The organism is Blastomonas sp. AAP25, from assembly GCF_001295965.1.
Taxonomy (GTDB): Bacteria; Pseudomonadota; Alphaproteobacteria; order Sphingomonadales; family Sphingomonadaceae; genus Blastomonas; species Blastomonas fulva.
This window is the reverse complement of the sequence record NZ_LJHP01000035.1, coordinates 1-46,886: the sequence shown is the minus strand read 5'-3', so window position 1 is coordinate 46,886 and position 46,886 is coordinate 1. Positions and strand designations below refer to the sequence as shown.

51 protein-coding genes are annotated in these 46,886 nt (G+C 60.8%); 12 read left to right on the top strand and 39 right to left on the bottom strand.

Annotated elements, in window-relative coordinates; all coding sequences use genetic code 11:
* Window positions 1-435: 435 nt before the first annotated feature.
* Window positions 436-1,299, bottom strand: coding sequence for a helix-turn-helix domain-containing protein (locus IP68_RS17785; protein ID WP_054136358.1), 864 nt, complete (start codon window positions 1,297-1,299; stop codon window positions 436-438).
* 433 nt (window positions 1,300-1,732) lie between these two features.
* Between IP68_RS17785 and IP68_RS17780 the strand changes: the two genes are divergently transcribed.
* From IP68_RS17780 to IP68_RS17755, 6 genes are all read left to right on the top strand, one after another.
* Complete coding sequence (locus IP68_RS17780; RefSeq protein WP_369814874.1) at window positions 1,733-3,382, top strand: class I adenylate-forming enzyme family protein; 1,650 nt, start codon at window positions 1,733-1,735, stop codon at window positions 3,380-3,382.
* Window positions 3,383-3,411: 29 nt separating this feature from the next.
* A complete protein-coding gene (locus tag IP68_RS17775) occupies window positions 3,412-4,371 on the top strand; it encodes a cyclase family protein (RefSeq protein WP_054136357.1) in 960 nt (319 codons plus the stop codon).
* A gap of 44 nt (window positions 4,372-4,415) precedes the next feature.
* A complete protein-coding gene (locus IP68_RS17770; RefSeq protein ID WP_054136356.1) occupies window positions 4,416-6,827 on the top strand; it encodes a TonB-dependent receptor in 2,412 nt (803 codons plus the stop codon).
* Between the two features lie 39 nt (window positions 6,828-6,866).
* A complete protein-coding gene (locus IP68_RS17765) occupies window positions 6,867-7,958 on the top strand; it encodes an SDR family oxidoreductase (protein ID WP_054136355.1) in 1,092 nt (363 codons plus the stop codon).
* A 232-nt stretch (window positions 7,959-8,190) separates the two neighbouring features.
* A complete protein-coding gene (locus tag IP68_RS17760; RefSeq protein WP_054136354.1) occupies window positions 8,191-9,366 on the top strand; it encodes an acyl-CoA dehydrogenase family protein in 1,176 nt (391 codons plus the stop codon).
* 11 nt (window positions 9,367-9,377) lie between these two features.
* Window positions 9,378-10,451, top strand: a complete 1,074-nt coding sequence (locus IP68_RS17755) for a phosphotransferase (RefSeq protein ID WP_054136364.1) — start codon at window positions 9,378-9,380, stop codon at window positions 10,449-10,451.
* A gap of 217 nt (window positions 10,452-10,668) precedes the next feature.
* On the opposite strand, the gene IP68_RS19960 is transcribed toward IP68_RS17755, so the two are convergent.
* The 5 genes from IP68_RS19960 to IP68_RS17735 all read right to left on the bottom strand — a co-directional run bounded on the left by IP68_RS19960 (window position 10,669) and on the right by IP68_RS17735 (window position 14,753).
* Window positions 10,669-10,947 carry a hypothetical protein gene (locus IP68_RS19960; protein ID WP_197275854.1) on the bottom strand — a complete coding sequence of 93 codons (279 nt, stop codon included), beginning with the start codon at window positions 10,945-10,947 and terminating at the stop codon, window positions 10,669-10,671.
* A 42-nt stretch (window positions 10,948-10,989) separates the two neighbouring features.
* Window positions 10,990-11,904: a hypothetical protein gene (locus tag IP68_RS17750; protein WP_054136353.1), complete on the bottom strand. Its 915-nt coding sequence runs from the start codon at window positions 11,902-11,904 to the stop codon at window positions 10,990-10,992.
* Entirely contained in the window at window positions 11,904-12,989 is a 1,086-nt protein-coding gene (locus IP68_RS17745; protein ID WP_054136352.1) for a hypothetical protein, read from the bottom strand. The genes IP68_RS17750 and IP68_RS17745 overlap by 1 nt, the downstream gene beginning before the upstream one ends.
* A gap of 97 nt (window positions 12,990-13,086) precedes the next feature.
* Entirely contained in the window at window positions 13,087-13,704 is a 618-nt protein-coding gene (locus IP68_RS17740) for a hypothetical protein (protein ID WP_197275853.1), read from the bottom strand.
* A 395-nt stretch (window positions 13,705-14,099) separates the two neighbouring features.
* Window positions 14,100-14,753 (bottom strand): AAA family ATPase, encoded by a 654-nt coding sequence (locus tag IP68_RS17735; protein ID WP_197275852.1) that lies wholly within the window; start codon window positions 14,751-14,753, stop codon window positions 14,100-14,102.
* Between the two features lie 167 nt (window positions 14,754-14,920).
* On the opposite strand from IP68_RS17735, the gene IP68_RS20530 reads away from it, so the two are divergent.
* A complete protein-coding gene (locus tag IP68_RS20530) occupies window positions 14,921-15,238 on the top strand; it encodes a hypothetical protein (RefSeq protein ID WP_054136350.1) in 318 nt (105 codons plus the stop codon).
* A 217-nt stretch (window positions 15,239-15,455) separates the two neighbouring features.
* Window positions 15,456-16,106 carry a hypothetical protein gene (locus IP68_RS17725; RefSeq protein WP_054136349.1) on the top strand — a complete coding sequence of 217 codons (651 nt, stop codon included), beginning with the start codon at window positions 15,456-15,458 and terminating at the stop codon, window positions 16,104-16,106.
* 129 nt (window positions 16,107-16,235) lie between these two features.
* On the opposite strand, the gene IP68_RS17720 is transcribed toward IP68_RS17725, so the two are convergent.
* The 5 genes from IP68_RS17720 to IP68_RS17700 form a co-directional block, all read right to left on the bottom strand.
* Window positions 16,236-16,445 (bottom strand): hypothetical protein, encoded by a 210-nt coding sequence (locus IP68_RS17720; protein ID WP_054136348.1) that lies wholly within the window; start codon window positions 16,443-16,445, stop codon window positions 16,236-16,238.
* A gap of 54 nt (window positions 16,446-16,499) precedes the next feature.
* Window positions 16,500-16,874: a hypothetical protein gene (locus IP68_RS17715; RefSeq protein WP_156318242.1), complete on the bottom strand. Its 375-nt coding sequence runs from the start codon at window positions 16,872-16,874 to the stop codon at window positions 16,500-16,502.
* Between the two features lie 10 nt (window positions 16,875-16,884).
* A complete protein-coding gene (mobF, locus tag IP68_RS17710) occupies window positions 16,885-19,911 on the bottom strand; it encodes a MobF family relaxase (RefSeq protein ID WP_054136346.1) in 3,027 nt (1,008 codons plus the stop codon).
* A gap of 93 nt (window positions 19,912-20,004) precedes the next feature.
* On the bottom strand, window positions 20,005-22,401 hold the full coding sequence (locus IP68_RS17705) for a type IV secretion system DNA-binding domain-containing protein (protein ID WP_054136345.1): 2,397 nt from the start codon (window positions 22,399-22,401) through the stop codon (window positions 20,005-20,007).
* Window positions 22,394-22,687: a ribbon-helix-helix domain-containing protein gene (locus IP68_RS17700; RefSeq protein ID WP_054136344.1), complete on the bottom strand. Its 294-nt coding sequence runs from the start codon at window positions 22,685-22,687 to the stop codon at window positions 22,394-22,396. The genes IP68_RS17705 and IP68_RS17700 overlap by 8 nt, the downstream gene beginning before the upstream one ends.
* Before the next feature lie 551 nt (window positions 22,688-23,238).
* On the opposite strand from IP68_RS17700, the gene IP68_RS17695 reads away from it, so the two are divergent.
* A complete protein-coding gene (locus IP68_RS17695) occupies window positions 23,239-23,463 on the top strand; it encodes a hypothetical protein (protein WP_156318239.1) in 225 nt (74 codons plus the stop codon).
* A gap of 48 nt (window positions 23,464-23,511) precedes the next feature.
* On the opposite strand, the gene IP68_RS17690 is transcribed toward IP68_RS17695, so the two are convergent.
* From IP68_RS17690 to IP68_RS17675, 4 genes are all read right to left on the bottom strand, one after another.
* Entirely contained in the window at window positions 23,512-23,763 is a 252-nt protein-coding gene (locus tag IP68_RS17690; protein ID WP_231684127.1) for a hypothetical protein, read from the bottom strand.
* A gap of 430 nt (window positions 23,764-24,193) precedes the next feature.
* On the bottom strand, window positions 24,194-24,412 hold the full coding sequence (locus tag IP68_RS17685; protein WP_054136342.1) for a hypothetical protein: 219 nt from the start codon (window positions 24,410-24,412) through the stop codon (window positions 24,194-24,196).
* A gap of 32 nt (window positions 24,413-24,444) precedes the next feature.
* Complete coding sequence (locus IP68_RS17680; RefSeq protein WP_054136341.1) at window positions 24,445-24,759, bottom strand: hypothetical protein; 315 nt, start codon at window positions 24,757-24,759, stop codon at window positions 24,445-24,447.
* 339 nt (window positions 24,760-25,098) lie between these two features.
* Entirely contained in the window at window positions 25,099-26,091 is a 993-nt protein-coding gene (locus tag IP68_RS17675; protein WP_054136340.1) for a DUF2493 domain-containing protein, read from the bottom strand.
* A 708-nt stretch (window positions 26,092-26,799) separates the two neighbouring features.
* On the opposite strand from IP68_RS17675, the gene IP68_RS17670 reads away from it, so the two are divergent.
* Window positions 26,800-27,285 carry a hypothetical protein gene (locus IP68_RS17670; RefSeq protein WP_054136339.1) on the top strand — a complete coding sequence of 162 codons (486 nt, stop codon included), beginning with the start codon at window positions 26,800-26,802 and terminating at the stop codon, window positions 27,283-27,285.
* Between the two features lie 194 nt (window positions 27,286-27,479).
* Here IP68_RS17670 and IP68_RS17665 read toward each other — a convergent pair whose 3' ends face one another.
* Both IP68_RS17665 and IP68_RS17660 read right to left on the bottom strand, forming a co-directional pair.
* The gene (locus IP68_RS17665; protein WP_082382473.1) at window positions 27,480-29,396 is read right to left on the bottom strand and encodes a TonB-dependent siderophore receptor; all 1,917 of its coding nucleotides are present in this window, start codon (window positions 29,394-29,396) and stop codon (window positions 27,480-27,482) included.
* Between the two features lie 130 nt (window positions 29,397-29,526).
* The gene (locus IP68_RS17660) at window positions 29,527-29,904 is read right to left on the bottom strand and encodes a DUF3703 domain-containing protein (RefSeq protein WP_054136360.1); all 378 of its coding nucleotides are present in this window, start codon (window positions 29,902-29,904) and stop codon (window positions 29,527-29,529) included.
* Between the two features lie 67 nt (window positions 29,905-29,971).
* Between IP68_RS17660 and IP68_RS17655 the strand changes: the two genes are divergently transcribed.
* Entirely contained in the window at window positions 29,972-30,364 is a 393-nt protein-coding gene (locus tag IP68_RS17655; protein ID WP_054136338.1) for a helix-turn-helix domain-containing protein, read from the top strand.
* A 40-nt stretch (window positions 30,365-30,404) separates the two neighbouring features.
* Here the strand turns inward: IP68_RS17655 and IP68_RS17650 are convergent, their stop codons facing one another.
* The 12 genes from IP68_RS17650 to IP68_RS17595 form a co-directional block, all read right to left on the bottom strand.
* Window positions 30,405-31,028 carry a trans-aconitate 2-methyltransferase gene (locus IP68_RS17650; RefSeq protein WP_054136337.1) on the bottom strand — a complete coding sequence of 208 codons (624 nt, stop codon included), beginning with the start codon at window positions 31,026-31,028 and terminating at the stop codon, window positions 30,405-30,407.
* Between the two features lie 620 nt (window positions 31,029-31,648).
* Window positions 31,649-31,984, bottom strand: a complete 336-nt coding sequence (locus IP68_RS17645) for a single-stranded DNA-binding protein (protein ID WP_039330710.1) — start codon at window positions 31,982-31,984, stop codon at window positions 31,649-31,651.
* A 469-nt stretch (window positions 31,985-32,453) separates the two neighbouring features.
* Window positions 32,454-32,858, bottom strand: coding sequence for a hypothetical protein (locus tag IP68_RS17640; RefSeq protein WP_054136336.1), 405 nt, complete (start codon window positions 32,856-32,858; stop codon window positions 32,454-32,456).
* A complete protein-coding gene (locus tag IP68_RS17635) occupies window positions 32,839-33,141 on the bottom strand; it encodes a hypothetical protein (RefSeq protein ID WP_054136335.1) in 303 nt (100 codons plus the stop codon). The genes IP68_RS17640 and IP68_RS17635 overlap by 20 nt, the downstream gene beginning before the upstream one ends.
* A 75-nt stretch (window positions 33,142-33,216) precedes the next feature.
* Window positions 33,217-33,588: a hypothetical protein gene (locus tag IP68_RS17630; RefSeq protein ID WP_054136334.1), complete on the bottom strand. Its 372-nt coding sequence runs from the start codon at window positions 33,586-33,588 to the stop codon at window positions 33,217-33,219.
* On the bottom strand, window positions 33,582-34,097 hold the full coding sequence (locus IP68_RS17625; protein WP_054136333.1) for a hypothetical protein: 516 nt from the start codon (window positions 34,095-34,097) through the stop codon (window positions 33,582-33,584). Before IP68_RS17625 ends, IP68_RS17630 begins: the two co-directional genes overlap by 7 nt.
* A gap of 196 nt (window positions 34,098-34,293) precedes the next feature.
* Window positions 34,294-34,800, bottom strand: a complete 507-nt coding sequence (locus tag IP68_RS20525; RefSeq protein ID WP_054136332.1) for a DUF736 domain-containing protein — start codon at window positions 34,798-34,800, stop codon at window positions 34,294-34,296.
* A gap of 202 nt (window positions 34,801-35,002) precedes the next feature.
* On the bottom strand, window positions 35,003-35,353 hold the full coding sequence (locus IP68_RS17615; RefSeq protein WP_054136331.1) for a hypothetical protein: 351 nt from the start codon (window positions 35,351-35,353) through the stop codon (window positions 35,003-35,005).
* Window positions 35,354-35,425: 72 nt separating this feature from the next.
* A complete protein-coding gene (locus IP68_RS17610; RefSeq protein ID WP_054136330.1) occupies window positions 35,426-35,797 on the bottom strand; it encodes a DUF3768 domain-containing protein in 372 nt (123 codons plus the stop codon).
* Window positions 35,790-37,556 (bottom strand): ATP-binding protein, encoded by a 1,767-nt coding sequence (locus IP68_RS17605; protein ID WP_156318237.1) that lies wholly within the window; start codon window positions 37,554-37,556, stop codon window positions 35,790-35,792. The genes IP68_RS17610 and IP68_RS17605 overlap by 8 nt, the downstream gene beginning before the upstream one ends.
* A gap of 31 nt (window positions 37,557-37,587) precedes the next feature.
* A complete protein-coding gene (locus IP68_RS17600; protein WP_197275851.1) occupies window positions 37,588-38,223 on the bottom strand; it encodes a hypothetical protein in 636 nt (211 codons plus the stop codon).
* A 47-nt stretch (window positions 38,224-38,270) separates the two neighbouring features.
* Complete coding sequence (locus IP68_RS17595) at window positions 38,271-39,353, bottom strand: hypothetical protein (RefSeq protein ID WP_156318235.1); 1,083 nt, start codon at window positions 39,351-39,353, stop codon at window positions 38,271-38,273.
* Between the two features lie 271 nt (window positions 39,354-39,624).
* On the opposite strand from IP68_RS17595, the gene IP68_RS17590 reads away from it, so the two are divergent.
* Window positions 39,625-40,122: a hypothetical protein gene (locus tag IP68_RS17590; RefSeq protein ID WP_054136326.1), complete on the top strand. Its 498-nt coding sequence runs from the start codon at window positions 39,625-39,627 to the stop codon at window positions 40,120-40,122.
* A gap of 23 nt (window positions 40,123-40,145) precedes the next feature.
* Here IP68_RS17590 and IP68_RS17585 read toward each other — a convergent pair whose 3' ends face one another.
* From IP68_RS17585 to IP68_RS17540, 10 genes are all read right to left on the bottom strand, one after another.
* The gene (locus IP68_RS17585; RefSeq protein ID WP_054136325.1) at window positions 40,146-40,487 is read right to left on the bottom strand and encodes a hypothetical protein; all 342 of its coding nucleotides are present in this window, start codon (window positions 40,485-40,487) and stop codon (window positions 40,146-40,148) included.
* Window positions 40,488-40,501: 14 nt separating this feature from the next.
* Window positions 40,502-40,768 (bottom strand): Txe/YoeB family addiction module toxin, encoded by a 267-nt coding sequence (locus tag IP68_RS17580; RefSeq protein ID WP_054136324.1) that lies wholly within the window; start codon window positions 40,766-40,768, stop codon window positions 40,502-40,504.
* Complete coding sequence (locus tag IP68_RS17575) at window positions 40,765-41,019, bottom strand: type II toxin-antitoxin system Phd/YefM family antitoxin (protein ID WP_054136323.1); 255 nt, start codon at window positions 41,017-41,019, stop codon at window positions 40,765-40,767. Before IP68_RS17575 ends, IP68_RS17580 begins: the two co-directional genes overlap by 4 nt.
* 96 nt (window positions 41,020-41,115) lie before the next feature.
* On the bottom strand, window positions 41,116-41,316 hold the full coding sequence (locus tag IP68_RS17570) for a hypothetical protein (RefSeq protein WP_054136322.1): 201 nt from the start codon (window positions 41,314-41,316) through the stop codon (window positions 41,116-41,118).
* A 16-nt stretch (window positions 41,317-41,332) separates the two neighbouring features.
* Window positions 41,333-41,956, bottom strand: coding sequence for a hypothetical protein (locus IP68_RS17565; RefSeq protein WP_054136321.1), 624 nt, complete (start codon window positions 41,954-41,956; stop codon window positions 41,333-41,335).
* Window positions 41,957-41,968: 12 nt separating this feature from the next.
* On the bottom strand, window positions 41,969-42,610 hold the full coding sequence (locus tag IP68_RS17560) for a hypothetical protein (RefSeq protein WP_054136320.1): 642 nt from the start codon (window positions 42,608-42,610) through the stop codon (window positions 41,969-41,971).
* A 47-nt stretch (window positions 42,611-42,657) separates the two neighbouring features.
* Window positions 42,658-43,050: a hypothetical protein gene (locus IP68_RS17555; RefSeq protein ID WP_054136319.1), complete on the bottom strand. Its 393-nt coding sequence runs from the start codon at window positions 43,048-43,050 to the stop codon at window positions 42,658-42,660.
* Complete coding sequence (locus IP68_RS17550; RefSeq protein WP_054136318.1) at window positions 43,019-43,969, bottom strand: ArdC family protein; 951 nt, start codon at window positions 43,967-43,969, stop codon at window positions 43,019-43,021. The genes IP68_RS17555 and IP68_RS17550 overlap by 32 nt, the downstream gene beginning before the upstream one ends.
* A gap of 82 nt (window positions 43,970-44,051) precedes the next feature.
* Entirely contained in the window at window positions 44,052-46,430 is a 2,379-nt protein-coding gene (locus IP68_RS17545) for a ParB/RepB/Spo0J family partition protein (RefSeq protein WP_231684125.1), read from the bottom strand.
* An 82-nt stretch (window positions 46,431-46,512) separates the two neighbouring features.
* A complete protein-coding gene (locus tag IP68_RS17540) occupies window positions 46,513-46,833 on the bottom strand; it encodes a DUF3703 domain-containing protein (protein ID WP_054136359.1) in 321 nt (106 codons plus the stop codon).
* Between the last annotated feature and the right edge of the window lie 53 nt (window positions 46,834-46,886).

Here is a 46,886-nt window from a genome sequence, read left to right as displayed (position 1 = left end):
GCCCGCGGGTTCCTGCACTGGAGGCTTTCGTACGCAAGCGCCCGAAACCCTTCACATGGTCAGTCATTCCGGTGTGGCCGCAAGAGTGTCGGCTTGCGCCGAAAGCGGTCAAACGCGGTAGGTAAACCGGGCAATCGACGAGGCACCATGTTCAGCTTGAGCTGTACAATCAATGGCGACTGGGACCTGACTTTAGAGCGAGCGGGTGGTCGTGAGGCAAAATTTGAAACCCGCTTCTCCCAGCGATGAAGTTTGTGCGGTCCCTGATGACGGTCCATTTGTACAGCCAACATGATTTGGCGTTTGCGTGTACAGCGCCCGGCAAAACCCATGGCGTTTCAAATGGCATCGTCGCGTGAAAGGCGCTCGCGTTAACACGTAAGCGCAAAGGCATTGTTGATGCGAGTTGCGACCTTGCTGGCTATCTCGCGCCCATCAATGGCGCCGAAAGGCTACGGGGGAGATACCAAGGCGTTTTCTAAACTGTGCGCCAAAATGGCTAGCGCTGCTGAACCCCGTTGCTTGGGCTATTTCGGTGATGCTCATACTGCTCTGACGCAGCATTGCGGTCGCGCGCGCTATTCGCTTTTCGATGATGAACTGATGTGGAGAAACGCCGTAGCTTGAACGGAAGGCTCGCGTGAAATGGCCGGTCGACAATCCGATCAGATTCGCCAGATGATCCACTGCAATATCACTGCTCAGATGATCCTGGATGTATCCCTCAACCTTGCGTTGCGCGAACCCGACCAATCCCCCGCAATGGCTGAAATCAGGTGTTCGATCTTGCGTGAAATACCGGTCGATTAAACATTGCTGCATGGTTTCCAACAGGGGCGCGACATAGCGGTTTTCCCCGTCGGTATCGCGCAACGCCATCGCTGCGGCTTGGCCAAGCTGGGTCAGCACCGGATCCCGAAAAGGGCGGTCGAGAATCGCAGACCCGAAACCGTCCGGGATGCGGCTGGAATCCAGATAAACATGTAGCATTTCAAACGAACCATCGAGCAGCCAATCGGAGTATTCGGCAGAGCGCAACAGCACGATCGAACCTGGCGCGGCCCCGCGCCATACCGAGCGACCGTTTGCGATCTGTTCAAGATGTGCATCGCCTCGCAGCGACAAGGCAAGAATGTGACATTCATGGCCTTCAAACCGCCGGGTCTTGGGCGAATGCTGCCATAGCGCCGCCGATAGCGTGCCGCCAACGATGTCCTTGCTGCAGTGCATTGGCGATCCATCGACAAAGCGCGCCACTGCGTCGATTGTTGCCATGATGGCGTCATCTGGCGTTTTCATGTGCCTGACCCTTTCTCCATCCTCTACCACGGGCAGATTTTCTCTGCCTCATAGGCCTTCAGGCTATCTCAGAATCAGGGCGCGAGCAAATGGGCCACGCGAGGGTCTGATCGAATCCTGACAATCATATCAAATTCCGCGCATGGTCTCGCCGCCTGGTCCAATCGCCAGGCACAGGCGCGCAGGGTTGGGTCCTCAATGGCCGACCTGACGGCACCCATATATGCAGGGCGTTTGCCAGTCTATCGGGTGCGGCGCAGCCTGCCAAATCGTGTGCAGGGCGATTGATTCGGGTCGTCGATGGCGATGAGACGCCCGCCGGATCCAGCAATCCAAACACTTGTATCATAATCCGAACATGGCGGACCGCCGGAGCGCTCAGCGGCATTGATCTCCTTTGATTGGCCATGTCAGCATCCATGCCAACAAGTCGATGACCGTCCGATTGCGGATGAGATCAATGATTCAGGACGGATGGATGATGGCTAAGCCTTGCACGTGGCACGATGAGATAGATGCGCCCAAAATCCGGCGCGAGGCCGTTGCCGCAACCAGGGTTGTGTCCTGCTTCGCGGATCGGCCCAAAAGCCTGTTCGATGTTTTCACCAGAGGCTTTGCCGCAAACCCGGCTGGCACGGCCATCGTTTTCGAAGGCCAGCGCATCACCTATGCCGCGCTTGAAGAGAAGGTTCGGCGCACTGCGGATGGGCTGACATCGCTGGGCGTCGTTTCGGGCGCACGTGTGGCAATCTTGCTGGCCAACTGCCCCGAATATGTCGTGCTGACCTTCGCGCTCGCGCGATTGAATGCCATCATGGTGCCCATGAACATCAGGGAAGCCACCCCTGAGTTGGCCTATATCATCAACGACAGCCAGGCCGAACTGGTCATCGCACATGCACACCTGCAGGCGGTGCTGCCCGATGGCGGTGCGATTCCGGCGGTGCGTTCGGTTGTCCGGTTGGAGGCGGATGGATCGTCGATCCTCGATGATCTTTCCCAAAGCGCTGCGCCTGGCGGAGCCGCATCAGCCGATGAACATGACGTCGCGGTCATCCTGTACACCTCGGGGACCACCGGCAGGCCCAAGGGCGCGATGCTGTCGCATTTCAACGTAATCCACTCATTCCTTCACTACCAGACCGCGATGGAGGTCACGGCAGAGGATCGATCGATCATTGCGGTTCCGATGAGCCATGTTACCGGATTGATTGCGCTGGTGACGGTCATGATCGGATCGGGAGCAACGCTGATCATCATGGACAGCTTCAGCGCCCGTGATTTCATCGGCCTGGCTGCCAGGGAGCGGATGACCCATACGCTCATCGTTCCAGCGATGTTCAACTTGTGCCTGCTGCAGCCTGATTTTGCGACGGCTGATCTCTCGCACTGGCGGATCTCCGGCTATGGCGGCGCGATAATGCCCCAGGTGACCATCGGCCGCCTGGCCGAGCAGTTGCCACAGCTCAAGCTGATGAACTGCTATGGCGCCACCGAAACAACGTCTCCGGCGGTCATGATGCCGACCCGTTTTGCGACACAAAGGTCGCACCAGGTCGGCCTGCCGGTGCTGTGCGCCGACATCATGGTGGTGGATGCCAATGGTTGTGAAGTCATCAGCGGAGCGCCTGGAGAAATCTGGATTTCCGGCCCCATGGTCGTCAGCGGTTACTGGAATAATCCTGTGGCGACATCACGAGAATTTGTCGGCGGATACTGGCGATCCGGCGACATCGGCAGCATCGATGATCAGGGTTTTGTGCAGGTGATCGACCGGCTGAAGGACGTGATCAACCGCGGTGGATACAAGATCTATGCATCCGAGGTTGAGAACATATTGCTCGACTATGCTGGGGTTAGGGAAGCCGCTGTTATCGGCATTGCCTGCCCCGTGCTGGGGGAGCGCGCGCATGCGTACATCGTGACCGACGCGCCCATAGCCTCAGACGCGCTCAAGGCACACTGCGGCCAGCACCTTGCCGACTACAAAGTACCCGAGAGCTTCCATCACGTTGAAGCGCTGCCCCGCAACGCCAACGGGAAGGTCCTCAAGCGGACCTTGCGCGAGCTCGCCGCCGAATAACCTCATAGCCTTTGCCTGAAAGGATCATCATGCCCGATACTGTTCCGGATCTGTCAGAACTGCTCGCCAACTCCCCCAAAAATTGGGGAAAATGGGGGCCTGATGATGAGGTGGGCTCGCTCAACTACCTGACATCGGTTGAGGTGATGCGCGGCATGGCGGCGGTCAGGCAGGGCAGGGTTTTCACGCTTCAAGTGCAGATGGGCAATCCTCAGGGCGACCCGCTATGGCCGGGACGCCGCCCGGCACAGCGCGTCAACGTGCTTGATCACGGGCATTTCATGTGTGGCAAGGGGCCGAAATTCCCAGGAAACATGGAATATTGCGATGACATGATGGTCATGTACCTGCAGGGATCGACCCAGTACGACGCGCTTGGTCATGTCTGGTATGACGACCAGATCTACAACGGCTACGATGCTATGACGACCATTGGCGGCACGGCCAAGGCCGGGGTTCTGCCGATAGCCGAACGCGGCATTGTCGGCCGTGCCGTACTCATCGACATGGCGCGTTTCCGGGGCAAGGACTGCCTCGATAAAGGCGAAACATTCGATCACAATGATCTGTGCGCAGCCGCCGAGGCGCAAGGCGTCACCATTGAAAAGCGCGACATCCTGATAATTCGCACCGGCTGGATCGGGTCATTCTACAAACGTGGTGCAGACGATTTCTACAAGGACTTCATCGAGCCGGGCCTCACTTACTCGCCCGAACTGGTGCGCTGGTTCTATGAGATGGAAATCCCCAATCTGGTCACAGACACGATTGCCAATGAAGTGACGATCGATCCGGTATCGGGCGTCGCTCTGCCTTTGCACAGCGCATTGATGCGCAACCTTGGCGTGGCGTTCACCGAAATCATTCTTCCCGACGCACTGGCAGACGATTGCGCTGCCGATGGCCAATGGTCGTTCCTGTACGTCGCAGCGCCGCTCAAGGTCGTCGATGGATCGGGCGCTCCGGTCAACCCGGTGGTCATCAAGTAACTTTCAAAAAAACCAACAAGAACATCGTAAACGGGGAGGTCATCATGAACATTTCAAACAAAGCGCAATTTGCCTGCGCAGCGAGCCTTGCAGCGCTGATCTGCTTCCAGTCCACCAGTGCCGGAGCACAAGAGGCCAGTGAAACCGCACAAGCTGGCGATTTGGCTCAAGGCAACCGACTGGACGAAATTGTGGTTACAGCGCAGAAGCGGTCTGAAAACATCAATGACGTTGCCATTTCGGTGCAGGCTGCCAGCGGCGAGCAACTGATAAACCTCGGCATCACCGAAACGTCTCAACTGCAAAAGATCGTTCCGGGTTTTTCTGCCACGAAGTCCCCCTACGGAACCCCGGTGTTCACCATTCGCGGCGTGGGTTTTCAGGATACCGCCTTAGGCGCCAGCCCGACGGTCAGCACCTATGTCGATGAAGTTCCACTTCCGTTTTCGATCGAAACTGTGGGCGCGACGCTCGATTTGCAGCGGGTCGAAGTTTTGAAGGGGCCGCAGGGCACACTGTTTGGTAACAACGCAACAGGCGGCGCGATCAATTACATCGCCAACAAGCCAGGTGATGCATTTGAGGCAGGCTTTGATGCGAGCTTCGGCCGGTTTGATACGATCGATGTCCAAGGATTCGTGAGCGTTCCGCTCAGCGATACCCTTGGGATCAGGATCGCAGGCAGGGTGGTAGACAGCGGACCATGGCAAAAGAGTACGACGCGCAATGACGAACTTGGGCGACAGGACCTGCTCAACGGTCGTGTGACGCTGGCATGGGAACCGACCTCCAGCTTTCGCGCCCAGCTGACCGGTTCGGGATTCCTGGACAAATCCGAAACGCAGGCCCCGCAGCTGTTCAGGATTGTCCCGGCGAATGCGCAAACACCGCTCGCCCCTGGCTTTGTAAACTTTCCGCTGGCACCGTTCAACAATCGCGCCGCCGATTGGAGCACATGCATCAACAATTTGCCCACCGAAGCCCCTGCGGGTTGCGTACCGTTGAAGAAAGACAACTCATATTACAACGTCGCACTGCGGCTTGAATATGACGTATCTCCCGACATTACACTGACGTCGCTGACATCCTATCAGGATTTCGACCGCTTCGAGCCGGTCGACAGCGATGGGACGAGCTTCCGCAACTATGAATCGGTTCAGCAGGGGCATCTCAAGACATTCTATCAGGAACTGCGCATTTCCGGCACCTTCGGCGGCCAGGGCAACTGGATCGTCGGCGGCAACTACCAAGCGGATGACACGCTCGACTTCTTCCTGCAGAGCTATTCGGATTCTACCAGCGCCAGCATTTTCGGCCTGCGGCTTGGCCCGACGCGGCCAATCAATGACCAGCAGGTCAAGACCTATGCCGGCTTCTTCAATGTCGAATACCCTATCGGCGCGCTCACCCTGCAAGGCGGGGCGCGCTACACAAAGCAGACGCGCGATTTCTTCGGATGCGGGTCCGATGGCGGCGATGGCAGCTGGTCGACGATCTCGCAGGCGATCCAGAACCTGTTGCTCACCGGCGATCCCTTTGTCGGCAGCTCGTTTCCCGATCCGTCACGCGGGCCGGGCATCAACGCCGGTCCTGGTGGCTGCGGCACGACAGGTCCTGGACCGACCTTCGCGCCGGGGCTGACATTTGACAACCTTGATGAAGACAACATCTCCTGGCGTGCGGGTATCAAGTGGGATGCCGCCAGCGATGCGTTGGTCTATGCCAACGTCAGCCGGGGCTACAAGGCGGGCAGCTTCCCCACCGCCGCCACCGCACGATCGGTCCAGCTGATCCCTGCGGTCCAGGAATCGTTGCTGGCCTATGAAGCGGGCGTCAAGGCCGGCTTGTTCGACCGCGCGGTGCAGCTGAACGGCGCGATTTTCTATTACGATTACAAGAACAAGCAGATCCGAGGGTCCATCCTGGATTCGGTGTTCGGACCGCTCTCGGCGCTGGTCAATGTGCCCAAGTCACATATTTTTGGGTTTGAAATGTCGGTGGCCGCAAGACCGGTCGAAGGGCTGCAAATCACCGCGACGGGCAGCTACGCCAAGACGCAAATCGACGGCAACTTCAGCAACTTCAACTATCTGGGCATTCTGCAGAATTTTACAGACGAGCCGTTCCCGCTTGCACCGAAGTGGCAGGGCAGCGTGGATGCCCAGTATGATTTCCCCGTCGGCGGCAGCGCCACCGGGTTTGTCGGCGCAAATGTCACCTATCAAAGCCAGACCAACGCAGGCTTCGGCCAGCTGCCTGAACTCGATATCGATGGTTATGCCCTGCTGGATCTGCGCGCAGGCGTAGCAGTCGATAACTGGCGCTTCCAGGTCTGGGGCCGCAACGTGACCGACAAATACTACTGGATCCAGGTGTCCCGCCAGTTCGGCGATGCGCTGGTGCGCTACAGCGGCATGCCCGCAACTTACGGCGCGACAATCAGCTATCGTTTCTGATCGCGGCCCAGCCATCTGATTTTACCGGAGTTTCAGCACATGAAGAAAACTGTCCTTATCCTTGGCGCCAGCGGCGTCGTCGGCTTCAGCGCACTCGAGGAATTCCTCGAAGACCCCGATTGCACGGTCATTTCCGTCTCTCGCCGCAAACCCAGCGTACGCAGCCAGCGGTCGTTTCAGCATCATTCGGTTGACCTGAGAGACGCTGAGGCGACGAACGCCCTGTTTTCGACGATGAGCGAGGTTACGCATGTCGTGTATGCGGCACTGTACGAGAAGCCTGGGTTGATCGAGGGGTGGAGTGACAGCGAGCAGATGTCCACCAACCTGGCGATGATTCGCAATCTGATGGAACCGCTGTGCGCGGTTGCCAGCATAAAGCACATCAGCCTGCTGCAGGGCACAAAGGCCTATGGCATCCACCTGCATCCCATGCCCATTCCCGCGCGGGAAAGCGCACCGCGCGATGACCATGCCAATTTCTACTGGCTGCAGGAAGATTACATTCGTGAAAAGGCTGCATCTGCCGGCTTTGATTTCACCATCTTGCGCCCACAGCTCATCATCGGGGCGCCTTATGGCGTGGCCATGAACCTTGCGCCGATCATTGGCGCCTACGCCGCCATCTGCCGTGAACTCGGCGAACCATGCGGGTTCCCTGGCGGCGCATCCTATGTTTGGGAGGCGGTCGATGCCCGCCTGGTCGCCAAAGTGCTCAGCTGGGCGACCGAAGCGGACAACGCCAAGGGTCAGCATTTCAACGTCACCAACGGCGATGTGTTCGAATGGCGCAACCTGTGGCCTGCCATGATGGAGGTGCTGGGCGTGGACGTAGGTCCAGATAGCCCGCGATCGATGGCAGAGTATCTTCCCCACCACTCCTCGACCTGGGATGCCATCGTCGCCAAGCACGGTCTGGTCAACAATAGCATCGACCAGATCGCTGGAGAATCGCATTATTACGCTGATTTTTGTTTTGCATACGGGGCAGAAACGCCACCCTTGCCTGCCTTTGTAAGCGCAATAAAGCTGCGTCAGGCCGGTTTCCATCATGTGTGCGACACCCAAGAGATGTTCAAATACTGGCTGGGTTATTTCTTGGACCAAAAAGTGCTGCCTCCTGCAGGCTGAGGGCCACTGGATAACCAAATGTCACCGACAATCTCTGGGCGAAACGAAATCCGGTGTCGACATCCGATACAGGAACACGCTCCCCTAATCTGGAGGATAGAAGACCTGCCATGACAGTGGTTGAGGCTTTGGAAGCTGTGGATGGTGGATGCGCGCTTCTACCGCGCGTTGAAACTGATTTTGTGAACGCCAGTGCCTTCGGCACCGGCCGCATCATCCGGATTGCGTCGTAGTGAGTGGCATCGGAATCGAAGCAGCGCTTGCGATTGCGGACCGGGTCGAGCGTTTTGTTCGCAACGAGATCGTACCTTATGAGCGCGACGAGCGCCGCGATCATCACGATTGCCCAACCGACGAGTTGGTCGCCGAGATGCGTGAAAAGGCGCGGGCGGCCGGCGTGCTTACCCCCCATATTTTGGCCGACGGGCAGCACCTGTCGCAGCGTGAGACAGCGATCGTGCTCGCCAAGACCGGGTTGTCCCCCCTAGGGCCGCTCGCCTGCAACACGGCAGCTCCTGATGAGGGCAACATTTACCTTTTGGGCAAGGTCGGGAGCCCCGCACTCAACCAGAAATTCCTGAAGCCGCTCCTCGATGGAAAGGCGCGATCAGCATTCTTCATGACCGAACCGGCATCCGAAGGCGGTGCGGGCTCCGATCCCTCAATGATGCAAACGAAGTGCCATATGGATGGCAACCATTGGGTGATCAATGGCAGAAAGGCGTTCATCACCGGCGCACAGGGCGCACAGGTCGGCATCATCATGGCCAAGGCCGATGAAGGTGCGTGCATGTTTTTGGTGGATCTTCCAGACCCGGCGATCCGCATCGAGAGCATTCCCAACACCATCGACAGTTCGATGCCCGGCGGCCACGCCACGGTTGCAATCGAGAACCTGCGCGTTCCGGCTGACCAGATGCTCGGCCAAGCAGGCGAAGGCTTTCAATATGCGCAAATCCGGCTGGCACCGGCGCGGCTGTCGCACTGCATGCGCTGGCTTGGCGCCTGTATTCGCGCAAACGAGATAGCTTCCGATTACGCCAACCGCAGGCAGGCCTTCGGCAAGCCGCTGATCGACCACGAGGGCGTCGGCTTCATGCTAGCCGAAAACATGATCGATCTGAAACAGGCTGAACTGATGATCGACTGGTGCGCCGACGTGCTGGACACCGGCGCGCTGGGCACAGCAGAGAGCTCGATGGCCAAGGTCGCAGTCAGCGAGGCATTGATGCGCATTGCCGACCGCTGCGTTCAGGTGATGGGCGGCGCCGGCGTGACGAGCGACACCATTGTCGAGCAGGTGTTCCGCGAGATCCGCGCCTTCCGCATCTATGATGGCCCGACTGAAGTACACAAATGGAGTCTCGCCAAAAAGATCAAGCGCGACTGGAAGGCGGCCCAGGCATGAACGATGCTCTCATGAGCGATGCGCTGGGGCAGGATGCCAACGCCGGGACGAGCGCAGTACGCGACGCCTACCGTTTTGACGATGCGGCGCTGGCACGCTGGATGACAGACCATGTCGAAGGCTTTGCAGCGCCGATGACGGTCGCGCAGTTCAAGGGCGGACAATCCAACCCGACCTACAAGCTGATCACCCCTGCGCGCAGCTATGTACTTCGGCGCAAGCCGCCGGGGCAGGTGGTGCAGGGCGCGCACGCCGTGGACCGCGAGGCGCGGGTGCTCACCGCACTCGGCGGCGTCGGCTTCCCGGTCGCCAGGGTATACGGCCTTTGCACGGATGAAGCGGTGATCGGGAGCTGGTTTTATGTCATGGAAATGGTCGAAGGCCGCATCTTCTGGGATGCGTCCTTTCCCGGCGTTTCGCGCGAAGAGCGGCCGGCCTATTTCGATGCGATGAACGCGGTGATCGCGAAACTGCACGGCCTCGACTATCGCGCCATTGGGCTGGATGATTATGGCAAGCCGGGCAATTATTTTGCCCGCCAGATCAGCCGGTGGACACGCCAGTATGTTGAAGATACCGATGCTGGGCGCAACGATGATATGGATGCGTTGGTCAAATGGCTGCCCGCGAACATCCCCGATGGCGATGAAACCAGTATCGTCCACGGCGATTTTCGCTGCGACAACATGATCTTTCACCCCAGCGAACCACGGGTGATCGCTGTGCTCGACTGGGAATTGTCAACGCTGGGCCACCCGCTGGCGGATTTTGCCTATCACGCGATGATGTACCAGATGCCGCCGGATATCGTAGCGGGCCTCGCCGGGGCCGATCTGGCCGCGCTCAACATTCCTTCCGAAGTCGAATTTGTCGCAGCCTATTGCCGCAGGGCCGGGCGCGACTCCATCCCCGGCTGGGGCTTTTATGTCGCGTTCAATTATTTTCGGCTTGCCGCGATCTTTCATGGCATCAAGGGGCGCACGATACGTGGAACAGCTGCCTCCGCGCATGCGCAGGACCGCGCTGCAAGCTTCCCAGCTCTGGCCGCGCTTGCACGCCAGTCGATGGAGAAAGCCTACCTGTGACACGAACTCGTCGGTGTTGCGCTGAAAGGTTGGCTAAGGTTAGCTCTTATATCTGCCATGCTACCGGACTATTGCATTCTCCTTTGGAGACATCTTCCCGCCTTCAAGAACGACCGGTTTCACCGAAGCCGGTCGTTCACATTGAAGGTAGTGAACGGCGGCTACGTCCAAACATCAAACAAATTTAACAAAGTGCGATAATGTATCTTATGTTAAATCAATAACTTATCGGAACCGCTCTTGCATGGAGCAATTGGGGTTCCACCGGGCAATCAAGGCTGGCATTTTCACACCGAGTGTGGAGCAGTGACAAGTCTGAGATAAACCCATAGCCTTGATGGATCGTGAGGAAGCCGATCTCGTCGCGAACGCCCATCGACTCCTCATCCATCTGCGCCTTGGCGCGCGCAAGAGCATCGCAGGACAAATAGGTCCAACCGAGTGCCGGTTCAACAGTGGGCACTGCACGCAATCGTGACTTGGTCGCGGATGCCATGAGATCAGGCCATCCGTGAGCGTATGCGTTGATCGGCTCGTCTCACTCGCCTGACGCCAGTGCGTCGAGGAATTCTCCCATCAGATCCGCGACTCGCCGTTGACGCAGGATCCGCAAATCCCTGACCTCCTGGTTGCCGCCAACATCTGCATCGTTATCCTCGAACCGCGCGACAGCGACGGGACCATCCCGACGGTATGATTGATCGGGATCTTCATGAACGAACCGGATTTTCAGCTTCGCGAGCGCCTCCTGCACCGCATCGGCATGCGGCCCCGCCAAGGCGTCCTTGAACGCGCCGATGGCCGCGGCCAGTTCGCCCGAATGATGCTCAAGGCAGTAGACGAGATCGTGTGCGTCCTTGCGCGCGTTGCGGTGATCGAAGGCGAACGCCTTGAGGCAGGTGAAGCTGACGATGTTCGCGTAGCGCACGGTCTCGGTGGCCAGCCCGCCGCCGCCCAATAACTCGGCAGTGAGCTCGGTCTTGTCGTGCAGGTCAAACACCATCGACGCGTGCGGGATATTGAGCGCTGAGACGTTGCCCTCGGTCGGGAGCACCTTGACTTTGCCGCCACCGAGTTCGGGATGCTCGGCGAGGAATTCGAGGATCATGGTTGCGCCCGTCTCCAGACGCGCCTCCCAGCGCCAGGAGACCTTCACGCCTTTGTCGTTCGTCCCGCGATCGAACCCCATCGCATGGAGGTTCTCTTCCAGCGTGCTGTAGGCTTCCGTGTCGGTCAGGATCGCCACGTCAATGACGACATCAACGTCGCCGGTGCCGGCATGCTGGGGCACTTTGGGCGGCCGTGCGGCAACGAGGTAGCGCGGCGTCAGGCCACCCACAAGGAACACGCTGTCCTTCCAGGGTCCGAAGCCCCGGAGGAGCGTGACAAGGACACGCTCGGCTGCTTCGGTGACGCCGCCATCATAGGCGGCAAAGATGTTGGGCTTCGTCACTATCCTGCCAGTCGTTCGGCGCGAAGGTGGTCGGCCATTTCCCTGGCGCGACCTGACCCTTGCAGGAGATCGAGATAGACTTGAATCGGCGGCGCATATGTAACGCCGTCGATCCGCTCGCCAACAGCAATGTCACTCTTGCCGGTCTTCTCGATCACACCTAGGTTCCATCCCTCAGACACGGGCCGGGCATCGAGGCGCGAGAGAACCTCGCTGTAAAGGCGTCCGCCTTGGATCCGGCATCGGAGCTGGGAGATCACGGAAAGATAGGGCGCATAGGCCTGCGCGGCTGCCTCGGCCGTCACCGCATATTTGGCGCCAACGTCGTGGCATGCCTCATCGAGCCGACGCGCAATCTCGCCAGCATCGCCGCCCGGGACGTAGAAGCGCTCGATCCTAGGCTGCTTCTGATCGGCGATCAAGCGCGCCCACTCGTCGAGAATGGGGCCTCGCTCGCGCAGGCGGCGCATCTTGGCAGGCCCCGCCCCTTCCACCTCGAGCCAATCCCGCCGCTCCATCTCGGTCAGGGTCTCAGACGTCGTTGCCGGCGACACGCCGGTCTCCTCCGCCAGATCCTTGCCGCTGACCCAGTTGGGCGCGGTCTCGATGACCGCCTGGACGACGCGTGCGCGCTGGCCTTGAAAGATCGAGGCGAGGGCGCGGTCCGCTTTCTTGGGCGGGGGACGATCGATCAGGACATAGGCACCCGACGACGGGACGAAGAGCGAGCCACCGGGGTCGAAATAGCCAACCCCCTCCTGCTGGAGAATATCGCGCGCGCCCTTCGAGATTGCGGCTGCGATTAGCATCGGGACCTTCTCGCCTGATCCGTCCATACGGTCGAGATAGTCGCGGAGCTGCCAGATCTGCTGACGCACGTCGCGAGGGAATAGCTCGCGCTTGGCTTCAATCACGAGTTCGAACCGGTGGCGGTTGAGGCGCACATCGAGCAAGCCATCCGGGGAATAACGCCCACCGGATCGTTGTTCACAGAGACGCTCCTGCACCGATGCGCCGGGCAGAGCCGACACGGCACGGCTCAGCTTATCTAGCAGATCTCCTTCTTCAATCTCGAAATTTTTCATATTCGGCCACCAGTGAATAAAGTCCCTCTATCGAATATTCGACAAAAAAGCAATGTTCACTGTTCAGCAAATTTGGTCGTAGGGCCGTCCGAGCCTGTTAGCCCTTTCCAAGGGCCCGGTGAACCGAAGGGATAATCGTATAGACGGCCTCACGCTGAGCACCCCGATTGCGATGGTCGACGCAATAGCCCTGGTAATGGCGCCGCAGCAGTCCCGCGCGAACGAGGTCCGATACCGCGCGGCTCACATTGGTACGCCCGGAATGTAGCAGCCGATCGCGAACCTCGCCGGCCACGATCTGCTCTGCAGCCGTCTGGTCGGACGGCAAGGTTCCCTTGCGCTCGAGGTCGCGTCGAACCTGATCAATGACTGCGCGCCGTCGGCCATCGCGATGCGCCATCGGCAGCAAAGCATCGCTCAGCCAATCCCGGACCGGAACCGCGCGGCCATTATCTTCGACATAAGGACCGGCACTCGCAGAATGACCAGCAGCCCGCGCGATCAGGTTCAGCACCATGAAGGTGTAACGCGGCCGTGAAGACATCCGCGACAGCCGTTCCAAGACGGCGGGCAGGTCGAGAGGTTCGTCATTGGCCGACACGCCCGCAGGCGTCCTATCCACCCACTCAGTAACGGCGCGAGGCGTGACGATGTCCGCTGCGAGATCGGATCCCTCAGCTATCGCGTCCTTCGTGAAGAGATCCGGCTGGAACATGGTAGAATCCAAGCACATAGAGAACGAAAAGTGAATCCCTTTTTCGCGACAACCGTGCTTTAGTCGTCAGTGACACTTTACCCGCCGCTTCTGGGTAAAGTGTCACTGATGGCACAGGCTCAATTCGGCAGATTGACAGTATCCCTCCGGTCGACGCCGCCTTGCGGTGATCGGCTGATACTTCGAGATGGCACCGGTGCAATGAAGTTCGAGCGGCGATTGTGCGCGCTGCCACAATTCGCCTCCGCGCTGATGGACCTCAGCTAATGAGTCTCCGTCTGGCTCAAGAAGGCGACCAAATGAGGCATCTAGTGGAGGTCATCGCGCGCAACGAGCGGCGTTAGAAGTTTTCATGTTCGTCCCGACATGCAAGTGCGATTGCCCATGAATTTGCATTAAGCAGCCGCCCACGATTGATACCGTCCGTTGCGCATAGGCGCGGACCTCATCTTCAACGAATGGGGTGTTCGGATCGTGGTGGAAGGGACAGTGTAGCCGTTGATGTGGTCCAAGTCGCTATGCTGGGGCGTCAGCGGATGCCCGCTGTCGGCTCGGATCGTGGCAAGCATGTCACCCAGCCACTTCCCCTCAAGAATCTGATTGGGGAAGCGGTAACGAATATACCGCTCCAATAGCGGGCGCATCACCATCCGCATGTCGCCTGCGTCCCCGCTTCCCCCGTCGGTAAAGCCCTGCAGACGCATATGATCCTGAAGGTAGCCTTCCTTGACCTCCGGCTCAATGTCCCACAGTTCGATGGATGATCCCGCCTCGCTTGCCGAAATCTGGAAAGGCGTACAGGCCGCGCCGTGGCTCAGAGACCTCACAGCCTCGAGAAAGAACTTGTCGTGGCTGAGCACGATGACCTGGGCGGCCCTGTCCATCTCCCCGACCCGTACGATCTCCTTAGCCGTCATAGTCCGGCGGAAGTCATCTAGGCTCGTGAAGGGATCATCAAACACGACGATCTTGTCGGAGATTTCAGGGTCGCGCTTGAGCTGCGATAGGAAGAAGGCCAGCGCGAACGTGTTCTTGTCCGCTGCGATCATGCTGGCAAACTCACCCGGCGAAACCAGCCCACCGGACCTGAGCAAGGCAGAAAACTCCAGACCCAATCGGTCCAAGTTTGGGTAGCAGCACACGACAAATAATCTTAGTTGCCTTGTCCTCAAGCGAACCGCTTTGTAAGCATCATGAGCAATGGACGGGGGCTCGAATGGGAAAACGGAATCTCGCAATCGTTGGCACCCACCAAGACTATTTTGCCGATATGTATGACGAGCGAATGGGCGAAAACCCATCAGTCGTTCTCGGATGCGCATCCGAGGAAGACGCCGCCACGAGTTATTTCAAGACCGTTTTTGAAGACTCAAACGCGCTCGTCCGCGAGGCGGTCATTGGCGTATGGCTATCAACTGAAGCGCCTGAGAAGGCCATCATTTTCGATGCTTGTGCGACTTTGACCCCTTGCACGACCGCAGACGCGAGACCTGGCGAATTCGATATTGAGTTGGATGTGCGCCAACGGTCATAATATGCGGGACGCGCGCAGGCGGCGTGCGCTGCAGTCATGACCGGGCAAAACGCAGAGCATTGGTTGACAGTCGTGCGATATGCGATCAGCATTACAGCCGGTCTAACCCCCTTGCCTGTCGCCAAGCTAAATAGGTTTTGATCAATCCTTCAAACTGCCCGCGAATCCAGTGGTCAGATCGATTAAATGGCGACCGATACGACCCCTTGGAGTTCGTATGGCTATCCTACTGCCGACATCAGAGAATATTCGTCTTCTCAAAGCCACTCTCATGGGTGATTTTGAAATGCGCTCTGCGCATGCTTCTGAAGCGATTGCCGCTCTCATTGGATTTCGATCCAATGCAGCTTACCTGGCCACTTCCAATCATCTGCCCGATCTGACGGTTTACGAGGTGGATTTCGACGCATTTGAAGAGCGCTCAGTCCATCTGGGTTACGACAGAGCGTCATCCGAATTTTTGCGTTTCCTGTTCAAAGGGATCCCATGGCCCAACCCCGCTTGGAAAATGATCGACAAGCGAGATTCAGCCGCTCGCGATGCTTGGTTCTATGAGTGCCAACGCCGCAAGATACCGTTTCTGCACGTGGCAAAAGCAAGAAAACACTTCTCGGTCCATTGGGACCATATCAACTTGGATTCTGATTATGACCAGATGATCAGACATTCTGCCGACGGGGAAATGGCAAGGGTTCTGTTCCGAACCTATCAACTGGTCGCTTCTGGCCTTGAGCCTAAAAGCTTTTTCGATGGCGGGGCCTTAGTGGGGGATTTGACTGGCTTGTCTGAATCAAGCGCCCGGCAGATTGCAAATGCCTTCGCTCTCCTGCTTTTTCCTGGCAACATGCAATCTGCTTTGGCTGCATAAGAAGATATTGGAAGCTGCGGAACCAGCGGCTTCCAATACGCCACAACTCCATCAGGCCGAAATTCTGAGCTCCGTTCGCGTCGTGCAACAAGCCAGTGGTCCAAATCAGGCACGCTGCGGTGGACTTCATCATCGCCAGAAGCCGTCCTGTCTCTGGCCGTGCCGGTTGTCGTAATTCTCGCGCTGATCGTAGGCGCTCTTGCGGATACCCACCTCGACCCGCTGGCCGCCGACGTTGCGAATGTGGAGATCGCGCAGATCGACCTTGTTGCGCTGCGCCCAGTCCTTTGCCTCGCGCTCGCTGCCGAAGGTTCCTGCATCTTCGTAATCGAATGCCATTTCATGCTCTCCTTGATGTGGTGATTGACGGACTGGAAGCTTGAATTCCGAGGACTATGGCCGGGCCCTGTGCACCGGGATCACGACATCGGCGCACCGCTCCGAAGGCGAAGCCGCCCGCTGCGCCAGCAGCCTCACAAAGGTGGCCGCGATCGTGCCCACCAGAACAGCGACAAGGATCATCAGACCTATCGCCACCAACTCAGCGGCCATTTTCTGGTTATCGAGGGCAGCCCGCAGATCGGCGCATCCCTGAACCCCGTGCGTGTTGAGATCGCAGACCACGAAACTGTCCCCGCCAGCGGCACGCGCAATCTCCGAGAGTCCCGTCTCGTTCACCAGATTGGTCAGGGTCAGCTGCTGCGTGAGGTGAATCTCGAAAGTGTCTGAAGGCGACGTACCCGCTGCGGCATGGCCCATCTGTGTCACGATCCTCCTCCTATCGGCTGCGTTCGATGTTGCGTTCGGGCACTTCGAGCTGAGGCGTTGCCCGAAGGCTCGCCGGATCGATCCGCGAGACAGATGCTTGCCTGTCCTCAGGCGCCCTCAAATGATCGGGAATTGTGGGTCGGAACTCGCCAGCCTCGCGGCCGCTGCGCTTCGCCTCAACCTGCTTTTCGCCAAGGGTTTCGAGCGCGCTGGTCTTGTCTCCCGCGTTGCGGCCGATCTGCGCGAGAAGCCGGTCGCGGTCATTGGTGACGATGGTAATGTCGTCACGCACCCGGGTCATCATCACGAGCGCCAGACGCTGGTTCGACAAGTGTCGGGCTGAAGAGTGCATCTCACCGATCGCCATGTCGCGGGTGTCGCCCTGCGCCTGATGCATGTTGATCGCATAGGCCAGCCCCATGCGCTCGAGCATGCGGTCATTCTGCTTGAGTTCTACGGTCTCGCCTGCCTTGTTCTCGAGCGTGACGATCCCATCCCTGATCCCGAGGATCTTCGCCTCCTCGGACTTCATCAGCCCCCTGGCATCATCCTTTTCGGTCCAGCGGATCCTGTCGCCCTCGTAGATTGTCTCCTTGTGCTTTTCGGAGAGCCTCAAGGCATCGCGCTTGTCCGAAGGATCGATCGCCGCCGGATCGAATTTGGTCAGCTTGCCGCTTTCATCGCGCAACGTGACCCGGCCCTTCGCGTCGACGCCTTCGACATCGTACCGGCCCCGAAGAAGCCCTCCAGGGGCGCTCTGGCGCGTTACTTCGAGCAGCTGGCCCTTGCTGTAGGTTGAGGCGTAGCGCAGCTCCTCGCGCGTCGCATGGGCCGGGAGGAGCGTGGTCAGCCTCAGCCCTTCCCCCTGGATCGCCCCTTCTGCCTTGAGGCCCCGCTGGACCATCCGGTTAAGTTCGCCGCGCGCTGCACGACCCGATGAGTAGATCGCCGTGCGCTCGCGGTCCTCTGGCGACAGCTCCAGCCATTTCTGCGCGGTGACCTTGAGGTGGTCTGCGCCAGCTTCGACCACACGCTCGCCAAGCGAGGCAAAGCTTTCCTTGAACATGCCGGCGCGCGCGAGGCCAGCGGCTTCCTTCATATGCTCGGTGCGCTGCCGAAGGCTGGTGTCGATCCGGGCTATGGCGGGGTTATCGGACTGGATCAGCGAAAAGCTTTTGCCCGCCTCGATCGGCTGCAGCTGGGCCCGGTCTCCGATCATGACCAGCTTTTCAACCCCAAGCCGGTTGGCGATCGTGAGCAGGTCATTCATCGGCTTGTTCGCCACGAGCGAAGCCTCGTCCAACACCAACACTTTGCCGCGCAAGGCTTCGCGTGATGCCTCGAACTTCGGACCCGAGCCCTCAAGCGCGGGCCGCAGATGCTCATTCACAAAGGATGAGACGGTTCTTGCTGTGATACCCTGCCTGACAACCTCACCGTCCGGCCCCCGGATCGCTGTATCGCTGCGAAGATCGCTCACCATCTTGTTGGCAAAGGCGAGCCCGATCACCTCCCTTCCCTCCTGATGAGCTACGCTTGCGATTGCCGAAATGATTGTCGTCTTGCCTGCGCCTGCGACACCCTGGATCACGATCGTGCGGTCCTTGCTGGCCAGCGCCAGAGTTCCCGCGGCAATCTGCTCGGCATTGAGCTCGTGGGTGCCCGCTACTTGCCGCAAGCGCCCGGGTGCCTCGGCAGCTTCAATGATGGCCTGGCCTGCGCCCTTTCCGGCGGCGACATTGGCAAGGGTTGCCCGCTCGATTGCGACATGCTCGGGCGTGGTGAATCTCTCAGGCCGGCCATCGAGCCTGTCGCTCTTGCCCTCCAGCACCCTACCGTCGGCCACCAATACGCCGATGCGTGCTTCCACCCCGTCAGCGGTCACGCCCTTTACTCCGAGGTCGAGCGCGGTCTTGACCAGCTCGCCCCGGGTCCAGGAGGTTTCTCGTTCGCCGATGATCCTGATCGCAGAAGCGGTTGCCATCTCAGTGCGCAGCTGCGTGGGCGTCAGGGTGATCCGTTGCAGGCCACTGGTTGTCAGTGTGTCCGCTGGCCGGGTGTAGAGCTTCACGCTGTCGCGGAGCGCGCTCAGAGTCTCCTGCACCCGCTGCGGCGATCCCAATGGGCTCTCGCGCCCCTCGGAGCCGCGTTCCCGCGCCTGTTCGACCAGCGCCTTGGCATCGAACCCCAGCCCGGCAGCGCGCTTGGCCCATTCTTGCCGGAGCGCCAGCTTGTCGTCCGGATTCAGCTTGGGATCGCGGGTGCGCTTGGTGATTTCACGCAAGGCTTCTGTATCGTTTGCGCTCTTCCCGAGTTTCTCGGCCGTTGCCAGAATGGTCAGGCGACGCTGGCTGAAGGCTTCGATCACATCGCGCGCTACGCCCTTGATCTCGAACTGGCCGTGCTTGCCCGTGATCTGGGTTTCGTAGCCGAGCTTCTCGAGGTTCGTCCGCAGCGCGGCGTTGTAGATGGAGCCAAGGACTGTGTTGTTCTTCCAGATCTCTCCGTTCCACAGCGCCTTCCAGTTGCCATCCTTGTCTTGGGTCATCGCAGCAATGACAGCATGGGTATGGTTCTGCGGGTCCAGAGCCCGGCTCGTGTCGTGCTGGAACAAGGCATAGAGGAGCTTGCCTGTGACCACGCCCTCGCCATTGGCATTGCGCGAACGGTCGCGGGCCTGCGCATAGTGCTTCTCGAGATAGGCCATGGTCGCCTTGACGGCGGCCAGCTGTGCATCGAGAATCCGTTTGTCGCCGCCCAACTGCGCCAGCAGGCTGGCTGACTTCGGCATGGAGAATGTGAGGTCTATTCCCGAGCGGCGGTTTGCATTGCCATTTACAACCGTGTCATCGGGCAGTTTGCCATCAAGGACCTTTTCAAAATCGTCCTTGGCAACGGGACCAGCAAGCCCGAGCGCTTCGGCACCCTTGCCGCCCCATTCGCTGAGCTCGGCAGGGCCATCGCCGACATAGTAGTCGTCCTTGGCGAAGTAGTTTGCCGCGCCGCCTGCTGATGCGACTGATGCGACCGACAGCATCTCAGGCGTCCCCTGCCTGTTCGCGCCAGAGCATCGGCCCGGCACATGGCGCGCAAAATAGGGGGCACACATGGCAGGTCTGTCCTGCCGCGCTCATCGCCCAAGCTCCTGATCATCGTCGATGGAAGGGTCCTGTCGGCTCAGCTTTTCATTGCCGATGCCGCGCATGTTCTCTTTGGAAAGCTCGCTCTCCTGCGCGTCTGCCCTGCTGTTCTGCGCTCGCCCCTTCTGTCCTTCAATCTTCGCTTGCGCGCCGCGCTCTTCGCTGTCCCGCATGGCTAGGTTTTGCCGCTCGCGCTGGTCCTTCTTGCCCGGGCGGGTATAGCCATAGAGCTCCCCTTGCGCCGGCCTGCGCTCGAACTCCGCCCGCTCCTCTTCGTCCTCGATCTTGCGCGCCACCTCCTCTTCGGTCAGCTCGCGCTCAGGGTTGAACGGTCCCTCGATCGCCTCCCGCAACTGCTGCGCTGCCCGCTCCGCCTCACTCAGCGCCACCTCTTCGCGATCCTTGCGCTCCAGAGGCACAATGTCAGGTTGCGCGCCTTCCCTATCCCCACCCCCCAATTCCGCGATATCCCCGGACGGTGGTGTGTATTCGGCGGCGCGCATGTCGGTGACACGCTCGAAGCCCTTGGCGCGGGGTTCGTAATCCTTCCACGTCAGCCTGATGCGGGCAGCGGGGAAACCGTCAGGGAATTTCACGAACCCGTGCATGCTCGGCAGGTCGCTGATGTCGACCGGCATGACGAGTTCTTCGACGTTCGTACGGGGCGTGATCGTCGATGCGTCCCGGTTATCGTTATAACCGTAGGAATAGGCTTCATCCATGATCCGGACCTGGCGGTTGCCAATGAACTGGGAGCAGCGCCGCGAGGTCTCGGGATCGGCCGTTTTGAGGATCAGCTTGGTGCCCGCCAGCGAGGCCAGATTGGTAGCCCCGTTCTCGCCATAGGTTTCTTCAAGCTTGTCGAAGGAATGCATGCCAAGCACGAAGGCTCCGCCAAACGCGCGGGCGGTCTGAAGACCATGATCGATCGCCGGGAGACGATGCAGCGCATGGACTTCGTCGATGAGAAACCAGGTGCGCAGATCTCGGCTCCGTCCCATGTGGAACAGCGCATTGACGGCCAAGTCCATCCACAGCGTCAAAAGCGGGCGATTGAGGACCAGGTCCGGGTGCGTGGAGGTGATGAAAAGGATCGACCCTTCCTTGACCTCGGTGGTCATCCAGTTCTTGATTGAGAAGCCGGTTTCGCCCGGAGGTGGTTCGGGCAGGAAGCGGAAGACATTTGCGTTGGCGATGAAGGTCGTACGGATCGACTCTGCCATTTTGGCAGCGGCGGGTGACATCATCGGCCCTGCTATCGTGCCTTCAAGTTGAGCATGGATCGTCTTCAAATCCGATTGCATCAGGAAGTAGGAAAGCGCGCCATTTGAGCGCACGCCCATCTTGATCATTTTTACGCACATCTCGACGAACAGGGTGCGCGCCGACTTCTGCCAGAAGTCATCTTCCGCGCTATGGCCGCTGGGAACCAGCGCTGTCGCAGCGCTCATGAATTCGGCGTAATTGTCGCAGTCGTTGAAGATCGACCATGGCACGCAGCGGCGGTCCATCGGATTGAGAATGATGTCCGTTTCGGCGTCATAAAAGCTTTCGACGAAGGTGCCGGTCAGATCGAAAATGACGCAGCGATGCCCGCGTTCGCGCGCCTGCGTGACGATCTTCTTCAGCTCGGTCGTCTTGCCAGCACCGGTCGTACCGATGAACATCGCATGGCTTTGCTCAAGCCGCCAAGGAACCGGCACACCTGCCAGGCGGTAAGGCGCATGCAGACCCGCCCGGACACGGTCCTTCAACGGCTCTGCGAGGATCTCGTCGGGGTCCACTGCTGGCCGGCGCTTGCGGCACTCGCTGACATGCGCTTTCCAGTTATGACTGGTGATGGCTTGGGCCAGTTCCCTGTGTGTCACAAGAACCGCGCCGCGCTCATGCCTTTCGGTCAGAATGTCGGTGCCGCGCCGTTTCGAAAAGTCGACGAACCAGACGGTCAAGGGCACGCAGATAAAGGCTGCACCCAGACCCGCAGAAATGCTGACCTGCACAGCCTTGGCCCAAGCCCTTTCCACTGCAGGATGATAGGGCACCATGGACATGGTGCCTTGCACCATCTGACCCGATGGAAGCGTCAGGTTTACAGGCTTGTTCGGATTGAGCTGCACCCATCCCCAGGCCTCGGCGTAGAGCTTCATCAGCACGAGCTGAACCTCGTGGTTCTTGAAGGTCAAACTGACGAGTACGCACAGCAGAAGAATAGCGGTTCCGACCCAGACATAGAGGGGCATTCTGATGCCTGCCCAGGTCATCAGGATTTCATGGTGAAACAGCTGCGATCCGCGCGTGAAATTTCCTGCGTTCCGCTTCACTTTTCCGCGCGCGGAAGCGTGGGTGAGAGTGGCCGCTTTTTTGCTGAATCTGATGTCTTCAGCCATGATGCTCTCGCACGTTGGAGAGCGCCTGAGCGATCAGGTGTTCGGCATCAGCCGGATATTGCTCCTGGACGATGAGCGAGAGCGCAAGCTGGGTATGCTCGAGGATTGTAACAGCCCGCTCGGTATTGAGCGATAATCCCGCCTTCAGGAGCGGAATACCGACTTCAAGGGCAATGCGGATGGCTTCCGACCGCGATACACCGCGGCTCGTCGCAAGTTGATCGACGATGTCGATCATCCTTGGGCTGAGCGTTACACCGACGCTCTGGAACTGTTTCTTTTCCACTACCACACCTTTTCAGGCGTGGTTCGTCTATCGCAGGTTTGAGTATATAGCGCTGCATCGCGCTTGCCAAGAGACTACAAGATGCAGCCTGGTGCAGCGCTATGGTATTGGTTTTTCAATGATTTATTGAAAACCTGAGCATCCTGCAGCCGACTGCACCGCCCGAATTCTGAGCAAGATTTCAGCTAACCAATTGTGAAATTGGCAAATTATCGCTGCATCAGCCTACCGCGCAGCGGTGTACGGTGTGCATAAAACTAGGGACTTAGGCCCTGTGCTAGGTTCAGTGCCGTAGGGGGATCATTGGCTCAGTTGGTTTTCCAGTGGGAGTGTGGTCGTGAGCCGGACTAGTGAGCTGACCACAGACGTTCGGCTTGCCGTCATTGAGCGCTGTAAGACGACATTGCGACCACGTTCAATCATGTTGGGCGCCCAACCAGGACCTGCTTCGAGACGAAGTATCGCAAGAGCAGCAAGCAAAAAAATGCCTCGAACAGACCCTGCGATTGGTGCATCTTCGCATGATCTTTCAAGGCTTGGAGGAATGCGCAATGGTGTCGAAACTTGAACGCGAACGGTCTGCCCTGGCAGCAGCCGAAAAGGAGCTGGAAGAGCGCCGGCAGAAGCTTGCAGAACTTGAGCGTGAGGAAGCAGAACGAGAGCTAAATCGGCTGATCAAGAAGGTCGGTCAGGATACGGCGATTGCCCTTCTCGAGCTTGCCGTCAAAGTGAAGCCAAAGGTGGCGATTTCTGCCCTCGAAAAGCTTGGCGCGTAAGGTCTGGTTTATTTGGAGTTGGGCGGCGATGAACACCGCCCTGCCTCGTCAGAATTCATCGGCCATCTTGCCGGTCGCGGTGTAGACGATCTGGTCGATCAGGTGCATCGGCAGCTCGCCATAGTCTCCCTCCTCGATGAGGATGTAACCATCCCGGGTCTCGACGATATGGACGTCGAAGAATGTGTGGTAGGAGCGCCGCTCAGCTTCGAGCGTTTTTTCATCAAGGGCGATGATGTTGGGATTGATCTGGCGAAGCACTGAAACGTCGTCTTCGTAGCTTTCTGTTGTGTAGCACATGACCTTGCCTCCTGGCGCTCGGCGGCTCGTCCGCCATGCCATGAAACAGCGCCCCGTCAGTGTGCTGGTCACCGGAGCGAAGCGGAGGCTTGACCGCTAATTTTTCGATGGTGCGGAAGCCGGCGCAGCACGGCTTCTCGGTCGGGAAATTAGTGGTTGACCAGTATGCTGGCGGGGTGCTCATGGCGATGGTGGTGGACGTGCCTGCGGCGGGAGGCATGCGTTCCCAGCGACTTCGCGAAAGCTATGTGCCGGAATGTGGCTGTTCGGCAGTGCCGTGACCCAGGCGAAATGAAAAAAGGGCGCCGCGGCAACGTGCCGGGCACCCTTTTCCACCTCGATCCTGCAGGAGGCTGGTTGCAGATCGAGCGTTAAACATGGCGACGAGTTCAGCCGATACCCGGCTGCTCGTGAACTGCTGGCCGGATAGTCATAAGGTCCATTCGAGCAGCGGATGTTGCTCTCCACAATCGGTGGCGGCGATGAACGCGAGGCTTTCGAAGAGCGGAGTGATTCCTGCCTTGGCGAAAGCCGCATAAGTCCGGTGATCCTCGAGCGCTGTCCCAAGCTTTTGCAGGGACAGTTGGCCAGATTCTTGGCGGTGGTAGCCAAGCGAGGTGAGCACCTTTGCAGCAAGGTCGCTGCTCATTGTGATGTCACCTACCAGAGCAATGTGTTCACTCACCCGCATCGTGATCGGCGCATCGGATTGCTGGTGCTCGATCCGCAGCATTCGTCCAAGAAACTGCGCTTCCTCGACACTCCGATCATCTCCGGACGATGGTCGAAGCATGATGCGAACTCGGCGATCGCAAGCGCGTTGGCATTGATCTCGAAGTTCAGGGGCGCGGCTAGGAATTCGTCCGGGTCTGCATCGATCGTGCTGTTGCTGGTGTGCAGTCTGCGCATCAGCGCCGCCAGCTCTGACGGACGTATCGGAGCCGGTTTCGAATGGAGCCTTGTCTCGATATCCTTGACGCGGAATGTGACGAGCATCTTTGTCTCCTGTCGCTACTCGTCTCCTCCATCCCCCTCTCCTTTCTCAGGCCCTGAGCCCATGGTTGAATGCCGGCAGGTGTTTCTGGTTCAGTCCGAGAATGACCGGTCGTACCTGTGGCCAGCTGTAGCAGCAGGCCCGGCAGCGATGCCCGCAAGATGCAAAGCATCGCGCTTGGGCACGCTGCGGCGAGTTGGGCGAACGAGCGCAGCTGGAAAGTTCAGGGAGCACGATGCTCGCGTCAGCGGGCGAAGGGGGTTCGATGCCCCCAGAGCCCGCCCCTTGCGCAAAAGAAGAGCGGAAGGCCCCGGCACAAGCCGGAGCCTTCCGAAGAGCGCTCACCCGAAGGTGCGTGGCCGTACCTGCGCTTGGTCACTGATGCGGCGGATGTGCAGCGGCACCCCTGCCTGACGGAGGCGTTGTGCCAGGTTGGACTGGATGCCCGAGCCTTCACCGATGATCGCTTCAACAGGGTTCAGCTTGACGATGCTCTCGTTGCGCAGGAACGGAGCGCGGTTGCCGTGGCGTTGGTCGGGGACGAACAGGATCGTGTTGACCCCGTTCTGCTGTGCCCATGCCCCCGCCATGGCATCGACGCCCTTGCGCATGCCGGTCGTGCCCAGGACCATGTTCGGGATCCGAGCCTTGATGTCGTCGAGGATAGCCCAGATCATCGCAAAATCGTGCCAATCCTTCTGGCCACCTGACACGATCACCAGCGGGCCCTCGGGCTGGAATTGCGCTCTGCGATCCTTGGCGCGTGCTGCGAGGAAATCGCGTGCCTGCACCTGGCTTGCGGTAACCCCGTTCTTGCTGACTTGCGATCCCCGTGCGGCCGTGAAGGGGCGACCGGTTTCGACCCGGTAGACGTCCGCTGCATGATCGCGCATCGCCTCGAGCGCTTCGCGGCATCCTTGCAGCGTCTGGCAGAGCTGCTGCGTTTCCTCGAGCTCAACCGCGTAGATTTCCGAAGGATCAAAGTGGCGTGCCATTTCGCCGAGCTTCTTCGCGGCATCGTCCTCGCGACCTTCAGCAAGGCGTGCGGTCATGTGGAAGGAGTTGACCATGCCCCAGGCGAGCTGCTGCGCGAATTCTTCCATGCGCGTGTCCTTGAGGACATCGAAGATCGTTCCGATGGCCATCTCCACGGCGCGGCGCGCCATGTCGGGGTCCGGCATCTCTGCAGCGATTGGAGCCTCGATGATGTTGAGCTTGGCCAGATCGCTGTGTTCGAGAAACGCTCCGTCATAGGATTCTGTGATCCCTTCACGTGCATCGGCAAGATTGATGCGTGCCTGAGCCAGATCAGCGAACGAGTTGAAAACAGTCATAAAAGCCTCCGATTTTTGAAGTCGTCCCCACATTGGGAACAGCCAAAAACCCATCGGGCCGGACGCGCTGTGTCAGGGACGGCGAGCTCGTCTCGCCGCCGCCATGGCGGGCGTGGGGGAACCGATTTTCTGCGTGGTGGCTGGCGCGCAGCGACACAGCTTCCCCGCTGAAAATTGGGGGGACCGCGATCCTTGACTAAGGGGCGGCCGCCGATAGGTTTCGGCAGGTGTTCCTGTGTGTGTGGAAGAGACGTTCCCGCCCTCGAGCAGGTGAGACGAAGGCAGGGCCGGTCAGGCGCTTCAGCGCCACGCCGGACCGCCCCTTCGGCCCTGCGAAGGGGTTACAGCGGGAACTCCCTCTATCTTGAGAGACCGTTTGGCGGGGCTGGTCGGAAGACGACGGACCGTCAGGGACGATGCCGCGAAGCCGGCATCGCCGCCGCGCGGGCGGTGAAGGCAAGCGCAGCGACAGCCTGAGCCGATCCTTGACTGGACGGAGGATGCCGAATGACCCGCCTGCTCGCAGCAGCGCGCATTACGGTCGGAAAGCTCCGACCGCGAACGCCTTCCTGATAAGGAAAGGCGCGTTCGCGGGTAAGGGGCGCTGCCCTGCCCGCATGGGCGGCAGCGCCGGGATCGGACAAAGCAAGTCCTGCGTTCAGCGAATGAGCCCATTGTCGGAACCCGCATTGGCGCTATGTTCGGGCCATGGCTGTCTGGCAGTTTGTCATCAACCTCATCCCTGCCTCTGCGGCGCGTATCGCAGGGGTCCACGCGGCACGGATGAGCCGCGCCCAGCTCGATGAAGTTGTTCTGGCTCTCCCCATCGCAGAGGCGGATGTGCTGTTCGCGAAACTCGACATGTTGCTACCTGAGAAACCGCGTTCCTACACCGGTCTCCGGGTGTGGGGTGACGAGCCAAGCGACGACATTCAGGTGAGCTTCGACGATAAATTCATCGAAGAAATCCAGGCCCGCTTCGACGTGGCAGATATCTCATTGCCATTGATCGGCGGGGTCTGCGACGTCGCGCGGCATTTCGACTGCGTCTTTGCAACGCCGGACGGTGCGATCATTCAGCCAAACAGGGAAGCTGTGATCAGGACGGTTTTGCAATCAGACGCAGCGCATTTCGTGAAAGATCCTTCGGGCTTCATCGAAAAGGCGGCCCGTCTGGATTGGGAGGACCGATAGGGCCCATTGGCAGTGCCCGGCCACCTTCAGTGACGAGCAGGAGCCGTACTTGAAGCAGACCGGCAGCCCCCCAATTTTCAGCGGGGAGGCTGTGTCGCTGCGCGCCAGCCACTTCGTTCAACTTGCCACCGAAAGCCAAAATTCACAAAGCGACTCTATTCTAGACAGTCGCAGCAGTCGAAACGGGGAGTTGCTCACTCTCCTCCAAACCGCAATCGCACCCCCGCGTTGAGCACGAATCCTTCGAGCGGTGCCCAGGCATCGACCGTCCATTGCCCGCTCGGCGCGCGCTGCGGCCGCAGCAGCGGATCGGTGCGCGACTGGCGCACGTTCAGCAGGTTTTCGGCGTTGGCGAACAGGCTGAAGCGGCCAAGCACGATCTCGCCCAGCACGCCGAGGTGGAGATAGGGGCGCGAGCGGGTGCGGAAGGGGTTGTCTTCGAGCAGCTGACGCCCGGTGTAATAGGCTTCGATCCCGATCCGGCCCTTGCCGTGTTCCTCCCACATTCCGATCAGGCCAGCGGTGTGCTTGGGTGTAAGCGGCTGTTGCCTGCGGCCTTTGCCTGACGGATCGGGTTCGGAGCTGTCCACGAACACATAGCTGCCTGTCACCGTGAACCCATCCTGCCGCCAGCGCAGCAGCACCTCGCTGCCGCGCAGCCGCGTGGTGCCATTGATATTGACTAGCTGCACCCTGTCGGGGGCAATTGCGTCAAGCCGTGTGGCGTTGTCGATGTCTGAGGCGAACAGGGTTAGGTTCGCTTCCCATGGCCCCTTGGCATAGCCGATGTCGAGCGAGGCGGTGCTGGCGGTTTCGGCTTCAAGATCACCCAGCGGTTCGAGCCGCGATAGCCCTGCTGCATCAATCTCGTCCACGAACGGCGTGGGCGCAAAGAACCCTTGGCCAAACGAGGCACGGATCGTCCAGCGACCGGGGCGATAGAGCGCTGACACGCGCGGGCTGAACTGCGTCCCGAACTCGTCGTGGAAATCGACCCGCCCGCTCGCGGCAAGCGTGAGGTCGGGCGATGCTTGCTGCTCGATTTGCGCGAACAGGCCCGGCACATCATACGTGTAGTCGAAGGCTGGGAAGGTCTCGGAACGGAACCTGTCCGACTGGAACGCTGCGCCTGCCACCCATGCGGTTGCGCCGCTCTCGCCCGCCAAGGATGCCTCGGTGAACAGGCTGGTATGGCGGTCGTCCTCCACCACCGCACCGAACCGATGCAGATGATCCTGCCGCATGGCCGAGGCGCGCAAGGCTAGGGTGCCCAAGCCATCAATCGGTGTCCGCGCGACCAGCCCGGCGTCGAACCGGTCAGTATCCTGTGCTTGGACGAAAGCCGTGCCATCGGGGACGGTGCGACCGGGCAGCGTGCCGCCGGTTCGTTGCTCGGTCATGGCTCCTACGGTTAGGTAGAGCGAAGAGCCGTCGTCACCGTCCCACTGGAAGCGTGGGCGTGCGGTCAGCCGGTCATAGGCGGCCATGTCGAGCCAGCCATCGCCATCGAGATCCTGTCCGCTCTGCCGGTGCGCGCCTGCGGTCAGCGATAGGCCCGTGCTATCGCTGATCGGCCCTGCAACATAAGCGGTCAGATCCTGTCCGTTACGTGTGGTCGCATTAGCGAGGATATCGGCCTCGAACGCGCTGCCGGGGCGCTTGGAGATGAGGTTGATGACGCCGCCTAGCGCCGACCCTCCATAAAGCGCCGAGACCGAACCCTTGATCACTTCGACCTGCGCCAGATCGGTCGGCGGCACCTGCAAGAGGCCGAGCGACGCCGCCTGCCCGCCATAAAGCGGAAGGTTGTCGGCCAGCAGCTGGGTGTAGCGCCCCTCAAGCCCCTGTATCCGCACATTGGCAGCGCCGAGCGCGGGCGATGTCACCTGCACGCGCACGCCGCCGATCTCGTTCACCAGCATCGCAATGTTGCCGGGGCGCATCAGCGCCTTTTCCTCGATCTCCTCGCCCGCAATCACCTCGACCCGGAGCGGTTCGTCCTGCAAGCGCCGACCGAGGCGCGTGCCCTGAACGATGATTGCACTTTCCTCCTCTTCTGCCTCCTGATCCTGAGCAGTGCCTTCAGCGGGCTGCGCTGCTTCCTCAGGCATTGCCTGCGCAATGACAGGCACAGGCGCAACAAGGATGCCGGCTGCGCCTAGCAGCAGTGATGCTCGAAGGTGGTGGATCACGGGAGGTCTTTCTGTCGGATGGCGGCCGCAGGAGCGCCGCCTTGGATGTTCAATTGGACGTGCGATCAAGGATCGCGCGAAGGTCGAGCGGAATATCCATCGGGGCAAAGGCGCTTACAGTGCTGCGCCCGGTGTTGCCGAGTGGCAGCCTTCCGGTGAGATTGCCGAGCGGCGCTAGCGCGAGCCGCAAAAGCTGCCCCGCCGCTTCAGGCCAATTACGTAGCCGGACGGCAAAGACGAGCATCTTCCAATGCGACACGCAATGCGCGCCAAGCCGCGTCTGGGCAAGGATGTGCGCCCGGCCCAGATGGTGCCATGCCAGCGGGACATCACCCCGCTGCACAGCAGCCGCCTGCATCCGATATTCTGCCGCGAGTGCTGCGGAGATAGTCTGCACTCTCTGCGGGTCGGTGGTGCGCCAAGTCATGCCTTGCTCCTTGCCACTGGCGAGTCGCAGGGGCATATGCACCTTGTAGCCACTACAAGGTCAAGTGATGCGTATCGGCGAATTGGCTCAGGCCACCGGCACCAAGGCAGAAACGATCCGCTATTTCGAGCGCGAGGGCATCCTGCCGCCCGCTGATCGGACGGACAGCAATTACCGCGACTACTCGCCTGCGCATCTCGCCACGCTGACCTTCATCCGCCGGGCGCGAGAGCTGGGCTTTGGCATGGCGCAGGTGCGCCAGTTGCTTGCCCTATCCGACCGGGCCGACAAGCCATGTGACAATGTCGACTTGATGGTGCAGGATCAGCTTGCCGAAGTGGAGCGCAAGATTGCCGACCTTGTCGCCTTGCGGGATGAGCTGGCCCACATGCTGGGTTCCTGCGAGGGGGAGCGGATTGGCGAATGCCGTGTGGTCGAAAGCCTTGCAGGGCGGCGATAGCAGGCATCATACGCGGCCAGCCAGCGATGTGCTGCCAAGGTCAGTCCGAGTTCCGGCGGAACACACACCAGATGAATTTCTGCGCTAATCCCCACGGGGTCAGGTGCTCTTCGCGCCAATCGTCCAACAGCGTGAATTCGCTACCAAGCGCAGCGGCAAGGCTTGCGGCATCGTGACGCTGCACTGTTAGCCCGCTGCATTTTTCCGGCCCGTCAGGCGCAAAGGTGGCGATGATGACCAGCGCGTCGGGTGCTGTTCCGGAAAGCAGTGCATCGCGATACGCTGCCTGCTGCGCCGGCTCCGTCAGAAAATGGAACACCGCCCGGTCGTGCCATACGCCATAGCGGCGCGATGGTTGCCATCGGGTGATGTCGGCAACCTCCCATTGGACGCTCGCTGCCGCCTCGCCCAACCGGGCCTTAGCCGCCGCGAGTGCAGGTGCGGCGATATCGACCACCGTCACATCAGCCCATCCGCGCGCCAGCAAGGCATCGATTAGATTGGAAGCGCCGCCGCCGATATCGATAAAGGGCGATGAAACCGGCACAGCAAAGCGATCGAGCACGGCAAGCGATGCGCGCGGTTCACTCTGGAACCAGCTAACCTCGCTGGGGGCCTTTTCCGTGTAGACCTGGTCCCAGTGCTCCTTCGGGTGGTCGGTCAAAGCGCAGTATCCTTCAGAATTGGTCTCGGTGGGCTCTACACACGGCAAAAGCCGCAAGCAGCCGATCATAACCTAATGGGGGATCAACCCGTTGGCCACTTTCAAACCAAGCTGCACGGCGTTAGGCATCGCAACCGCTGGAGGGCGAACATTTCTGCCGTTCACCTTCCCACCCACAAACGGTCACTAGGCAAGCGCGAAGCATCGCCCAAAAGCCGACATGCAAGGTGAACGGGCGTCTCTTCGAGACGTCGTCACTGGGAACGGCTCCCGCAGGAGCCGCGGTCCGACAGGCCGGGTTGGCCGCGCGCCGAGGCGGCGGCAGTTGTCGCCGACCGTGCGGGCGGCAAGCCGGTCGCGAGCGGCGGGACCGAGAGCCGGCGGGGCCACCAAGAACGCAAGGTCCGGGCGCGGCCCGAGCCGCTTGAATGCCCCGCTCATCATGCCGCTGGCGAACTTCCGACGGAAGGTAATCGGCATGTGGCGGTTCCTTCAGGTTTCGGCCTTACTATGGCGCATCTTATTGTCGGTCAGGATGGATTTTTCTGGCCGATGAGGCTGTGGCGAGTTTGGCCGGTCGGGAGAAGCGAGGGGCGACGCCTGCGCGCCGCCCCTGCCGGTCAGAGAAACTCGACGTTCTCGGCGATGATCTCGCAGCCATAGCGGTCATTGCCTTCGGCGTCCTGCCAGCGCGAGTAGTGGATGCGGCCCGTCACGGCGAGCTGGTCACCCTTGGCCTTGTGCTGGCGCAGCGGGAGCCCGAGGCCATTGAAGACGGTGATCTTGTGGAATTCGGCATCCTTGACCGGGTAGCCGGTTTCCGGATCCTTCTGGACCTTGCCGTCGCGGATGACGGGACGTTCGGTCACGAGGATGAGTTCGGTGATGCGGGTGTCGCTGCGGTCGCGGGCAACGGGATCCTTGGCGAGACGGCCGACGAGGTTGACGATGTTCATTTCAAGAGCCTCCTTGGTGCCGACGGCTCGTCCGCCGGTGCCCTTATCGAGCCTCGGCGGGAGAGCTGGGACACCGCGCGCATTTGCGCGCGGGAAACCTCAGAAAGCGAGGTGGTGCGGGCAGCCCGGCTTGCCGGGCAACACGGCTCGCATTTCTGCAGGTTGGCCCTAAGCTCGACCAGAGAGGCAGGGGCACTGGGCGGCGGACGTGCGGTTGGCACAGGGGCTCATTGCGCGCCTGAACATCAACTTCGCTGCGTACCGGCTTGCTGTCGACGGTGATGATCGCAAGATCGATCGCCCGTCCTCGCCGATTTCGGTGAGCGAATAGTCCCCTTGCCGCAGTCGTCCGGAATGTCCGACCTTGGCTACCTGGGGTGCTGATCCGCAAGGTTGGCGCCACTGGCTTGGCGGTGATGCACGATCAGACAAGGCCCCAAGGGGGCTGCCTGTCTCCGCGTTGCGGCAATCAATCGCGATCGACGGCAGCGGCGCCCCAGGCTGCGATGGCGTCGATGATCTTTGCCGTGAACCGCGGTGGGAGTCGTCCGGCAATGTACCCGGGCTGCGTCATCAGGGGTCTGATGTCAAACCCGGGCCAGGTGAACCAGTTGAATTCCGAAACGACAATGGCGCTGCCCGGAACGAGCCCGGCTGCGCGTGCGATCTCATCGGGGATTGCGATAGCGTTCTTGCGCCCCTCGCCCTTGGTCGTGATCGCGGCGACCAGATAGCGCGAGCCTTCCACACCCACGACGACGACGAAGCGTTCCTTGACGCCTTCGTCGCGGCCCCGTCTCTGCTCTTCCTCGAAGAGATAGACGTATCGGAGGATATGGCCTGCGGCGGGGCGGTCAGTCTTCCCAGCGGTCATTGGCGAGTTCGCTGTCCGAGGGCCGTGCATTGGCGAAAGCTTGGCGGTCGGCTTCGGTCATGTCGGACGAAGCGACAGCTTCGATATTCATGTGATCTGCGATCATACCGCGGGCTGCCTGTTCAAGATGGCGGAAATACTCGCTATCTGCGATCACATGCCGCTCGCGGCCATGGCTGGTGAGGACGACCGGCTGCTTGGTTGCGAGATCAAGGAACTCGCCGGTGTTGTTGTGAAACCGGGTCAGGGGAATCCTGGGGTGCTCATTCGCCGTCGCTGGCATGGTGGTATCTCCTCTTGGCGCCAAAATAGCAATTATTGCCAAAATAGCAAGATTTCTGTGGCGACGCTTGCCGCGCTAGCCGTCTACCTCTGTCGCCAGCAGGTCAGACAGCAACGGGACGAGGCCCGCATCAATCGCAAAGCCCAGAGTCCTTGCGAGGCGGCAGGCTCGAGCGATTGACCCGTCTGGAACATCGAGCGCCTTTTCAATGTGCCCAAGGGTTTCGCCAGCGCCGGGCTCACAGACCGTGTGAAGCTTGCCCGGCTCGGCGGTGATAGCAAAGGGCCAAGTCATCGCGACACCGACAACCCCTTCATCGAGAATGAGCAGAGTATCGCCAGCAGCGATAGTCTCGTCGGTCTGCACGGCGTCATAGGCATTGCCTGTCGATGCGAAGGCATGGATCCGCCAGGCGCTGAAGGCGAAGCGTTCGCTGTCGCTCAGCATGGCACGGCCCCTTCGGGAAAGGCGCGCTGCGCCGCTTCCGGAAAGGCTGCGGTGAGGTTGCGATGGATCGGCCCGGAGGACTCCGGAAAGAATGCGCCGGTGCTGCTCGGCCGTGTGATCCGCAGCGCGCTTGCGACGGCATCCACGACGAAACCCGCAAGCTGATCGCTGGCTGTCAGCTGGCCGAATTCAGGCGGTGCGAACCCGGCCTGATGCCCGAAGGCGATGCCGGTCTCGAGGGCCTCAAGATAGCTGGCATGGCTGCCATCGTCCTGCTCATTATCGATGCGCGCCTCGACCGTCCGGTAGGTTCCGAAATCATGGGCATTGGCCTTGGTCCGAAGGATGATTCCGGCGGGCGGAGGCCCAGCCACCGCGATCAGCGCGGCCCTGTAGAGCATGGCTTCCGCGGTATTCACGAGGTCGAAGTTCGGGGTGTGGCCGATCTGCGCGCAGTCTTCGTTCGTGGGGGTCCCGCCAAGATCGAGAGTCCAGTTTGTATGTGCCATTCAAGCCTCCTTTGCTCGAACGGAACCTCCCCCTTCTCTTTTGCTGGCCGTGTTCCCGCAGCAGTTCTGTGGAGCCCGACAGCAGGCTGCAAAAGAAAAGGCCCGCCCGCGACACATGCGCGGACGGACCTTCCTGGTGTGACCGGCGCGGGTCGCGGCACCGGTCAGGACCCCCAGTCATTGGGGCTGGTGACAATCAGGCATCAACGCTTTCGCGCGCCTTGGTCTTGGCTGCAGGCTTGGGCGCGGTGCTCTCGCCCAGACCGTCGCCGGTGGCAGCGGCGCTGTCAACGCTGCGGTCGCTGGCCGGTTCGTCGCCGGTGGCGGTGAGCGGCGGCAGGGCGCCTTCGCTCTCGCTGCCGAAGCCGTCGAGCGAGGCCTTGGGCTTCGAACGGCGCCAGGCGACATTGAAGCTGCCGTCGTTCTGCTGGAACATGGCGACCGGGATCGGCGCCGAGAGGCTGGGATCGTCGATCTGGCCCGACAGGAAGCATTCACCGGTCTCGTTCGACGAGTATTCCCACAGCGCGCCGATCTTGACCCAGCTGCGGCGGTCCGCCGAGAGCGCCATGAGGTCGAACTTGGGTGCGCGCTCGTTGGTGGATTCGAAGGCCCGCAGAGCAACAGTTGCGCTGAAGGTCAGGGTGGTGATGCGGCCGATGTGAACGCCTTCTGCGTTGGCCTTGAGGGTGCCGATGTTCATGTCACATTCTCCTGATGCTGTCCGAACCCCTTGTCCGGAACACCTTCTCCCATCCCCCCTCTCCTCCGGGCCCTTGGCCCGGCCCGTGCGCCAGCCACCGCAGGCGCGCGTCATCCTGTCCAGCCCGGAGGGCTGAGGAGCCTCGATGAATGGTCTGGAGCTGAACCGGCCCTGCTTCGAGCCATGCGCGGTCCTTACCGAGCTAAGCTTCGGGCTCGGATCTGTCCTTGATCTGGCTGAGACGCGCCATGAAGGCCTTGGCTTCGAGCTGATTGGGTCCATCGCGCATGGCGAGACATGCCATCCTGTCGATCTCAAGCTGTGCGGCAAGACTTGCCTCGATCTGGCAGTAGGGCTCCAGCACACGGATTGCGTCAACCGCGCGGGGCAGCTCGCCTAAGGCAGTGCCCACCCACACGAGTTCGGTCTCCTCGCCGTCCTCGTCAGGGGCGCTCAGAACCTGCGCAAAATAAGTCTGCAACGGGCGGTCCCACCCGACATAAGCGCTTGCCGCCGCGATCCCGTCACGAAGCGGTACTTTGTGTCTGCTCATGCGCTTTTTACCTCCCCATCAGGTTTGGACGGCTGCCGGGTGACGCAGCGATATGCCTGTCGCTCACAATGATCAGTAGTCCGCTGGCCGCATCAGCGTGACCACGCGCCGTGTCATCGCTGGATTGGCAGGATCCTCTGACCCGAACGCCAGTTCGGTGTCGTAATAATCGAATTTCATCAGCACCTTGATGCCATCGACATCCATGCTTGCAAAGTCCCGCTCGGGCGAATCCGGGGCGAAGGTGCAATGGCGCAGAGCGGCCATCAACCGAGCCTGTGCCATCATGCTGTCTGCCACCGTGTCGCCGCCGAGTTCTGCAAGCAGACCGGAGGTCATCACGATGCGGGCCGTTCGGTCACGGCCGTGACGCGCTGCATCATTGAGCTGTGCGATGCGCTCGGTGCGTTGCCGTGCGCAAGAGATGTCGGATGTGTCATGCATTGGAGGTCTCGTCCCGATCCAAGAGGCAACAAGCGGACAGCTGAACATCGATCGCGGTCCCGGGGGCGACGGTAATGGCAACCTGCCGGTCCTTGGGAATGACCCACAGGATGCCGGCGAGCGTGTCGCGGATACGCGCCGCGATGGCCTCGTCCTCGCCGAGCAGCACCCGGGCCGCGAGCTCGCGCGCATCGCGCAAGAAGTGCTCGTGCTGGGTGTCCCAGGAGTCGGCCTCGCTGTCGTCGCTCGCGCAGAAACAGACGTTCTCGATGAGATCGACCAGCGTTTCGGGGGTCAGCGCCGGACCCGGCACATAAGCGATGCGGATCTGATCAACACCGCTGTACCAGCCATCCTCGCCCACGACGAAGGCCACATCTGCCGGGATCCGTTCCTCGCGCTGCGTTTCGCTGGAGCGGTGGAAGACACAGAACCGCAGTTCGATCGTCTCGGCACGCACATGGTCATCGAGCGGCGGGAAGCTGCCGTTTTCGGCGATGACGTGATCGCGCCCTCCGGCTCCAACATAGAAGCGCACGTTACCGAGCTGATGCAGCGCATCATACCAGCCATAGCACGCATAAGGAGGATGGTTCTCGACGAGGTGCGGGCGCAAGGGGTGCGAGCGCAGCGCGCGCTCCAGTCCCTGCCCGATATCGGGCTCGAGATCTGCAACAAGGATCGTCTCCGCACCTGCCGCGACCTCCTCATACTCGACATTGACGTTGTCGCTCTCCGCGATGGCAGCATGCCAGCGGGGAAGCCAGGGGTCTGCCTCCGGCAGGGCGACCCCCAGATCGCGCGCCTCCCTCCAGTTCTCGAAGGAAAGCCGGTGCTGGCCTCTGTGCGCCAGCGCGGCATAGATCGTGCGCTTGCATGCTGTCTGAAGCGCCGCAAAGGCGGCGTTCTCGACGAACTCCTTGCGGGCCGGGAGAACAAGGGCCAGGCCCGGGGTGACCCCGATATCGAGCCGGGCATGGTAGGTGTTGCCGCCGAGGCTCTCCGAGACACTGGCAAGCTTGCGGGCGAGTACCAGGCCATGGAAGTTCGTCGTGGGGTCCTGATTGTATTCGCGCCCCTCGAACACGCCGATCTGGCTGCCGTTCCACTCGGCGATGTAGACCGCCTTGGCGAGAAAGTCCTCGCGCGGCATTTCTGTGCCATTGAAGAACACCGGCAGCGGGTAGAACTTCGCGACCTCAAGCAGAATCCGCTCGGCCGTCTGCTCGCTCACTCCGGGCATCAGGAAGGTGATGGTCGTCCCAACCGGGCGAGCAAGGGGCACCACGGCAATGTCCTGCGCCCCGGTCCAGCCATCTGCTGGGACATGGACCGACCATCCGGTGTCGGCATCGGCATGACGCGAGCTGATCCGGGTGTCCTTGCCCGCCAGGCTGAAGACACCCATGCCTGCCGGGTCTTCGGCCTCATGGATGTGCTGGTTCCAGCCCGAATCCCCCAGCGCGATCATGGTCTGGGGATCGGCGACGCCGCTTCCATCATCGACAAGGGTCAGTCGCGCTCCGTCCTGATCTGCGCAGCAAGCGATATCGATCCGGGACGCGTCAGCGCGGCGACTGTTCTGGAGGAGCTCGCCGAGGATATCGCCGATGGTGCCGTTAAAGAGGCGCGTGACTTTTGTGATCGTCTTCGGGCTCACGCTGGGTCTGATAACTGTCGGGTTCATGGCAAGGGGTCCTTCATCGCACTGGTTCGCCCTTCCCCTCCCCCTTCCCTTCAGATCGGCGGATTGATGCAAAGCCGGAGCTGGGCGGTCTTGGGCCTGCTCTTCAGCCCACTCGTTTCGGTCGCAGGGTCTCCGGCATCGGGATCACTTCGTGCGCCGTATCGCGCAGAGCCGTGAGCTCGCCGCGCGCCGCGTAGAGGTCCTTGGCGATGAGCGCGCAGACTTCGGCCTCCCCATAAGTTGGCCGGCCAAGGTGATCGACGCGCTCGACTTGCCGGGCAATCACGCCGACTTTGCCGTCCGGTACCCATTCGGCCCAGTCACCCCAGGCGCTGGTGACGCAGAATTCGCCAATCGCGGCCATATAGGTCTTGCGCGTTCGCAGGATCGCAGAGGAATTCTCCTCTACGGCCTCGCCGGTGAAGGCGCTGAAGCGGTCCGGGTGCCAACACCGGGCGGTATCGCGGGCAAGCTGCAGGAGGCCTGCGGAGCAGGAGCCCTGCCGTTCAAGCTCGCTGGTGAAGGCGAGGATCGGGAGCGCCCAGTCGCAATCTTCCTCGTAAGCCCCACCCTCGATCTGTAGCGCCGACGGCATAGCCGCCTGTCTCTGATCGGACAGGATGATGCCGCCGTGGCAGGCGGTCATCACCGACCAAATGCCGGGGCCAAGCTGATCGGCCTGTTGGACAGCACCCCAGATCGATGTCGATGGGCGCGGTGATGGAGCAAAGCATGTCATGAGCGAACTCTCCTTCTTCAGGTTCGCTCAAATCCTCCCCCTCCCCTTCACTCGAGAATGCGGCGTGCCTCGCTGATAATTGCCTCAGGCGTCACGCTGCTGACCGGCAGGGATACGACAAGCCCGGCCTGACCGAGACGCTCGCGCTCGATGCTGCGCAGCTCAAGATAGTCGGCATCATCCGACTGCAGGATCTGGAGCGCAAACTTGCACTCCACCCCGCTATGCTCATCGAGCAGCGCCACCAGGAAATCCGGCCTCGCCGACCCCGCGGCCAGCGTGATGTCAAAGAGGACCTTCTTGACCGCCATCCTGACACCGAGGCGGCGCAGTTCATATTGGGCCTGTTGGAGCGCGCGCAGCACATCACGATCGTGGTCGCGCTCGGCGGGCACGAACTGGTTTCCGCTGAAGACAGGCTGGGCATAGGCCCGCAGCGCAAGGTATCCTTCGCGCCGGCTGTGCTCGCCGACGACAGCAAGCACCAGAAACGGTGGCTCGACCTCGGCGCGGATGATCCCGGTGTGCTGGATGCGGTTGCGGATTTCGATGGTGCCCAGCCCCGTCACGACTTCGCTCGATGTGACCTCGCTTGCTTCGAGAAGCAGGAAGGCCTGCGGCGCAAACTCGGGCGGCCAGGTCTCGGCAGCAGAGCGTAACCGGGCCTGGACACGCCGCTTCTCGTAATCGATGGCGTTGGTGTAGAGGTGATCCGACAGCCGAATACCCGGAGCGATCTCGAGGCCCTCGGCTGCGCGCTTGAGGTACCGCATTTCTGCGCTGATCGAGCCTTCGCGCCTGCCACTGGGCGGCAATTCGCGCAGGACGTTTGCACCTGCCCGCTCGAGCAGCAGCCAGAGCAGCTTGCCAAGGCGCGGGATCGCGACGCCGCGTGAGCGGTCGTCCGGCTCGATGTCTTCCGGCCTCTGTGCAAGCTTCTCCGGCGCCTTCTGATGCGCGCTGAACAGGCCCTTGGGAAGGCCGATAGCGTAGAGCGAGTCCTTTGCAGTCTCTCGGATGCGCGGCGGTGCCTGGGGCAAATGAAAGGGGCATTTGGCATCATGGCCTGGCCGCGAGGTAAGACGTCTGAGATAATAGGTTTCCTGAAAACTGAGATAGGCCGCGCTCATCAGCGGCGGCGGACGCTCTGCCCCAAGGCAATCGCAGGCGATCCACTTGTGGTTCTCTCGCGCGGTCGAGACCAGTGAGACCGAAGCGCGGTGGTCGGCCTCGCTGCCCCGGCCTGTATACCATCGCACCAGCGCAGCCTTCAGCTCGTCACTGATGGCGACCCTGCCGGTCTTTCCTGTCGTGTCTTTACCTACCAGCCACATGCATGGTGACGCCTTGACTCTGTCGTTTGTTCACGTTATGTTCACAATCTGCAGGAGCCCGTGAATAATGAACAAGGTCTTTGATATCGGCAAGTTCGACCTCGATGTCACGCTGCGCGACGCAGCACTTGATCCCAATTGCCGTCCAACCAAGCGTATGCTCGCCAATGCCTCGATCGGAATGGAGCCGTTCGATGCCTATTACTCAGCGCGCGAGCTCTATGAGACCTTGCAGGGCGTCTTTCAGGGCCTGCCCAATGCCAAGGCTCGGCTGACGCAGATCCTGTCCTGCCATTGCGATGACTATCAGCGCTGCCTCTACTATGCGCTGGCAGGGCGCGGGATTGTCCAGATGCTTGACGATCTCGAATGGCTCTTCGAGCTCCTCGGGCCGCGGTGCCAGATGTCGGGCCACATTCTGCGCTCGGGCCAGCACCCTGCGCCCATGGTCAACCCTTACGTCTCGTCAGAGCCTGATGGCCCTGTTCCTGCCCGCAACGCCGACTTTACCGAAGGCCCATCGTGGTATCTCGATCCCGGCCTTGGCGGGATGATCGAGGAATAGACCTTTCGGCGACATCGCCATGCCTAGACATGCACGCCTGCGTTCACAGCATCAATATAAGTCAGCACGTCCTGCACGCGGTCGCAGCGCACAAGCTCCATCGCAGTCTGGCCAGAAAAACCGGAAAGCGGCTCAGAACGATACCAGGCATAGGCCATGATCATAGAACCGAAACGCGGTTCCACCTTACTGAGCACCTCTATCATCGAGCCGATGCGCCGCTGAATGTCATCCGGTTCCACGCGGCGGGTAGCATCGTTGTCGAGACCAAGCGTGCGCGCGAGTTCATCGCCCGTGGTGCCCAGCAGCGCTATCAGTTTACGCGGATCATGCGCGCCATCTTCCGCATCGCGATGGGAATTCATGCAGGGACCTCAGATCAATAGTGAAACCGGCATTGGGCAATCTCTAGCTGCTGCTCGTTTCCTTTGCCGGTGACGCGATAAACCAGACGGTCTTCTTTGGTGATCCGCCGCGACCACCAGCCTGCCAGGGAGCCTTTGAGCGGCTCAGGCTTTCCGGTTCCTTTGAAAGGCGTTCGCTGGCATTCCTTGATGAGGTCGTTGAGCCGGGTGAGAACCTTGTCATCGGTTTGCTGCCAGTGCAGATAATCCTCCCAGGCGTTGTCTGCAAAGACCAGCTTCAAGGCTCGATCAGCCCGCGCTCATTGCCGCCATCGCCATCCAGTTGCTGGATCGACTGCCGCAGGCGGTCGGCATTGGTGCGGTTCGAAAGGAGATACATGGTCTCCTCGATCGCGTTCCAATCTTCGAGCGAGACCATCACGATCGACTCGGCCTTCTGCCGCGTGACCACAACATGTGTCCGGTCACTGACCACCTGATCCATAATGCCCTTCAGATTGGCGCGCGCTTCTGAGTAGGTGATAACGTCCATAGCTTCATCCTTTACCGGGCCATTGTACTAATATTGGTACAACTGCAAGCTTGAACAAGTGGTGAAGAGCAAGAGCCCCATTTTTCCGAGAGCAGCCTACAGGACGACAACCTGCAGCTCTATCACACCGGAAAGGCCCTCTTCTGCAGGCAAAACGCAGAAGGGCTGAAGCTTGCTGTCCGTCCTTACCACGGCATGGCTCTGCCCGGAATTTGCGGTCATCCGGATGGCGACACGCTCGGCATTGGCGCGCCCGCACAGGATCGCCCTTCTGGGGTCCAGGCTCTGAGGCAGCATGATCACCTCCCGGGCGTTACGGCCTTGCCGGAAAGAATGTTCGAACCGCGCGCTTTGGGGGCACGACTTCGAACCGGCGCTCCATCAATCTGCTGATGCGGAACCGGCCTCGGCCATCGGGCGTGCTGAGTTCAATCTTCGCGCCGCGCTTTGTCACCCTGAATTCGGCGTGTTCGCTCCCGTCGGTGAACTTCATGGGTTCAGGCAGCCGGATCATATCGCCATCGGCGATCTTGCGCTCCTTGAGCCGGAGCTGGCGGTAGCACCGGTTGCGCCAGTCGAGGGCATAAGGGTGACTGGTTGGCCCCAGTTCCTCCAGGATACTTCTGGGACACCCGGCCTCCACCGGTCCTGAATTTTCATCCATGTCCTTGTAGCCGAACAGGAGGCCGTCGGCTGCCTTGGGGTTCCAGCGGACCAGACAGATCACCGCGGAGATGGCGTAGGTCTGGCTGTTGGGTCCATAGCGCTGGACAGCCGCGTAATAGGCCCCGGTTGTGGACACGCTTCTGATGACCCGGCATCCTTCGAAGGTGCCGGTTTCTTCATTCTCGCGCTCCCATGTGAGCTGATTGTCGAGATAGGCCTTGGGAGTGTCGAAGCCCCCCATTCCGGCACGGTGCATGTAAAGCCAGCCCATGCGTGTTCTCCTTCAGATGAGCCCCGGCTGCGCCGGAGGTGCGATCTTCAATTCGCGCGCGATCCGCGCCGTGAGTGCGGGAATGTCTGCAAGGGCGGTAATCGGCGCTTTGCGCATCACCGCGCCAGGCGGTTTCCAGAACGGGTTGCGCCAGGCGAGACCCGGCTCGCCGAACCTTTCCGGGCTGATCCGTACATAGATCCCGTCGGCTTCCAGCACATGCTCGCCCGCGAGCTGTTCCTGTGAGGTGTAATAGCTGATGCGATAATCGGCGTGCTCGAGCCCGATCCCTGCTGCGATCTGGCGCAGCGCCCGCGTGCCCTCGCGCCGGTAGTGGCGCAGTTCTTCGGGACGATAGTCGATCCCGCGTTTGACCAGAGCAATGATCGCAGGCCTGTGTTTGAGCTCGGCAAGGCGTTCGATGCACTGGGACCGCAGAGCCTGGTCGTCTGCCTCACATTCGGTCGGCCTTCCGTCAGCAATGCGTTGAAGGTGGCGCGTCAGCAGCAGCACAGCCGGACAGGTTGCGGCCTGCCGGCCTGCAAGGCGAACATCATCCACGGCCTCGTTCAATGCTCGCAGCGCATTTTCGAAGGTTGTCAGTCCATCAGGCTGGAGTGCGCGGCGGTAACGGTAATCGATGTCGCAGGACATGAGGCTTCCTTTCCATTGCAAGATGCAATGGCCCCATCCCCCTTCCCTCAATGCAGGCTGCCGCGGTGCTCGCTCGGGTTCTCCAGCGGCAACGGCTCGTAGATCATCGGTCGCAGGAGCGCCCCTGGCGCAATCTGTTCGAGGATCCTCGCTATTGCCGAGACCGCCACGCCCGCCTCGGTTGTCTGGATGATGAGCGTTCGGCCTTGACCCGGAGCTGTGCCAAGTGACCAACCGGCGTCCCCCTTGCCGAGCAGACCGTCCAGCACCTGGCGTGGATCCCTCTGGGGAAACAGGCCTGCGATATACTCAGCCAGCACACCGCCAATGGGCGCCCTCCCCCGGCCTGCAACATCGCCGGCATAACGGTGAAGCTGGGTGAGGCGAACGACCTCCTCGGGGGCTGGCTCAAGCACAAGCCGGAACTGGCGCCGTTTCATCGGCTTCCTCCCCTTCATCCTCCACAGGTTCACTCTGGTAGCCCGAATAGGCGGCAAGATGGTTGAACGCCTGATCGGCCTTCGCGGCCGCGGTGATAATGGCCGTCTTGTCGGCCTTGAGGATCTCCAGCCAGTGCGAGACGTAGCTGGCATGGCTTTCGTGAAGGTCTGCCGGAAGGCCCAGTTCGTAGCAGATCCGGGCACTCACCTGCTCGGCCACCAGTTCCTCGAAAGAGTATGCCTTGTCGCCGAAACGCTTGCCAAATTCGCGGGCAAGCCGCGAAGCATGGCCAGACCAATGGCCGAGTTCGTGCGCTTTCGTGGCCACGAATCCGTCTTCGGTGTTGAAGACATTGGGGTGCGGAAGCTGAATATAATCAGCGCCCGGCGAGTAGAACGCGCGGTCTCCGCCGAGGCGTATGTCCGCCGGGACGGGTGCGAAGAAGCGCTCGATAGCAGCGGCCTTCTGCGAGGGCGTCGGCGGCGCTTCAGGCACCGGACTCGGATAGAAATGGGGCGGCAGGCCATCGATCTGCGAGGCGTTGAACACGCTGTAAGCGCGCATGAAGCGGATTGTTTTCGACGACTCCTCACCGGTCGCCTGGTCGACCGCGGTCTTCTTCGTGCTGTTGAAGTAGATGCTCGGCTCGGCGGTCTCGCCCTTGCGGACCTGTCCGCCAAGCTCGATGGCCTGGCGCCAGGTCATCCAGTAGCGTGAGCCATAACCATAGTGGTCGGCGACCGCCCAAAGATAGAGGCGGTTGATCCCTGTGTAGGGGACGCCTGCAGCGCGCAGCGGCGCGCCGCCCATACCGGTCTTCTTCCAGGGTCGGCGCCAGGGCAGCGTTCCGGCCTCAATTGTATTGATGATCAGATTGGTGATTTCCTGCGCGACGTCGCGCTTGGGTCGTTGGCGCATTGGCCTGCTCCTCAACAAAAAGAGGCCCGGCTCACTCAGGCGAGTGGCCGGGCCAGGTCATCAGGAGGGGTGATTGACCGCCTCAGGCGGCTACCGCCGCTTCTTCACAGGCATGTCGAGGTTCATGCTCATCGATCAGTTCGTCGGCCTCGGTGCCGGCGTCACCGTCATCTCCATCGCAGACGTCGGCGACAGAGTCGCTTTCGTCGGTGTCCGGGATGACCGGATCAGCGGGATTGGCAGCAATCGTGAACTTCATGCCTTCGGGGAGCCACGCCAGCGCCGCTTCCTTGACGTCCTGTTCAACGATCGCCTTGCCGGCGAAGATCGTCTCGCAGGTCTTGGCAAGGTCAGCCTTCTTCGATGCGGCATAACGCGCCGCAAGATCGCTGCCGCCGACTTCTGTCAGTGCCGCAAGACACGAGGTCTTGCTCACGCGGTCGAAGAAATTTTCGGCTGTCGGCCGCCACATCGCTGCAACGTCGATGTCGAGCATACTGCCGATGACAGCATGGATCGGATGGTATTCCGAACCATAGCCCTTCTTGGCTTCGAGCGAGATGGCCACCGCATAGGCGAGCCACGCCGCCTTGGCTTCGTCGGCAAGTTCGCGGAAGGCAATGAAGCGCTGGGCTGCACAGCCATGTTCCTGCCATGCCTTGTCGAGCGCGTTTTCGGCCTCGGCGAGAATCCCCTCAGCTGTGGACTGCGAAAGTTCTCCGGTCGCAGGATCGCTCGGTCGTCCGCCCTTGATCGAGGTGCCGCGGCTTTCATAGCTGCGGCTGTCGGCCAGCGCGAAGATGGCGAAGTCGAGCGCGAGCCCCGCATCGGTGAGCAGAGATGCCGAGAGGATATTGCGGCGCTGGACCGAAAGCTCGTCGAACAGGCGGGCGCTGATCGGCTTTTCCGTGCCCGGCGCAACTGCCTCGGGCCTGGAAGGTGTAGCGCTGCCTTTCTTGGTGGAACCTGGTACCGGCTCTTCGGCCGTCGCTGTCACTTTGCCATTCTCATCGGTCTCGAACGACAGGCGCTTTTCGCTGTAGTAACCGGCCTCGAGGACCATTTCGCCGCGGGTGGTGAGAACCAGAAACTTTCCGGCCTCACTGCGCCATTCTTCGGGCAATTCGCGCACCGGGTTATTGAGGTCACTGCGCTCACCATCGAGATCCTCATACTGGGCCTCGAGCTGCCCGAAATCGGCCCCGTCGCCTTCAGGGCCGCCTTCATTGCCTTCGTCGATGATCTCGCTGATTTCTTCCATGCGGGCATCGATCGCGTCAATTCGGGCACGTGCTTCTTCGGAGAGCGGCGCGGGCGGGAGGCGAACCGCATTGACGCCCATTTCGCTGCGCGCCTGCCAGGAATTGGTCGACGCCACCGGGCTGATCCAGGCAAGGCCCGTTTCAGCAGCAATGCGCTGGGCTTCGGCTTCCATCTTGTCGGCCGCAAGTCTGTGGGCGATCTCGATGTCGATCCAGCGATCATCTGCCGCTTCGCTGAAAAGGTCGCGCTCGATCTTGCCGCCGGCGGCCACATAGGCATCTTCGCCAATCAGCAGCGCGATTGGGTCATTGCCGCGCATAGAACCGCTCGCCACCATCCGCCGGATGGCATCGGCGCTTGGGTTATAGGCGTAGCGCATCTGCTCAAAGACCCGCAGCTGCACCTCGTGCTGATCGGTCGCGGCGTAAGCCTTGGCGATCTCGAGAGTGACATCGCCCTTGGCAAGCGCCTCGAAGATCGGCTCGGCGAGGTTGGCAAGACGCAGACGGCCTTCCACGAAGCGCTGGGTCAGGCCAAAGCGTTTGGCGACCGCGGCAACATCACTGCCTTCCTTGATGAAGTGCTGGAAGGCGCGGCATTCCTCAGCGGGGGACATCCCGACACGCTGGAAGTTCTCGGCAAGCGAGGCCTCGCCAGCTTCCTCTTCGCTGCCCTCAAGCAGCTTGCATTCGATCTCGGTATCGGGGTCCCACGCACCGCGCGCGACGATCATCTCGATGGCCCGCAGGCGGCGACCACCGGCTATCACGGCAAATTTGCCGCGCTTCTTGCTCTTGGTGACCAGCAGGTTCTGCAAAAGGCCGCGCGCTTCGATGTCGGCGGAAAGCTGGATATCGTCTTCTTCGCTGCGCGTCTTGCGCACATTGGCATCGCTCAGATAGAGCCGGGAAAAGGGAATAAGCATCGTCGTCACTCCTGATGTGCACCCGGCAATCACCCGGGCACACATCCCCTCCCCCTCCCCTCTTCCTGTCGGTTCAAATATGGTGGTGAGGAGATAGCGCACGGAACGGATAGGGCCTGTCACTTGCCCAACTCCCGATTTGGCCTTGTCGCTTTTGTGCTGAGTGCAAATGCCAGTTCGCGCCGTATTTTGCGTTATCGCATGGCAGTCGAGCCTCTGATGGTCGGGACTATGATGCTGAATGGCTAGGCGCCGCCTTGGTCGACCGGACAATGGCCGCTTGCATCCTGTCAAGAACAAGCCGCAAGTTGCAGATCCGCACACATTCATGTCCGCTATCTGACGGACGCGGATGTCAAGCGATCTTGTCCTGCTCCCGCAGCTCCTGCGCTAAGTCGGGCGGTATCGGCATCGGCGCAAAGGCGCTCACATTAGATCGCCCGGTGTTGCCAACCGGCAACCGGCCCGTCAGCGAACCGAGCGGGGCCAGAGTGATCCGGACCATCTGGCCCAGAACTTCGCTCCAATCGCGCCGTCTGATCGCAATCCCCAGCATTGCACCGTGACTGGCGAGATGCGGGCCAAGATAGGGCTGCGAAACGATATGAACCCGCTCCAGATGGTGCCACGCACGATCATCGTCGCCCGCTTCTACCGCTGAACGGTATGCCGTCATTTCGGCCGCGATCACCCGTCGCGCAGCAACGCTCTTGGCAAGCCCCCGCCAAC

Bases quoted from the DNA above. Each gene is read 5' to 3' on its own strand.
- IP68_RS17665 (WP_082382473.1), bottom strand. From the start codon at position 29,396: ATGCCTGAGGAAGCAGCGCAGCCCGCTGAAGGCACTGCTCAGGATCAG.
- IP68_RS17585 (WP_054136325.1), bottom strand. From the start codon at position 40,487: ATGAATTCCCATCGCGATGCGGAAGATGGCGCGCATGATCCGCGTAAA.
- IP68_RS17705 (WP_054136345.1), bottom strand. From the start codon at position 22,401: ATGGCTGAAGACATCAGATTCAGCAAAAAAGCGGCCACTCTCACCCAC.
- IP68_RS17745 (WP_054136352.1), bottom strand. From the start codon at position 12,989: ATGAAAAATTTCGAGATTGAAGAAGGAGATCTGCTAGATAAGCTGAGC.
- IP68_RS17555 (WP_054136319.1), bottom strand. From the start codon at position 43,050: ATGAAACGGCGCCAGTTCCGGCTTGTGCTTGAGCCAGCCCCCGAGGAG.
- IP68_RS17575 (WP_054136323.1), bottom strand. From the start codon at position 41,019: ATGGACGTTATCACCTACTCAGAAGCGCGCGCCAATCTGAAGGGCATT.
- IP68_RS17615 (WP_054136331.1), bottom strand. From the start codon at position 35,353: ATGAGCAGACACAAAGTACCGCTTCGTGACGGGATCGCGGCGGCAAGC.
- IP68_RS17655 (WP_054136338.1), top strand. From the start codon at position 29,972: ATGCGTATCGGCGAATTGGCTCAGGCCACCGGCACCAAGGCAGAAACG.
- IP68_RS17595 (WP_156318235.1), bottom strand. From the start codon at position 39,353: ATGAGCGCGGCCTATCTCAGTTTTCAGGAAACCTATTATCTCAGACGT.
- IP68_RS17550 (WP_054136318.1), bottom strand. From the start codon at position 43,969: ATGCGCCAACGACCCAAGCGCGACGTCGCGCAGGAAATCACCAATCTG.
- IP68_RS17570 (WP_054136322.1), bottom strand. From the start codon at position 41,316: ATGCTGCCTCAGAGCCTGGACCCCAGAAGGGCGATCCTGTGCGGGCGC.
- IP68_RS19960 (WP_197275854.1), bottom strand. From the start codon at position 10,947: ATGGCATCCGCGACCAAGTCACGATTGCGTGCAGTGCCCACTGTTGAA.
- mobF (WP_054136346.1), bottom strand. From the start codon at position 19,911: ATGCTGTCGGTCGCATCAGTCGCATCAGCAGGCGGCGCGGCAAACTAC.
- IP68_RS17600 (WP_197275851.1), bottom strand. From the start codon at position 38,223: ATGACATGCTTTGCTCCATCACCGCGCCCATCGACATCGATCTGGGGT.
- IP68_RS17720 (WP_054136348.1), bottom strand. From the start codon at position 16,445: ATGGCATTCGATTACGAAGATGCAGGAACCTTCGGCAGCGAGCGCGAG.
- IP68_RS17590 (WP_054136326.1), top strand. From the start codon at position 39,625: ATGAACAAGGTCTTTGATATCGGCAAGTTCGACCTCGATGTCACGCTG.
- IP68_RS17685 (WP_054136342.1), bottom strand. From the start codon at position 24,412: ATGAGCAGCGACCTTGCTGCAAAGGTGCTCACCTCGCTTGGCTACCAC.
- IP68_RS17670 (WP_054136339.1), top strand. From the start codon at position 26,800: ATGGCTGTCTGGCAGTTTGTCATCAACCTCATCCCTGCCTCTGCGGCG.
- IP68_RS17755 (WP_054136364.1), top strand. From the start codon at position 9,378: ATGAGCGATGCGCTGGGGCAGGATGCCAACGCCGGGACGAGCGCAGTA.
- IP68_RS20530 (WP_054136350.1), top strand. From the start codon at position 14,921: ATGGGAAAACGGAATCTCGCAATCGTTGGCACCCACCAAGACTATTTT.
- IP68_RS17640 (WP_054136336.1), bottom strand. From the start codon at position 32,858: ATGACCGCTGGGAAGACTGACCGCCCCGCCGCAGGCCATATCCTCCGA.
- IP68_RS17740 (WP_197275853.1), bottom strand. From the start codon at position 13,704: ATGTTCCAGCCGGATCTCTTCACGAAGGACGCGATAGCTGAGGGATCC.
- IP68_RS17680 (WP_054136341.1), bottom strand. From the start codon at position 24,759: ATGCTCGTCACATTCCGCGTCAAGGATATCGAGACAAGGCTCCATTCG.
- IP68_RS17660 (WP_054136360.1), bottom strand. From the start codon at position 29,904: ATGACTTGGCGCACCACCGACCCGCAGAGAGTGCAGACTATCTCCGCA.
- IP68_RS17565 (WP_054136321.1), bottom strand. From the start codon at position 41,956: ATGGGCTGGCTTTACATGCACCGTGCCGGAATGGGGGGCTTCGACACT.
- IP68_RS17735 (WP_197275852.1), bottom strand. From the start codon at position 14,753: ATGATCGCAGCGGACAAGAACACGTTCGCGCTGGCCTTCTTCCTATCG.
- IP68_RS17780 (WP_369814874.1), top strand. From the start codon at position 1,733: ATGACCGTCCGATTGCGGATGAGATCAATGATTCAGGACGGATGGATG.
- IP68_RS17635 (WP_054136335.1), bottom strand. From the start codon at position 33,141: ATGCCAGCGACGGCGAATGAGCACCCCAGGATTCCCCTGACCCGGTTT.
- IP68_RS17770 (WP_054136356.1), top strand. From the start codon at position 4,416: ATGAACATTTCAAACAAAGCGCAATTTGCCTGCGCAGCGAGCCTTGCA.
- IP68_RS17695 (WP_156318239.1), top strand. From the start codon at position 23,239: ATGGTGTCGAAACTTGAACGCGAACGGTCTGCCCTGGCAGCAGCCGAA.
- IP68_RS17725 (WP_054136349.1), top strand. From the start codon at position 15,456: ATGGCTATCCTACTGCCGACATCAGAGAATATTCGTCTTCTCAAAGCC.
- IP68_RS17625 (WP_054136333.1), bottom strand. From the start codon at position 34,097: ATGGCACATACAAACTGGACTCTCGATCTTGGCGGGACCCCCACGAAC.
- IP68_RS17645 (WP_039330710.1), bottom strand. From the start codon at position 31,984: ATGAACATCGTCAACCTCGTCGGCCGTCTCGCCAAGGATCCCGTTGCC.
- IP68_RS17765 (WP_054136355.1), top strand. From the start codon at position 6,867: ATGAAGAAAACTGTCCTTATCCTTGGCGCCAGCGGCGTCGTCGGCTTC.
- IP68_RS17675 (WP_054136340.1), bottom strand. From the start codon at position 26,091: ATGACTGTTTTCAACTCGTTCGCTGATCTGGCTCAGGCACGCATCAAT.
- IP68_RS17690 (WP_231684127.1), bottom strand. From the start codon at position 23,763: ATGTGCTACACAACAGAAAGCTACGAAGACGACGTTTCAGTGCTTCGC.
- IP68_RS17630 (WP_054136334.1), bottom strand. From the start codon at position 33,588: ATGCTGAGCGACAGCGAACGCTTCGCCTTCAGCGCCTGGCGGATCCAT.
- IP68_RS20525 (WP_054136332.1), bottom strand. From the start codon at position 34,800: ATGAACATCGGCACCCTCAAGGCCAACGCAGAAGGCGTTCACATCGGC.
- IP68_RS17560 (WP_054136320.1), bottom strand. From the start codon at position 42,610: ATGTCCTGCGACATCGATTACCGTTACCGCCGCGCACTCCAGCCTGAT.
- IP68_RS17540 (WP_054136359.1), bottom strand. From the start codon at position 46,833: ATGACGGCATACCGTTCAGCGGTAGAAGCGGGCGACGATGATCGTGCG.
- IP68_RS17775 (WP_054136357.1), top strand. From the start codon at position 3,412: ATGCCCGATACTGTTCCGGATCTGTCAGAACTGCTCGCCAACTCCCCC.
- IP68_RS17610 (WP_054136330.1), bottom strand. From the start codon at position 35,797: ATGCATGACACATCCGACATCTCTTGCGCACGGCAACGCACCGAGCGC.
- IP68_RS17785 (WP_054136358.1), bottom strand. From the start codon at position 1,299: ATGAAAACGCCAGATGACGCCATCATGGCAACAATCGACGCAGTGGCG.